43 protein-coding genes and 1 tRNA gene (1 of these 44 running past the window's edge) are annotated in these 57,671 nt (G+C 59.6%); 20 read left to right on the top strand and 24 right to left on the bottom strand.

Annotated elements, in window-relative coordinates; all coding sequences use genetic code 11:
• Window positions 1–483, top strand: the 3' end of a protein-coding gene (locus tag ACF8YQ_RS00220; RefSeq protein ID WP_396622243.1) for a Na+/H+ antiporter family protein. Its footprint begins 840 nt before the window's first position; 483 of the gene's 1,323 nt are visible here — the last part of the coding sequence; its start codon lies off the left edge, out of view; its stop codon occupies window positions 481–483.
• Between the two features lie 58 nt (window positions 484–541).
• Here the strand turns inward: ACF8YQ_RS00220 and ACF8YQ_RS00215 are convergent, their stop codons facing one another.
• Complete coding sequence (locus tag ACF8YQ_RS00215) at window positions 542–793, bottom strand: YheV family putative zinc ribbon protein (protein WP_011783635.1); 252 nt, start codon at window positions 791–793, stop codon at window positions 542–544.
• A 56-nt stretch (window positions 794–849) separates the two neighbouring features.
• Window positions 850–2,895 (bottom strand): oligopeptidase A, encoded by a 2,046-nt coding sequence (prlC, locus tag ACF8YQ_RS00210; protein WP_396622242.1) that lies wholly within the window; start codon window positions 2,893–2,895, stop codon window positions 850–852.
• Window positions 2,896–3,096: 201 nt separating this feature from the next.
• Here prlC and ACF8YQ_RS00205 point away from each other — a divergent pair, with 201 nt between their 5' ends.
• Window positions 3,097–3,636: a gamma carbonic anhydrase family protein gene (locus ACF8YQ_RS00205; protein ID WP_011783633.1), complete on the top strand. Its 540-nt coding sequence runs from the start codon at window positions 3,097–3,099 to the stop codon at window positions 3,634–3,636.
• Window positions 3,637–3,826: 190 nt separating this feature from the next.
• On the top strand, window positions 3,827–4,282 hold the full coding sequence (locus tag ACF8YQ_RS00200) for an Hsp20/alpha crystallin family protein (RefSeq protein ID WP_396622241.1): 456 nt from the start codon (window positions 3,827–3,829) through the stop codon (window positions 4,280–4,282).
• A gap of 39 nt (window positions 4,283–4,321) precedes the next feature.
• Here the strand turns inward: ACF8YQ_RS00200 and ACF8YQ_RS00195 are convergent, their stop codons facing one another.
• The 8 genes from ACF8YQ_RS00195 to ACF8YQ_RS00160 form a co-directional block, all read right to left on the bottom strand.
• Window positions 4,322–4,639 (bottom strand): PA4642 family protein, encoded by a 318-nt coding sequence (locus ACF8YQ_RS00195; RefSeq protein WP_224850701.1) that lies wholly within the window; start codon window positions 4,637–4,639, stop codon window positions 4,322–4,324.
• Between the two features lie 125 nt (window positions 4,640–4,764).
• The gene (locus ACF8YQ_RS00190; protein WP_396622240.1) at window positions 4,765–5,598 is read right to left on the bottom strand and encodes a flagellar motor protein MotB; all 834 of its coding nucleotides are present in this window, start codon (window positions 5,596–5,598) and stop codon (window positions 4,765–4,767) included.
• A gap of 3 nt (window positions 5,599–5,601) precedes the next feature.
• Window positions 5,602–6,375 carry a motility protein A gene (locus tag ACF8YQ_RS00185; protein WP_011783629.1) on the bottom strand — a complete coding sequence of 258 codons (774 nt, stop codon included), beginning with the start codon at window positions 6,373–6,375 and terminating at the stop codon, window positions 5,602–5,604.
• Between the two features lie 38 nt (window positions 6,376–6,413).
• Window positions 6,414–7,241 carry a shikimate dehydrogenase gene (gene aroE / locus ACF8YQ_RS00180; protein ID WP_396622239.1) on the bottom strand — a complete coding sequence of 276 codons (828 nt, stop codon included), beginning with the start codon at window positions 7,239–7,241 and terminating at the stop codon, window positions 6,414–6,416.
• Window positions 7,234–8,160: an oxygen-dependent coproporphyrinogen oxidase gene (hemF, locus tag ACF8YQ_RS00175; protein WP_396622238.1), complete on the bottom strand. Its 927-nt coding sequence runs from the start codon at window positions 8,158–8,160 to the stop codon at window positions 7,234–7,236. Before hemF ends, aroE begins: the two co-directional genes overlap by 8 nt.
• A gap of 8 nt (window positions 8,161–8,168) precedes the next feature.
• Window positions 8,169–8,741 carry an L-threonylcarbamoyladenylate synthase gene (locus ACF8YQ_RS00170; protein ID WP_396622237.1) on the bottom strand — a complete coding sequence of 191 codons (573 nt, stop codon included), beginning with the start codon at window positions 8,739–8,741 and terminating at the stop codon, window positions 8,169–8,171.
• 15 nt (window positions 8,742–8,756) lie between these two features.
• A complete protein-coding gene (gene dprA / locus ACF8YQ_RS00165; protein ID WP_396622236.1) occupies window positions 8,757–9,974 on the bottom strand; it encodes a DNA-processing protein DprA in 1,218 nt (405 codons plus the stop codon).
• 33 nt (window positions 9,975–10,007) lie between these two features.
• Window positions 10,008–11,024 (bottom strand): LysM peptidoglycan-binding domain-containing protein, encoded by a 1,017-nt coding sequence (locus ACF8YQ_RS00160; protein WP_396622235.1) that lies wholly within the window; start codon window positions 11,022–11,024, stop codon window positions 10,008–10,010.
• 464 nt (window positions 11,025–11,488) lie between these two features.
• Here ACF8YQ_RS00160 and def point away from each other — a divergent pair, with 464 nt between their 5' ends.
• The 6 genes from def (at window position 11,489) to glyS (ending at window position 18,956) form a co-directional block, all read left to right on the top strand.
• Window positions 11,489–11,995 carry a peptide deformylase gene (gene def / locus ACF8YQ_RS00155; protein ID WP_396623332.1) on the top strand — a complete coding sequence of 169 codons (507 nt, stop codon included), beginning with the start codon at window positions 11,489–11,491 and terminating at the stop codon, window positions 11,993–11,995.
• 80 nt (window positions 11,996–12,075) lie between these two features.
• Entirely contained in the window at window positions 12,076–13,011 is a 936-nt protein-coding gene (gene fmt / locus ACF8YQ_RS00150) for a methionyl-tRNA formyltransferase (protein ID WP_396622234.1), read from the top strand.
• A gap of 2 nt (window positions 13,012–13,013) precedes the next feature.
• Window positions 13,014–14,315: a 16S rRNA (cytosine(967)-C(5))-methyltransferase RsmB gene (gene rsmB / locus ACF8YQ_RS00145; protein WP_396622233.1), complete on the top strand. Its 1,302-nt coding sequence runs from the start codon at window positions 13,014–13,016 to the stop codon at window positions 14,313–14,315.
• Complete coding sequence (gene trkA, locus ACF8YQ_RS00140; RefSeq protein WP_014420019.1) at window positions 14,312–15,715, top strand: Trk system potassium transporter TrkA; 1,404 nt, start codon at window positions 14,312–14,314, stop codon at window positions 15,713–15,715. Before rsmB ends, trkA begins: the two co-directional genes overlap by 4 nt.
• A 134-nt stretch (window positions 15,716–15,849) precedes the next feature.
• Window positions 15,850–16,872, top strand: a complete 1,023-nt coding sequence (glyQ, locus tag ACF8YQ_RS00135) for a glycine--tRNA ligase subunit alpha (protein WP_036149746.1) — start codon at window positions 15,850–15,852, stop codon at window positions 16,870–16,872.
• Between the two features lie 2 nt (window positions 16,873–16,874).
• Window positions 16,875–18,956: a glycine--tRNA ligase subunit beta gene (gene glyS / locus ACF8YQ_RS00130; protein WP_396622232.1), complete on the top strand. Its 2,082-nt coding sequence runs from the start codon at window positions 16,875–16,877 to the stop codon at window positions 18,954–18,956.
• Between the two features lie 57 nt (window positions 18,957–19,013).
• On the opposite strand, the gene ACF8YQ_RS00125 is transcribed toward glyS, so the two are convergent.
• Window positions 19,014–20,459 (bottom strand): TrkH family potassium uptake protein, encoded by a 1,446-nt coding sequence (locus ACF8YQ_RS00125; protein WP_396622231.1) that lies wholly within the window; start codon window positions 20,457–20,459, stop codon window positions 19,014–19,016.
• A 223-nt stretch (window positions 20,460–20,682) separates the two neighbouring features.
• Between ACF8YQ_RS00125 and ACF8YQ_RS00120 the strand changes: the two genes are divergently transcribed.
• Window positions 20,683–20,759 (top strand) — tRNA-Pro (locus ACF8YQ_RS00120).
• Between the two features lie 15 nt (window positions 20,760–20,774).
• On the opposite strand, the gene ACF8YQ_RS00115 is transcribed toward ACF8YQ_RS00120, so the two are convergent.
• Window positions 20,775–21,296: a lipocalin family protein gene (locus ACF8YQ_RS00115; protein WP_396622230.1), complete on the bottom strand. Its 522-nt coding sequence runs from the start codon at window positions 21,294–21,296 to the stop codon at window positions 20,775–20,777.
• Window positions 21,297–21,425: 129 nt separating this feature from the next.
• Between ACF8YQ_RS00115 and ACF8YQ_RS00110 the strand changes: the two genes are divergently transcribed.
• Window positions 21,426–21,797: a VOC family protein gene (locus ACF8YQ_RS00110; RefSeq protein ID WP_022992639.1), complete on the top strand. Its 372-nt coding sequence runs from the start codon at window positions 21,426–21,428 to the stop codon at window positions 21,795–21,797.
• A 43-nt stretch (window positions 21,798–21,840) separates the two neighbouring features.
• Here ACF8YQ_RS00110 and ACF8YQ_RS00105 read toward each other — a convergent pair whose 3' ends face one another.
• The 6 genes from ACF8YQ_RS00105 to ACF8YQ_RS00080 form a co-directional block, all read right to left on the bottom strand.
• On the bottom strand, window positions 21,841–22,962 hold the full coding sequence (locus ACF8YQ_RS00105; RefSeq protein ID WP_121208032.1) for an ABC transporter permease: 1,122 nt from the start codon (window positions 22,960–22,962) through the stop codon (window positions 21,841–21,843).
• A 1-nt stretch (window position 22,963) separates the two neighbouring features.
• On the bottom strand, window positions 22,964–25,693 hold the full coding sequence (gene rbbA, locus ACF8YQ_RS00100; protein WP_396622229.1) for a ribosome-associated ATPase/putative transporter RbbA: 2,730 nt from the start codon (window positions 25,691–25,693) through the stop codon (window positions 22,964–22,966).
• Window positions 25,686–26,684 carry an HlyD family secretion protein gene (locus tag ACF8YQ_RS00095; protein ID WP_396622228.1) on the bottom strand — a complete coding sequence of 333 codons (999 nt, stop codon included), beginning with the start codon at window positions 26,682–26,684 and terminating at the stop codon, window positions 25,686–25,688. The genes rbbA and ACF8YQ_RS00095 overlap by 8 nt, the downstream gene beginning before the upstream one ends.
• A 121-nt stretch (window positions 26,685–26,805) precedes the next feature.
• Window positions 26,806–27,198 carry a globin domain-containing protein gene (locus ACF8YQ_RS00090; protein WP_011783597.1) on the bottom strand — a complete coding sequence of 131 codons (393 nt, stop codon included), beginning with the start codon at window positions 27,196–27,198 and terminating at the stop codon, window positions 26,806–26,808.
• A gap of 129 nt (window positions 27,199–27,327) precedes the next feature.
• Window positions 27,328–29,580: a helicase C-terminal domain-containing protein gene (locus ACF8YQ_RS00085; protein WP_396622227.1), complete on the bottom strand. Its 2,253-nt coding sequence runs from the start codon at window positions 29,578–29,580 to the stop codon at window positions 27,328–27,330.
• Entirely contained in the window at window positions 29,577–31,277 is a 1,701-nt protein-coding gene (locus tag ACF8YQ_RS00080) for a VRR-NUC domain-containing protein (protein ID WP_226596957.1), read from the bottom strand. Before ACF8YQ_RS00080 ends, ACF8YQ_RS00085 begins: the two co-directional genes overlap by 4 nt.
• Window positions 31,278–31,433: 156 nt before the next feature.
• Here ACF8YQ_RS00080 and ACF8YQ_RS00075 point away from each other — a divergent pair, with 156 nt between their 5' ends.
• The 5 genes from ACF8YQ_RS00075 to recD all read left to right on the top strand — a co-directional run bounded on the left by ACF8YQ_RS00075 (window position 31,434) and on the right by recD (window position 41,873).
• Window positions 31,434–31,901, top strand: coding sequence for a hypothetical protein (locus tag ACF8YQ_RS00075; protein ID WP_396622226.1), 468 nt, complete (start codon window positions 31,434–31,436; stop codon window positions 31,899–31,901).
• Between the two features lie 23 nt (window positions 31,902–31,924).
• Window positions 31,925–32,146 carry a hypothetical protein gene (locus tag ACF8YQ_RS00070; RefSeq protein WP_396622225.1) on the top strand — a complete coding sequence of 74 codons (222 nt, stop codon included), beginning with the start codon at window positions 31,925–31,927 and terminating at the stop codon, window positions 32,144–32,146.
• Between the two features lie 162 nt (window positions 32,147–32,308).
• Complete coding sequence (gene recC, locus ACF8YQ_RS00065) at window positions 32,309–35,902, top strand: exodeoxyribonuclease V subunit gamma (RefSeq protein WP_396622224.1); 3,594 nt, start codon at window positions 32,309–32,311, stop codon at window positions 35,900–35,902.
• The gene (recB, locus tag ACF8YQ_RS00060) at window positions 35,899–39,624 is read left to right on the top strand and encodes an exodeoxyribonuclease V subunit beta (protein WP_396622223.1); all 3,726 of its coding nucleotides are present in this window, start codon (window positions 35,899–35,901) and stop codon (window positions 39,622–39,624) included. Before recC ends, recB begins: the two co-directional genes overlap by 4 nt.
• Window positions 39,621–41,873 carry an exodeoxyribonuclease V subunit alpha gene (gene recD, locus ACF8YQ_RS00055; RefSeq protein ID WP_396622222.1) on the top strand — a complete coding sequence of 751 codons (2,253 nt, stop codon included), beginning with the start codon at window positions 39,621–39,623 and terminating at the stop codon, window positions 41,871–41,873. The genes recB and recD overlap by 4 nt, the downstream gene beginning before the upstream one ends.
• Before the next feature lie 9 nt (window positions 41,874–41,882).
• On the opposite strand, the gene ACF8YQ_RS00050 is transcribed toward recD, so the two are convergent.
• Entirely contained in the window at window positions 41,883–43,676 is a 1,794-nt protein-coding gene (locus ACF8YQ_RS00050) for an ABC transporter ATP-binding protein/permease (protein ID WP_226596963.1), read from the bottom strand.
• Window positions 43,677–43,904: 228 nt separating this feature from the next.
• Here ACF8YQ_RS00050 and ACF8YQ_RS00045 point away from each other — a divergent pair, with 228 nt between their 5' ends.
• The 4 genes from ACF8YQ_RS00045 to ACF8YQ_RS00030 all read left to right on the top strand — a co-directional run bounded on the left by ACF8YQ_RS00045 (window position 43,905) and on the right by ACF8YQ_RS00030 (window position 49,906).
• Window positions 43,905–45,677 (top strand): ABC transporter transmembrane domain-containing protein, encoded by a 1,773-nt coding sequence (locus ACF8YQ_RS00045; protein ID WP_396622221.1) that lies wholly within the window; start codon window positions 43,905–43,907, stop codon window positions 45,675–45,677.
• 88 nt (window positions 45,678–45,765) lie between these two features.
• The gene (gene gabT, locus ACF8YQ_RS00040) at window positions 45,766–47,043 is read left to right on the top strand and encodes a 4-aminobutyrate--2-oxoglutarate transaminase (protein ID WP_396622220.1); all 1,278 of its coding nucleotides are present in this window, start codon (window positions 45,766–45,768) and stop codon (window positions 47,041–47,043) included.
• 257 nt (window positions 47,044–47,300) lie between these two features.
• Window positions 47,301–49,037: a carbohydrate-binding module family 20 domain-containing protein gene (locus ACF8YQ_RS00035; RefSeq protein WP_396622219.1), complete on the top strand. Its 1,737-nt coding sequence runs from the start codon at window positions 47,301–47,303 to the stop codon at window positions 49,035–49,037.
• Between the two features lie 101 nt (window positions 49,038–49,138).
• Window positions 49,139–49,906: a VC0807 family protein gene (locus ACF8YQ_RS00030; RefSeq protein WP_222447415.1), complete on the top strand. Its 768-nt coding sequence runs from the start codon at window positions 49,139–49,141 to the stop codon at window positions 49,904–49,906.
• 100 nt (window positions 49,907–50,006) lie between these two features.
• Here the strand turns inward: ACF8YQ_RS00030 and gyrB are convergent, their stop codons facing one another.
• From gyrB to dnaA, 5 genes are all read right to left on the bottom strand, one after another.
• Window positions 50,007–52,421, bottom strand: a complete 2,415-nt coding sequence (gene gyrB, locus ACF8YQ_RS00025) for a DNA topoisomerase (ATP-hydrolyzing) subunit B (RefSeq protein ID WP_113879386.1) — start codon at window positions 52,419–52,421, stop codon at window positions 50,007–50,009.
• A gap of 71 nt (window positions 52,422–52,492) precedes the next feature.
• Complete coding sequence (gene recF / locus ACF8YQ_RS00020) at window positions 52,493–53,614, bottom strand: DNA replication/repair protein RecF (protein ID WP_396622218.1); 1,122 nt, start codon at window positions 53,612–53,614, stop codon at window positions 52,493–52,495.
• A 103-nt stretch (window positions 53,615–53,717) separates the two neighbouring features.
• Complete coding sequence (locus tag ACF8YQ_RS00015; RefSeq protein WP_396622217.1) at window positions 53,718–54,989, bottom strand: ABC1 kinase family protein; 1,272 nt, start codon at window positions 54,987–54,989, stop codon at window positions 53,718–53,720.
• 18 nt (window positions 54,990–55,007) lie between these two features.
• The gene (gene dnaN, locus ACF8YQ_RS00010; RefSeq protein ID WP_023011914.1) at window positions 55,008–56,111 is read right to left on the bottom strand and encodes a DNA polymerase III subunit beta; all 1,104 of its coding nucleotides are present in this window, start codon (window positions 56,109–56,111) and stop codon (window positions 55,008–55,010) included.
• A gap of 60 nt (window positions 56,112–56,171) precedes the next feature.
• Window positions 56,172–57,635 carry a chromosomal replication initiator protein DnaA gene (gene dnaA / locus ACF8YQ_RS00005; protein WP_011783582.1) on the bottom strand — a complete coding sequence of 488 codons (1,464 nt, stop codon included), beginning with the start codon at window positions 57,633–57,635 and terminating at the stop codon, window positions 56,172–56,174.
• Window positions 57,636–57,671: the final 36 nt, after the last annotated feature.

Raw genomic sequence — 57,671 nt, 5'->3', positions numbered from 1 at the left:
GAAGCCGACGATCTGTTTACCGAGGGCATGAAAATGCTGGCCATGATCGGTTTCATCATGATTGCCGCCAACGGCTTTGCGGAAGTGATGCGGGAAACCGGCGAAATTGCCACGCTGGTGGAAGGTTCGGTCGCCGCCATAGGCGAGAACAAGGCGCTGGCAGCATTGCTGATGCTGGTGGTGGGCCTGTTGATCACCATGGGCATCGGGTCATCATTCTCCACCATCCCCATTATCGCCGCCCTGTATGTGCCACTGGCGCTGCAACTGGGCTTCAGCCCCCTGGCCATCGTGGCCCTGGTGGGTACGGCGGGTGCTCTGGGTGATGCCGGCTCTCCGGCATCAGACTCCACCCTTGGCCCCACCGCCGGACTGAATGTGGATGGCCAGCACAACCACATCTGGGACACCGTGGTGCCCACGTTCCTGCACTACAACCTGCCACTGCTGGCCTTCGGCTGGCTGGCCGCCATGGTGCTCTGAGGCACCGGAAAAACCCTCGGTTTGCCACCGGCCGCAGACGGCCAGGCAAGCCGGGGGATCAGTCTTCTGAACCGGACTTGAAGAACACCACCTGTTTTACCGTGTGATCGTCCTTGTTGTCCCGCTTGTTCACCCGGGTCTCGATCTCCGGTGCCGCTGGCTGCTCCTGATCGGACATGGCATCGGTAAAGCCGCATGCCACGCATTCGCGCACCTGCTCACCGTGGTCATCGGTAAACATCATGATCTTGTCCATCTCCGCACAACGGGGACAGACAGCGCCGGCGATAAAGCGTTTCGGACTCGCCATAATTCAACTCCAGATAAGTCACCCGATGGCCAGTACGACCACCGGGCGTGTTTGTATCAGGCCGCTTCGTCCGTAATGCCGGTCTGCTTCAGCAAGGCATCCACCTCGGGCTCCCGGCCCCGGAACGCCTTGAACAGCTCCATGGGCTCCTGCGAGCCACCTTTCTCCAGAATGTTGTGCAGGAAGGCCTTGCCGGTTTCCGGATCAAAAATACCATTCTCCTCAAACAGCGAGAACGCATCGGCCGCCAGCACTTCCGCCCACTTGTAGCTGTAATAGCCCGCCGCGTAGCCCCCGGCGAAAATGTGGGAGAAAGCATTCGGAAAACGATTGAACTCCGGCGCCTGAACCACGGCAATCTCTTCCCGCACTGTCCGGTGCATGTCGAGCGGATTGGTCGGCGCCTGCTCGCTGAATTCCGCGTGCAACCGGAAATCGAACAGCGAGAACTCCAGCTGCCGCACCATGGCCATCCCGGACTGGAAGTTCTTGGCCGCCAACAGTTTCTGCAGCAGATCTTCCGGCAGCGGTTCTCCGGTTTCATGGTGACTGGCAATCAGCGCCAGCGACTCCGGGTTCCAGCACCAGTTCTCCAGGAACTGGCTGGGCAATTCCACCGCATCCCAGGCCACACCGTTAATGCCCGACACATCCATCACCTCGACCTGGGTCAGCATGTGATGCAGGCCATGGCCGAACTCGTGGAACAGGGTGGTGACTTCATCGTGGGTCAGCAGTGACGGCTTGCCGTCCACCGGGGGCGTGAAGTTGCAGGTCAGGAACGCCACTGGCAACTGCAACCGGCCGCGCAGATCGCGCCAGCGCACCCGGCAGTCCGCCATCCAGGCACCACCGCGCTTGCCCTGGCGGGCATAGAGATCCAGGTAGAACCAGGCAATCGGCTCGCCGTGGCGACTGATGCAGTAAGCCTGGGCATCTTTGTGCCAGGTTTCCACCTCCGGATGGGCTTCGATCTGAACATCAAACAGCTTCTCTGCCACCCGGAACAGGCCCGGTACCACCTTGTCCACCGGGAACCAGGGGCGCAGGGTTTCCGGAGAAATGTCATAACGCTTCTGGCGCAGCTTCTCGCTGTAATAGCCGACATCCCAGGCCTGAAGATCCTCGACGCCGTATTCGTCTTTCACAAACGCCTTCAGCTCGGCGAACTCCTTCTCCGCCTGGGGCTTGGATTTCGCCGCCAACTGATTCAGGAACTCCATCACCTCATCGACACTAGGGGCCATCTTGGTGGCCAGCGAACGCTCGGCGTAGTTATCGAATCCGAGCAACTGGGCGAGGGCATGGCGACGCTTGAGAATCTCAGCCATCACCGGGGTATTGTCCCACTTAGCCGCATCCGGGCCCTGATCCGATGCCCGGGTCACAAACGCCTCGTACACTTCCCGGCGCAGGCTGCGGTTGTCGCCGTAGGTCATCACCGGATAGAAACTGGGGAAATCCAGGGTAATCACATAACCGTCCAGCTCCTTCTGCCGGGCCGCCTGCCTGGCGCCTTCAATGGCCGTTTCCGGCAGACCGGACAGCTCGTCCACATCGGTGATGTGTTTGTACCAGTGCTGGGTGGCGTCCAGCACGTTATCGCTGAACTTGTTGGACAGTTCCGCCAGCTCCCGGGACAGTTCCGCGTAACGCTTTTTCTTGTCCTCGGGCAGATCCACACCACCGAGCCGGAAATCCCGCAGGATGTTCTCGATGGACTTGCGCTGGGATTCGCTCAGATTGTGGAAATCATCGCGGGCGGCCAGTTTTTTATAGGCCTCACACAAGGCACTGTTCTGGCTGACTTCCGTGCTGTATTCGGTCAGTTTTTCCAGGCAGTTCTTGTACACTTTGCGCAGATCATCGTTGTTCATCACACCGTTCAGGTGGGAGATCACCGACCAGGCGTTACTCAGCTTGTTTTCCAGCTCCTGCATGGGCTGAGCCAGGGTTTCCCAGCTGGGATCCTCCTGCTGGGCCAGCGTCTGGATCTTCATCCGGTTCTCGCTGAGAATCTGGTCTATGGCTGTTTCCATGTGCTCGGTACGGATATGGCCGAACTTCGGCAACAGATCGTCAGTCAGTAGCGGGTTATTCATAGGTCCCCTTCTCAGCCGTTCGTTAATGAGATAGCTTGCACCAACTTACGGGGTGCCGGTGGGGGATGGCTTTCAGAAACTGTGTGGAGCCAGGGATGGCGGAACTCAAGCGTCACAGGGATGTGCCGAAGGAGCGTGTTTCTGAAAGCCATCCCCCACCGGTACCTTGCACCGTACTTGGACAGCATTGAGGTATATGTAATGGCGAATGTACGAACTCACAAGGGTATCACACCACAATTTGGCGAACGCACCTGGGTAGACGACAGCGCCGTGGTCATTGGCGATGTGCAGATGGGCGAAGACTGCTCCGTCTGGCCCATGACCGTGATCCGAGGCGACATGCACAAGATCCGCATTGGCGACCGCTGCAGCATCCAGGACGGCTCGGTACTGCACATCACCCACGCCAGTGACTACAACCCCGGCGGCTGGCCGCTGATCCTGGGCGACGACGTGACCGTTGGCCACAAAGCCCTGCTGCATGGCTGCACCATTGGCAGCCGGGTCCTGGTCGGCATGGGCTGTACCGTGATGGACGGCGCCGTGGTGGAAGACGAAGTCATTATCGGCGCCGGCACCCTGGTACCGCCAGGCAAACGCCTGGAATCCGGCTACCTGTACGTGGGCTCCCCGTGCAAGCAGGCCCGGGCCCTGAGCGACAAGGAAAAAACGTTCTTCAAATACACCGCCGCCAACTACGTCAAACTGAAAGACGAATACCTGAACCCTGCCGAATAAGCCCTGACCAACCGCCCCTGATTCAGATCAAATTCTGATCAGGGGCACCTTGAAAAATACCCGCCTGCACCTACTTTCGAGAATAGCAGAAGTTCACGGAGTCCATCCGGGGGCGCCACCGGGTTGGAGCTGTTCCGCGAGCGAAGCTGATGACCATCTCAGATTCGACATCGTTATAGGAGGAGTTCCCATGAGCAACATTACACGCTGGAATCCGATCAGTGAGTTCGAAGACATGATGAACCGCTACAACCGGATGTTCGGCCTGGCCCGCACCAACGGAGAACGGGAAGGTAAGGATCTGTTCAGCCGCAGTGACTGGGCCCCGGCGGTGGATATCAAGGAGACCCCGGAGGCCTTCATGGTGGAAGCCGAGCTGCCGGGTATGAGCAAAGACGACGTGAAGGTGACCGTGCAAGACGGCGTACTTACCATTCAGGGCGAGCGCAAGAGCGAAGAGGAAACCAAGGACAAGAAGCTGCACCGCATTGAACGGTTCTACGGCAGTTTTATGCGCCGGTTCACCTTGCCGGACAACGTGGATGAGAACAGTGTGAAGGCCAACTTCAAGGACGGCCTGCTGACACTGAGCATTCAGAAGGCCGAGCCCAAAGAACCGAAGGCGATCGAAGTCGAGGTAAAGTAAGCCCTCGCCTTCGAGCCTGCAAGGCAGCCTTGCCGGGAATCAGTTCCCGGCCGCTGCCTTTTTTTGTGCGCCGGCGTTTTCCAGGACGCGGGCATAATCCGCACTGCGCCGGTGGCGAGCGACACGATCGAGGATGGTGGTACCCTGCTCATCCTCGGCATTCAGGTCTCGGCCCGCTTCGGTAAAGAAAGCGATAAAGCGCTCGAAGTCCTCAGCGCGCATGGCCTCATAGGCCCGGCTCAGCACGAAATAATCGGCATTGATGCTTCGGTCCCACGGGGTCAGATCGAGATAGCTCTTTACCCGTTCGTCACTCCATTCTTCACCAATGACTTTGGGTTTGTCCGGTCCGCTCATGCTGGCATCTCCTGCTGTCTGCAATTCAGGGCGCACAGTATAAGGCTTTGAATGGGCGAGAGTTATATGAATCCACTATGAGTATCTGCACTGCGAGCATAAGGCGCGCTGGGCATAGCGGCGGCTCAGGGCAGGATTTCCACCGGCAGGTCTGCGGTGGGCACTTCATCACTGCATTCGGGATTTCGAATAGCGATCTCCACCCGGCGGTTGATGGCTCGGTTTTCCGGGCTGGTGTTGGGGGCCAGTGGCCGGGTCTCGGCACGGCCCGCGGCAACCACACGGTCGGCGGGAATATCCCGATTAAGTACCAATTCATGCACCACCGAGACCGCCCGGGCAGCAGACAGGTCCCAGTTTGAGCGGTACTGGCTGCTGGAAATCGGCCGATCGTCGGAATGCCCGGAAACCACAACATCCCCGGTACAGGCAGACAGTACACTCACCACACGCTCGATGATCGGGATCATTTCCGGCTTGATAGTGGCGTCACCCGAGCGGAAGGTCGCTTCCTCCGAGAACCGGATAACCACCTGATCCTCATCGTAGTTCACATGCAGGGTTTCGGAAGCCACTTCCTCTTCCAGTTCCCGAACCAGACGCCCGGCCAGGTCCAGCACACCGCCGGGTATCTGCCGGGTTTCTGAGCGCTCGGTACGCTCATCAATAAACTCAGGTTGTTGTTGCAACGACTCCGACGGTTCGGGCAGCGAGACGGTATCCGATTCCACCAGGGTAATAGGGGAGCCACCCACGTCCTCCGCCACCACGTTGCTGGAACCAAAGGCCAGCGACATGGAGTTGGCCATGGCCCGGTACTTTTCCACATCCATTTCGGCGAAAGACAGCAGCAGAATAAAAAACGTCAGCAGCAGTGTAGCCAGATCGGCAAACGTCACGATCCAGTCCGGGGTGCCTTTCTTGCCCCGGTTCTTTTTCAGTGGCCGTGCCGGTTGCAAACCTCAGGCCTCCCGCTCGGGTTCGAGGTTGGTGCGGTGTTCCGGAGACACATAGGAAGACAGCAGTTCGGTCATAACCCTGGGGTTTTCACCGCGCATGATGCTCTTGATGGAGGTAATGATCAGCATCTGGTTGCGGGCATCGTCTTCCGCCTTCAGCTGCAGCTTGTCGGCCAGGGGTAACGCCATCAGTTGGGCAATGAATGCGCCGTACAGGGTGGTCAGCAGGGCAATGGCCATGGCCGGACCAATGGAGGAGGGATCATCAAGGGTATTGAGCATCTGCACCAGCCCCACCAGTGTACCCAGCATGCCGATGGCCGGTGCCGATTCGCCAATGCCGCGGAACACCCGTTCCGCCACTTCGTAGCGTTCGGCGGTCTGCTGGCTGTCCTGCAACAGGGCCTCTTCCACCAGTTCCGGCGGGTGGCCATCGACACAGAGGTTGATGGCTTTCTGCAGGAACTCGTCCTTGGTGTCATGGTTCTCCAGACCCAGAATGCCCTCCTTGCGAACCACCCGGGCCAGCACGCCCACTTCCCGAATCAGTTCCGCCGGGCGCGCCAGCTTGTCCGTAAAGGCCGCGCGGAATGCGAGCCGGAAAGCACTCAGCACGGAGGGCATCCGGAATTTGATCAGGGTTACGGCAAACGTACCCCCGAGTACGATGGCCAGGCCAGGCAGGTTCAGAAAGGTAAGTACGGTTGCATTCGCCAACATGGCGAGCAACACAATCAGGGTTCCGGCTAGCAACCCGACAAGCGTAAGAATATCCATAACTGACCCTTATCGACGGCTCGGCTGCATCGCCTGCCTCAGTCTGTTCTCAGTTCCTCGATGACGGCCGAGGTTTCCGGGCGTACGCCCCGCCACACGAAAAAAGCTTCGGCAGCCTGTTCCACCAACATGCCCAGACCATCAAACACGCGTACGGCGCCATGATCCAGGGCCCACTGGTTAAACGTGGTGGTCTGCAGAGAATACATCATGTCGTAGACCACGGTATCTGCGCCGATCACATCTGCCGTAATGGCTGGCAAATCGCCCTTCAGGCTGGCGCTGGTGCCGTTGATCACCAGATCAAACGGTTCTTCGACCTGCTCAAAACCACAGGCCGAGAGTTCAATGCCACTGTGTTCCCGGCCGAACAGCCGGGCCAGCGCTTCGGCTCTGGCGACAGTACGATTGGCCACAACCACACTGGCGGGCTGCTCGTCCAGCAGAGGCCCGAGCACACCGCGCACCGCACCACCAGCGCCCAGCACCAGCACACGCGCGCCCTTCAGAGGCACGCCATGGTTGTCCCGGAGGTCGCGAACAATACCCACACCATCTGTGTTATCGGCCACCAGCTGGTCTTCTTGATCCAGATAGAGAGTATTGGCGGCACCTGCCAGCTCGGCCCGGTGAGTCCGGTGCTCAGCCAGGGTCCAGGCCTGTTCCTTGAACGGCACCGTAATGTTCAGACCCTTGCCGCCGCGGTCGAAGAAGTGATGAACGGTGCCGGCGAAATCCTCCAGCGGCGCCTGAATCGCGGTGTATTCCACGGCCTCACCGGTCTGTTGGGCAAACAGGCTGTGGATACGGGGTGATTTACTGTGGCTGATGGGGTTGCCCACCACGGCGTACAGATCGTTAGTCATTACGTTCCTCCAACCAGTCACGGCCGGTCAGAAAATACTCGGTCAGCCGGGCCTCCTCAGTGCCTGGCTCCGGACGGCGGTCGTAATCCCAGCGCACCAACGGGGGCAGGGACATCAGGATAGACTCGGTCCGGCCGCCCGACTGCAGTCCAAACAGCGTGCCCCGGTCGTACACCAGGTTAAACTCGACATAGCGGCCCCGGCGGTAGAGCTGGAATTCCCGCTCCCGTTCCCCCCAGGGCTGATCCATACGCCGGCGCACAATCGGCTCGTAGGCCTCAATGTAACTGTCGCCCACGGCCTGCATAAAGGCAAAGTCACGGTCGAAATCGCCGGTGTTGTAGTCATCGAAAAACAGCCCGCCAACGCCCCGTGGCTCCTGCCGGTGTTTGAGGTAGAAATAGTCGTCGCACCAGCGCTTGTAGTCCGCGTAGACGGAGTCACCGAATGGCTGGCAGGCCGCCTTTGCGGTGCGGTGCCAGTGCACGCAGTCTTCCTCAAATCCGTAATAGGGCGTGAGATCATAGCCGCCACCGAACCAGTACACCGGGTCGCTACCTTCCGGCGTGGCAATGAAAAAGCGCACGTTGGCATGAGACGTGGGCACGTATGGATTGTTCGGATGAATCACCAGCGACACCCCCATGGCCTGCCAGGGTGCGCCCGCCAGGTGAGGGCGGTGAGCCGTGGCAGACGCTGGCATGGTCTCGCCCATCACGTGGGAAAAGTTAACGCCACCCTTCTCAATAACACCACCGTCGGCCAGCACTCGGCTGATACCGCCACCGCCTTCCGGCCGCTGCCAACTGTCACGGATAAACGATGCCTGGCCATCGACCGCTTCCAGCCGCTGACAAATGCGCTCCTGAAGACCGATGAGGTAGTCCTTGACGGCCTGGATATCCGGCTGCTGTGACATGAATTCTCCTAGCGAAACTGTTGACCGGTAACAATATCAATAATGCGACTGGGTTTGCGATTGCCGCCCAGCGCACCGGGGACAATACGATCTATGCGGTCGCCGAAATGGCGCCGCACCTGCCAGATCGCACGGGCTGGCTGACGCCCCGCCGGATTGCATGAGGTACTGACCAGCGGCATACCCGTCGCCTCACACAAGGCCCGCACCACCGGATGATCACTGACCCGAACGGCGATGGAACTGTGTTTGCCGCGGACCCACTCCGGCACCTGCTGGTTTACGTCCGGCAACAGACAGGTGACCGGCCCTGGCCAGTGACGCAGAGCCTCGCTCTGAACGGCGTCGGGCAACGGATCCAGCAGGAAACGCACCTGTTCAACCGAGGCTGCCACCAGTATCACGCCCTTCTCCATGGGCCGCTGCTTGAGCTCAAGGATGTATTCGACCGCCTCCCGGTTCCAGGGATCGCACCCCAGTCCCCACACCGCTTCCGTGGGATAGGCGATTACCCCGCCTGCCAGTACCGTCTGGCGGGCAAGAGCCAGTTGAAGAAAACTCGGAGAAGATGTATCCGCCATCAGATATCGGCGCCCTCATGCAGAACAATGAACAAGGTCCCGACCGGTGCGCTGATAACCACCCGGGCAGGCATGGGCGAGGCCCTCAAGCTCCAGGATCAGTAGTGACTGCAGCAACTGATCCGCGGGCAAACCCGTGGCAAGGCCCAGTGCATCGGTAGACTGCGGATCATACCCCAAAGCCTCAAGCACCGCGATTTCCCGGCTGTCCAGAAACGACAGGTCTGGCGATTTCTCCGTTGCTTCTGGTTCTGCAGGTTGCGCCTGCATGGACCACCAGGTACCCAGCTCTTCCATCACGTCGTCGGCGGTCTCCACCAGCCGCGCGCCCTGGCGAATCAGCTGATGACAACCCCGGGCCACCGGGCTGTGCACCGAACCGGGAATGGCAAACACCTCCCGCCCCTGCTCGAGGGCGGTTCGGGCGGTAATCAGTGAACCGCTCCGGAGGCTGGCCTCCACCACCAGCACGCCCCGGGCCAGACCGCTGATTATGCGGTTGCGCTGGGGGAAATAGGCGGCCCGGGCCTGGGTGCCCGGCGGATACTCAGACACAATCAAGCCGTTCCCGATAATGCGATGGGCCAGCTTACGATGTTGGGCCGGATACAGCCGGTCCAGGCCGCAACCCACCACCGCCAGTGTCGGATAGCCAGCATCCAGGGCGCCGGCGTGGGCTGCGCCATCTATCCCGAGGGCCAGGCCACTGGTGATCAGCAGCCCCCGCCGGCTGAGTTCCGCCGAAAACTGGCGGGCATGGTCCAGCCCCGCTCGGGTGGCGTTGCGACTGCCGACCACGCCCAGTTGGTCCCGTTGCAATAACTCAACGTTACCCAGGGTATAGAGCACCAGAGGGGCATTGTGGATATGGCGCAGGCATTCCGGGTAGGGCGACTGGCCCTGTCCGAGCACGCCAATACCCCTTTCCCGACATTGGCGATAGATATCCAGTGCCCGGGCAATGACGCCCTGGCTGAGATCCCCCGCCTGCCAGGCGACAATGGCCTCCACGGCATCGCCGCCAAGCCCCATGGCGCGAAGCGTGGCAGCATTCAGGTGCAGGATGTCGGTGAGCGTATCAACAGAACCCAGAATCCGCTCCCTGAGGGGGATTCCGAACCGGGGCAGCAGTGACAGCAGCAGCCACTGGCCTGCCGGTGTTTGCAGAAATTCCTGATCTGACATTTTCTCTTCCTTGAAAACAACAATGGCCGGGCATTCCGGCCCGGCCATGTCTTATTCCATCAACTCATCAAACGCGCGGCCTCAGGGATTGGTGACCTTGTCACCCACCGCCAGCGGACGCGTCGCCTGCAGTACCAGGCCATAGCTCATTTTCTCATAGGCCTGGAACACCATCAGCAGGCCAGCCCGCTCAGACGGCAATTCAATGGTTTCGCCAGTGACCGGATCACGAACCATGTTGCCCGCCTTCAGCACCGCCAGCACATTACCGGGCGCCAGGCCTTCGCGCTCGCCGCGGTTGATGGCGACCACATCGTACTGACCGATCTGGCTGACACCGCCATCGACAGAAATCATCTTGCCTTCGATCTCACTATCCGGCGAGCTGGGCACGAAGCTGGTGGTCAGCCGGCGATCTTCATTCACCAGCAACCGGTCGCCAATACGCACTTCTTCACTGGACTTGGTAATGCCTACGGTCAGCACATCACCATTTTCGGCATTAACGTTGCCGCGGGCAATGCTCCGGGCTTCCAGGCCAAGGAACTCGCCGGTGTCCGGATCCACAAATTCCTTGCTGCGACGGAAAATACCCACGCGATCGGCCGGCTTCTCGCCGCGAGCGTAAATACGGTCACCGGCACCGGTGATGATGCGGCCGTCCTCACCTTCAAGCACATAGGGCGCACCGTTAATTTCTTCGGGGCTGACAATACGGGTTTCGGTCAGGAAACTGGCGATGGCATCCAGGGGGATGGCCGGTATTGGTGTGTCGATGGCCTCGGAACGAACCTGAGGCGAGAGCTTCACCACATCGCTGGTCGCCACCTTGGTAATCCGGGGCTTGCCATCGATGTACACCAGCGCCAGACGGTCACCCGGATAGATCAGATGTGGGTTGGCAACCTGCGGGTTCACGTGCCAGATTTCCGGCCAGTACCACGGGTTGTTCAGGAATCGCGCTGAAATGTCCCAGAGGGTGTCCCCTTTGACGACAGTGTAACGCTCAGGATGATCAGACCTCAGCTCCGGCTGTGCCTGGGCCCAGGAGGTAAACAGCAGCGCAGAGGCTGCCAGAGCGTACAACAGTTTCCTCATTGTTTATGTCCTTGATCGCGTGCCTTGAATCTTTGCGTTCGGTAATGTCGCCGCAGAATCCCCGCAGCATATTACGTTGTTATTCCCGATACTATAGAAGAAGTCCCGGAATTTGTGATGTTATCTTTTGTTCTTCGAGTGATTTCTGCAGCCATCGGAGCGCATTCGTGAAAGATTTTAACTATTAACTGATCAGTTTGTACTCAATCGGCGAATTATTGGATAATAGGCACCGTCAGGCGGACGTTATTACCTTGAACCCGGGAACTCTGCCAGCATTAACGGTTCATACTGTCGGAATCTCTGGATTCATCATAGGCAGACCAAGAAAATTTGCGCAGTACGCTGTCGCATTTCGGCAATCGGTTTCACAGCGTTACAAATGGTAAAATTCTGCGCTGGGCAGCCCGTCAAACAGGCTGACATTAGAGATTGCCCGATACACACAGGCCAGAAGCAAGAGCATTATGATTCGAGAAATTCTTGAGTATCCGGACCCACGACTTCGCACCATCGCCAAGCCGGTGGAGGAAGTGACCGATGACATCCGTACGCTGATCGACGACATGTTCGAGACCATGTACGATGCCCGCGGCATTGGGCTTGCTGCGACCCAGGTGGATGTGCACAAGCAGATCATCGTAATGGATCTGTCCGAAGATAAAACCGAGCCGCGGGTGTTCATCAACCCGAAAGTGGAAGTGCTGGATGGCGAGCTCGAAGCCATGCAGGAAGGCTGCCTGTCGGTGCCGGGGTTCTATGAAGATGTGAGGCGTATTGAGCACTGCCGGATTACTGCCAAAGATCGCAACGGCGAAGAATTTGTCCTGGAGGCTGAAGGCCTCCTGGCGGTATGCATTCAGCATGAGATGGATCACCTGAATGGCAAGCTGTTTGTCGATTACCTGAGCCAGCTCAAACGTAATCGCATTCGCAAGAAGCTGGAAAAGCTGCATAAGCAGAGCGCCTGAGGCGCTGCCAGCCTAAACCGAATTCAGGACCGGGTTACGACCCGGTTTTTTCGTATCAACGACACAGAGAAGCAACCAACGTGCGCATTGTGTTTGCCGGCACGCCGGATTTCGCCGCCACCGCCCTGAAAACCCTGCTGAATGCCGGTTACGACATCGTCGGCGTTTACACCCAGCCCGATCGCCCCGCCGGCCGCGGCCGCAAACTGATGCCCAGCCCGGTCAAACAGGTGGCACTGGATACTGGTATTCCCGTGTATCAACCGGTCAGTCTGAAGCCAGAAGAGGCCCAACAGGAACTGGCGTCACTGCAACCGGATGTGATGATCGTGGCTGCCTATGGCCTGATTCTGCCCAAGGCAGTGCTGAACATACCAACCCATGGCTGCCTGAACATTCACGCCTCCCTGCTGCCGCGATGGCGTGGCGCCGCCCCTATCCAGCGGGCCATTGCCGCCGGCGACGCCGAAACCGGCATCACCATCATGCAGATGGACGAAGGCCTTGATACCGGCGATATGCTGTTGAAAACCAGCACCCCGATCCACGCCAGCGACACCGGCGGCAGCCTGCACGACCGCCTGGCAGACATAGGCGGCAAAGCTATTGTGGAAGCCCTGGTGCAACTGGCAAACGGCGAACTGACCCCTGAGCCACAGAACGACGCCGAGGCCAACTACGCCCATAAGTTGTCGAAGGAAGAGGGCCACATCGACTGGAGCCGAAGCGCGCAGGAGATAGAACGACTGATTCGCGCCTTCAACCCCTGGCCCGGTACCTTTACCGATCTTGGCGAGCAACGTATCCGTATTCATCAGGCCAGCGCCCTGAAGCAGGACAGCGATAAGGGTCCCGGCACCGTGATTGCCCGGGAGCGGGACGGTGTAGACGTTGCCTGCGGCACCGGCACCCTCAGAATCACTTCCGTGCAGTTACCAGGCAGCAAGGCCCAGAGCATCAACGACCTGATCAATGGTGGCAAGCAGGTGCTGCTGCCCGGCCAGGAGCTGAACTGACCATGGCTTACCAGCCCCTGCCATTCCGCGCCATTGCCGCCAACGTATTGCTGGCGGTGGAACAGGGCCAGTCGTTATCCCAATGCCTGCCACCCGCCCTGAACCAGTTACCCCCGGAACAGCGGCCACAACTGCAGGCCATCTGTTACGGCACCTGCCGCTGGTTTCACCGGCTTGAGAGCGAGCTGAATCAGCGCCTGAAAAAGCCCCTGCGCAAGCCGGACCGGATCATTCACCACCTGATGCTGGTGGCCCTGTTCCAGTTGCGTTACAGCGAACAGGCCACCTACGCGGTACTGAACGAAACCGTGGAGGCTTGTCGGGCACTGGACAAGCCCCACCTGACCGGTCTGGTCAACGGAGTGCTGCGGGCCGCCGAACGGGAAGGGGCGCCAGAGCCGAAAGACGATAGTGGCCGCTTCAGTCATCCGGTGTGGATGGTGGAGAAACTGCGTCATAACTGGCCGGACGATTGGCAGGCCATCCTTGAAGCGAACAACCAGCAGGCGCCCATGACCCTGCGGGTCAATGCTTTGCGCTTCAAACGCGACGAGTACCTGAAGCTGCTGTCTGAAGCCGGCATCGAAGCCCACGCCACCCGCTTTGCCCCCAACGGAATCCAGCTGGAGCGGCCAGTGCCGGTCGACCGACTGCCCTGGTTCAAGGACGGCGCGGTCAGTGTTCAGGACGAAGCCGCCCAATTGTGTACGACTTTGATGGATCTGCAGCCAGGCCAGAGGGTACTGGATGCCTGCGCCGCGCCGGGCGGCAAGACCTGCGCCATCCTTGAAGCCTGTGGCGCACTGGACGAAGTGGTGGCCATCGACGAATCCGCCGAGCGCCTGCCCCGGGTCCAGGAAAACCTGGACCGGCTCGACCTGCACGCCACCCTGACCCAGGCCGATGCCGCCGATATAGACAGCTGGTGGGACGGCACGCCCTTCGACCGCATCCTGCTGGACGTGCCCTGCAGTGCTACCGGCGTGATTCGCCGGCACCCGGACATCAAACTGCTGCGCCGGGAATCCGATATTGTGCCACTGGCCAGTATTCAGCTTGGCCTGCTGGAGGCCATGTGGTCTATCCTGAAGCCCGGTGGGCGACTGGTGTATGCCACCTGTTCGGTGTTTCCACAGGAGAACCACCGTATAATCCAGCGGTTCCTGAAGCAGCATAATCAGGCAACGCTGAAGTGTATCGAAGCAGACTGGGGCCGGGACATGAACACCGGGCGTCAGCTGTTCCCAGACCCGGACAGCCATGACGGCTTTTTCTACGCCGTGCTGGAGAAACCTGAACCATGAAAATCCTGATTCTCGGCGCCGGCCAGGTCGGCGGCACCCTGGCGGAAAACCTGGCAAACGAAGCCAATGACATCACCGTGGTGGACAACGACAGCGCCCGCCTTCGTGAACTGCAGGACCGGCTCGATATCCGCACCATGCATGGCCGCGCCTCCTATCCCACGGTATTGCGACAGGCCGGTGCCGAAGATGCCGACATGATCATCGCGGTAACAAACAGCGATGAAACCAACATGGTGGCGTGCCAGGTCTCCAAGCTGCTGTACAAGACCCCCACTACCATCTGCCGGGTGCGGGCCGGCGCCTATCTGGCCAAGCCGGAACTGTTCTACAACCGGGATACGGTCAAGGACCTGGACAGCCTGAGAGGCTTCCCCCTGGACGTTCTGATCAGTCCGGAACATCTGGTGACCCAGCACATTACCCGGCTGATTGAATACCCCGGTGCTCTGCAGGTACTGGAGTTCTCCAAGGGCCTGACCCGACTGGTCGCCATTCGCGCCACCGAGGGCGGCCCGCTGGTGGGGCACGAACTGTCCTACCTGCGCACCCACATGCCCAAGATCGATACCCGGGTGGCGGCGATTTTCCGCAAGGACCGGGCCATCATGCCCCAGGGCGATACCGTGATTGAAGACGGCGACGAAGTGTTCTTCATCGCCGCTGCCGACCATATCCGTTCGGTGATGAGTGAACTGCAACCGCTGGAGAAGCCCTATAAACGCATCTTTATCTGCGGCGGTGGCAACATCGGCTACCGGCTGGCCAACACCCTGGAAGACCGCTACCAGGTGAAACTCCTGGAACGGGACCATGAACGCTGCGTGATGCTGTCCGAGCGCCTGCGCAAGACCGTGGTACTGGAAGGTAACGCAGCCAACAAGGACATCCTGCTGGAAGAGAACATCGAAAATACCGATGTGTTCTGCGCCGTCACCAACGACGACGAAGCCAACATCATGGCCTCGTTGCTGGCCAAGCGGCTGGGCGCCCGCAAGGTCCTGACCCTGATCAACAACCCCGATTACGTGGACCTGATCCAGGGCGGCGACATCGACGTAGCCATCTCACCCCAGCAGACCACCATCGGCAGCCTGCTTACCCACGTGCGCCGGGGAGACGTGGTGAACGTGCACGCCCTGCGCCGGGGCGCGGCCGAAGCCATTGAGGCCATCGCCCACGGCGACCACCGTTCCTCCAAGGTGGTTGGCAAGCGCCTGGACGAAATCAATCTGCCATCCGGAACGACCATTGGTGCCATTGTCCGGCACAACGAAGTGCTCATCGCCCATGACCACCTGCGGGTGCAACCAGACGACCACGTGATCCTGTTCCTGGTGGACAAGTCGCGCATACGGGACGTCGAGAAACTGTTCCAGGTGGGCCTCACGTTCTTCTGATTGATCTCAGGCAAAACAACACCCTGGCTGGCACTTAGAAATGCGGCGCCGGCCAGCGTATAATGCGCGTTTTCAAATTTTCGGAGTGCCCCGGAACCGGGGCCCACACACAGACTGACCAGCAGGCAAACGTCGTGACAGACAAGGCAACCAACAACTCCGCGCCGGACATCAAGACCTTCCAGGGTCTGATCCTGGCATTGCAGAATTTCTGGGCGCAGCACGGCTGCGTGGTTCTCCAGCCCCTGGACATGGAAGTGGGCGCCGGTACCTTCCACCCGGCCACCTTCCTGCGATCCATTGGTCCGGAAACCTGGAACTCCGCCTACGTCCAGCCCAGCCGCCGCCCCACCGACGGCCGTTACGGCGAGAACCCCAACCGCCTGCAGCACTACTACCAGTTCCAGGTGGTTCTGAAGCCGTCTCCGGACAACATTCAGGAGCTGTACCTGGATTCTCTGCGCGCCCTGGGCCTGGACCCGTTGGTGCACGACATCCGCTTTGTCGAAGACAACTGGGAATCGCCGACCCTGGGCGCCTGGGGCCTGGGCTGGGAAATCTGGCTGAACGGTATGGAAGTGACCCAGTTCACTTACTTCCAGCAGGTAGGCGGCCTGGAATGCTATCCGGTCACCGGCGAGCTGACCTACGGCCTTGAGCGTATCGCCATGTACCTGCAGGGTGTGGACAGCGTGTATGACCTGGTCTGGACCAATGGCCCGGATGGCGTGGTTACCTACGGAGATGTGTTCCATCAGCAAGAGGTGGAGATGTCCACCTACAACTTCGAACATGCCGACACCGAGTTCCTGTTCCACAGCTTCGATGTCTATGAGCGGGAAAGCGCCCGCCTGATCGACGCCGGCCTGCCACTGCCGGCCTATGAGCAGGTGCTCAAGGCCTCCCACACATTCAACCTGCTGGACGCCCGTCACGCCATCTCCGTGACCGAGCGCCAGCGTTTCATCCTGCGTGTACGTACCCTGGCTCGCTCCGTGGCCCAGGCCTACTTCGAGAGCCGTCGCAAGCTGGGCTTCCCGCTGGCCCCGGAACACCTCCGCAAGGAAGTGCTGGCCGCCGCTGAAGCCGCCGACGCCAAGGCCAGTAAAAAGGGCAAGAAAGCCAACAAGGCACCGCAGGAACAGGGGAACGCATAATCATGGCAACTCAGGATTTTCTGGTCGAACTGGGCACCGAGGAGCTGCCTCCGAAAGCTCTCAAGCCACTGTCTGACGCCTTCACCCAGGGCATTGTCAAAGGCCTGGAAGAAGCCGGCGTGGCCTTTGGCGCGGTGGAAAGCTTTGCAGCACCCCGTCGTCTGGCGGTACGGATCCGGGACCTGGCCGATGCCCAGCCGGACAAATCGGTGGAAAAGCGCGGCCCGGCCGTGAAAGCAGCGTTTGATGATTCCGGTAACCCCACCCGGGCGTTGACCGGCTTCGCCACCTCCCTCGGGATTACCCCGGATCAGCTCGACACCATGGAGACCGACAAGGGTGCCTGGCTGGTGTACCGTACCGTTGAGAAGGGCAAGCCCACCGTAGAACTGATGCCGGATCTGGTCGAGAAATCCCTGGCCGCCCTGCCCATTCCCAAGCGTATGCGCTGGGGTGCCTGGAAGACGGAATTCGTGCGCCCGGTACACTGGCTCATTCTGTTGTACGGCAACAAGGTGATTGAAGCACCGGTGATGAACCTCAAGCCCGGCAACAAGACCCGTGGCCACCGGTTTCACTGCCCGAAAGAGCTGATTGTGCCCACCCCGGCCGACTACGAAGTGGTGCTCAAGCAGGAAGGCTACGTACTGGCAGACTTCGCCGAGCGTCGTGAGCAGATCCGCGCCGGCGTGGCCGCGCTGGCGGAGAAAGAAGCCGGCGGCAAGGCCGTGATCGACGAAGACCTGCTGGACGAAGTAACTGCCTTGAACGAATGGCCGGTACCCTTGATGGGGCGCTTCGAGGAGCGCTTCCTGGATGTACCCGCCGAAGCCCTGATCTCCTCCATGAAGGAACATCAGAAGTACTTCCACGTGGTGGATGCCGGCGGGAAGATGCTGCCGCTGTTCATCACCGTGGCCAACCTGGAGAGTAAAGACCCGGCTCAGGTGATTTCCGGTAACGAGAAGGTGATTCGCCCGCGCCTGTCCGACGCCGCCTTCTTCTACGACACCGACCGCAAGACCAGGCTGGAAGACCGCATCGAGGCACTCAAGCCCATCGTGTTCCAGGACAAGCTGGGCAGCATCTACGACAAATCTGTACGGGTAGCAGCCCTGGCCAAAAAGATTGCCGAAGCCATCAACAGCGACCCGGCTCTGGCCGAGCGGGCTGCCATGCTGGCCAAGACCGACCTGGTCACCGAAATGGTGCTGGAGTTCACCGACCTGCAGGGCATCATGGGCCAGTACTACGCTGCCAACGACGGCGAACATGCCGATGTCGCCAAGGCCTTGAACGAGCAGTACATGCCGCGCTTTGCTGGCGACGATCTGCCCACCACCCTGACCGGCTGCGCCGTGGCCATCGCCGACCGCATCGATTCCCTGGTCGGCCTGTTCGGCATCAACCAGCCGCCGTCCGGTACCCGGGACCCGTTCGCCCTGCGTCGTGCTTCTCTCGGTGTGCTGCGCATCATCATCGAACGTGAACTGCCGCTGGACCTGCAGACGGTGTGCGAGTGGGCGGAACAGAACTTTACCGTGCTGACCGAGAAGAACACCGCCAGCACCGTGGTGGACTACATGCTGGAGCGTTTCCGCGCCCACTATGATGAGCAGGGCATCGGCGCCGAAGTGTACCTGGCTGTGCACGCCCGCCGCCCAACCCGCCCGCTGGACTTCGATCGCCGCGTAAAAGCCGTGGAAGCCTTCCGCCAGCTGCCGGAAGCCCAGGCTCTGGCAGGCGCCAACAAGCGGGTTTCCAACATCCTCACCAAACAGGGTGGTGACAGCATCGGCGAGACCGTAGACAACACACTGTTGCAGGACGCTGCCGAGAAGACCCTGGCGGCGAAGGTGGAAGAGCAGGCACAGAAAGTACTGCCGATGTTCGAGCAGGGTGACTACGCCAGTGCGCTGACGTCGCTGGCCAGCCTGCGTGAGCCGGTCGACACCTTCTTTGATGAAGTGATGGTGATGGCCGACGACGAAGCCGTGCGCAACAATCGTCTGGCACTGCTGAACCGCCTGCGCAACCTGTTCCTGCGGGTTGCCGACATCTCCCTGCTGCCCACAGCAGGCTGAGACACACAGGCCGCTGGTTCACGATAAACCAGCGGCCTGCCTGTCCTGCTTTTCCACTCAGCTGCGCCAGAAGTCCGGCGACAACATCACAAACACACTCAACAGTTCCAACCGGCCCAGAATCATGGCGCCCATCAGGACCCATTTGGCCGCATCCGGCAACGTCTGGAAATTGCCTGCAGGGCCGATTGTATCGCCCAGTCCTGGCCCGACATTCGTCAAAGCCGTAGCCGCTCCGGAAAGGCTGGTCACCAGATCCAGTCCCAATGCACCCAGAATCGCCGTCACCAGCGCCAGCGTCGCCAGAAAGATGAAAGAGAAGGCGACACTGGAGGCCACGATATCGTCACCAATCACCCGCCCGTTGTAGTTGCGGGCAAACACCGCGTGAGGGTGCAGCAAACGACGTACCTGCTCCCTGAGCAACAGCATGGACAGCTGAAACCGGAAGATTTTCATGCCACCGGACGTGGACCCGGAACAGCCGCCGACAAAGGTGATGAACAGAAACACCACCACCGCAAACGGGCCCCACAAGGAATAGTCGGTAGAAGCATAGCCCGTGGTGGTCACCACCGACGTAACATTGAACAGCGCTGAAACAAAGGTCTCAAACGGATCTACCGGTTCCCTCAGAACCCGGTAAATGGTCAGCAACGCAGCGACAATCACCAGGAACCGGAGGAAGAAACGCACCTGCTGATCCCGAATCAGGGGCTGGCGCTGCCCGTGAATAAACCGGACAAACAGAAAGAACGGCATGGCGCCCATCGCCATGAATACCGTCGACGCCAGGAGAATGGACGGCGAATCAAACTGCCCCATGGAGCTGTCTGAAGTGGAATAGCCGCCGGTCGATACCGTGGTCAACGAGTGATTCAGTGCCTGAAAGAAACTCATCCCTAGCAGCCAGTAGGTGAGCACGCAACCGAGCGTCAAGCCCAGATAGATGAGTACCAGACTGCGGGCCAGATGGTTGGTGCGGGGCACCGCTTTCTCGTTCCATTCGGACGATTCGGTGGCAAACAGCCGCATACCGCCAATCCGGAGAAACGGCAGGATGGCAACGGCCATACCGATGATCCCGATACCGCCCATCCATTGCATGATCGAACGCCAGAGCAAAATGTCGTCCGGAAGATGATCCAGGCCGGTGAGCACGGTGGAACCGGTGGTGGTCACGCCGGAAATGCTTTCAAAGAAGGCATCGGTCATGCTCAGCTTCATGTCGCTCAGCAGCAGCGGCAAACTGGAGAACAGCGGAATCACAACCCACGCCGACACCGTCAGCATGAACATTTGTTGTTGCCTCAAGGCGTGTTTCTGCCGCCCCGCCAAAGCCAGAGCCGCGGCACCAATGCCGAAACAGACCACCGAGGATTTCACGAACGCCAGCCAATCCGGCGTATCTCCGAATACCAGCAGGTTAACCGGAAGGGTCATGAGGAAACTGAGCAGGATGAGCAGAAAACCGAGGATCTGAACAATGGGGATAATGTTCACAGGGCAGGGGGCTCCGATGTCCGGACACAGGCCAGTCACAACGCCTTACAAGGCAAGGCGACATCCACGCCGCTGTTATACGCCCATTCAACCGGGTTTACCACTGCCAGGGCGAGGCTTCTGCTAGCCACCGATCCGGACAATCCACAACAGAATTTTTGAATTCCAGCCCGGGGAAGGGGTAGCAAAACCGCCGCCAATGCGTATAATACCGGCCGTTGATCGGCGTGTGGCGCAGCTTGGTAGCGCACTTCGTTCGGGACGAAGGGGTCGCAGGTTCGAATCCTGCCACGCCGACCACTTTCCCGCATTTATCTAGTTTTCCCCGTGTTCAACAAGTATTAATTCCTCCAGCTCAAATCCCTCAGCCTCAGCCCGCTCCTTGAACGCGTCCAGCACCTCATCGCTCACCTCAGGCGTGCGCGACATCAGCCACAGGTAATCCCGGTCATACCCGGTGATATACGCGGTGGTGTATTGGTCATCCAGCTCGAACACCACGTAGGACGCATAGAAAGGTCCAAAGAACGATACTTTCAGGTGGCCGATATTACTGTCGCCCACAAATACCGCACGGCCTTCGGCTTCTTTCCATTCACCGGCTTCGGCGTTGTAGCCCCGGTTGACCACTTTGATACTGTCGTCATTGTTTAGACTGTATTCGGCGGTAACCTGGCTCAGGCCCTCTTCGAACGAGTGATCCAACCGGGCGATCTCGTACCAGGTGCCCAGGTAGCGCTGCTGGTCAAAACCGGTCACTGGTTCAATGCCCTTGGGCACACCGGTGCAGCCCGTCATCACAAACAGTAACGCGATTAAAGCCAATCCAGTCTTCATGACAAACCCCCAAAGAACCGTCGTGAACTCACCATAGCAAAGCCACAGGCAAAGATCGTCAAACAGGTGTTAAGCTCTGAAACACCCTGGCGCTCGTATACCCAGCGCTAACCAACCAAGGAGTCGAATATGATCGGATACGTCACACTCGGAGTCAGCGATATGGGCCGGGCCAAGCAGTTCTATACGGATCTGCTGGCAGACCTGGGCGCCAAGGTGCTGATGGACATGGAGCGAATTGCGTTTATTGGCAAGAGCATGGGAGCCCCCATGCTGGCCGTCTGCACCCCGTTCAACGGTGAACCCAACCATCCCGGCAACGGCAACATGGTGGCCATTCCGGCGGGCTCCAAAGAAGCCGTGGATAAGTTTTACCACAAGGCCATTGAACTGGGCGCCACCTGCGATGGCGAACCGGGGCAGCGCATTCCGGACATGTTCTACGGCGCCTATGTGCGCGACCCGGATGGTAACAAGCTGGCGTTCTTCGAATTCGGCTAAGCGTCGACCGCCACCACCCCGGTTGGGTGGTGGCCTTACTGACTTACACCGAGAGATGGCGACGGAAGAGCAACAACGCCGCCGTGAAGAACACCCCGCCAATGGCCATCAGGGCCAGCATCTGTGGCCACACCACCTCCAGCCCCGCACCCCGGTACAGAATGGCCTGGGCCATGCTGACAAAGTGGGTGGTGGGCGCCGCCAGCATCAGATCCTGCACCAGCTGGGGCATGCTTTCCCGGGGCGTGATACCGCCCGACAACAGCTGCAAGGGCAGGATGGTGAGAATCAGCAGCAGGCCAAACTGGGGCATGGTTCGGGCCACGGTGCCGATCAGAATGCCGATGGCGGTGGTGGAAAACAGGTGAATCAGGGCGCCGAGCAGAAACAGCAACACCGACCCTGCCACCGGCACCTGTAGCCAGCCCTGGATCACCAGCGTTACCGACAGCGCCGCGGCCAGTAACACCACCAGACCATTGGCCCACACCTTGGACGCCATGATTTCGAAAGGCCGCAACGGCATCACCATCAGATGCTCCACGGTGCCGTGCTCCCGCTCCCGGATCAGTGCTGCCCCGGTAAGAATGATGCTGATCAGGGTCACCTGGGTAATCAGCTCCATGACACCGCCAAACCAGGTTCCGTCCAGGTTGGGGTTGTAACTCACCCGGGTGACCAGCTCGATCGGTAGCCCGGTGCTGGCAGAGCTACCCGGTTGCAGAAACTCCGCCACTTCCGCCATCGCAAAGCGCTGAATGTAGTTGGTGCCTATAAAGGCCTGGCTCATGCGGGTGGCGTCGATGTTCAGCTGCAACGCTACCGGGTTGCCCTGCCGGACATCCCGCTCAAAGCTTTCGGGGATCACCAGGGCAAAGGTATGGCTGCCCTTGTCCAGCAAGTCGTCAATGTCACCGTAGGCCACCAGATCCGGCGTCAGGAACCATGGCTGCTGGAGCGAATTGATGATGCGACCAGACAACACCGTCTGATCTTCGTCCACCACGGCGATCGGTGCGTTGTGAAGCTCCATGGAGCCGGCGGAACCTGCGGTGTAGATCATCACCGTAAACGCCACCAGCACAAACACCATCAATGCCTTGTCCTGCCACAGACTGCGCAGTTCCTTGATGCCGAGGTGCCAGATGTTGCGTAAGGAATTCATGTCAGCGCCCCTGTTTTCTGAGCAACGCCACCGCCATTACGGTCAGTACCGGAACGAACGCCGCCAGGGCCAGGAACGCGCCCTGCATATCCGCCAGCGACAGGCCTTTGGTAAACACGCCACGGCTGATCTGCAGGAACCAGGTCGCCGGCCAGACCGGACCGATCAACGCGCCGGCGCCGCTCAGGGACGACACCGGTTCGGTCAGGCCGGAAAACTGTACAGTCGGCAGTATGGTGAGAATCGCAGTGGCCGCCAGGGCGGCAATCTGGGTCGAGGCAAAGGTCGACATCACCTGACCCAAGGCCGTGGTGGCGGTCACAAAGAGCAGGGCGCCGAAGGTGAGCGTCAGCAGGCTGCCTTTGATCTCGACATCAAACACGTACACCGCCAGCAAGACCAGGCTCACGTAGCTGATCATGCTGAACGCGATGTAGGGCAGCTGTTTGCCCAGCAAGAACTCCACCCGGGTGACCGGAGTGACGTACAGATTGGTGATGGAGCCCAATTCCTTTTCCCGAACGATGCCCAGGGCCATCAGAATGGCGGGGATGAAGATCAGCAGAATGGGGATAACCGCTGGCACCATCGCATCCAGGCTCCGGAAGTCCTGGTTGTAGCGATACCGGTCCTCCAGCGTGACCAGTGTCAGCGTGGGTACCACGCCCAGAGTGCGCTGGGCCAGCTCCGTCAGGTAACTGATGTGCATGCCTTCAACGTAACCCAGGATGGTCTCGCCCCGGAAAGGCATGGCACCATCCACCCAAACCGCCATTTCGGTCGGTCGCCCCCGTTTCAGGTCTTTGCCGAAGCCCGGCGGAATCTCAATCGCCAGACTCAGCTCGCCGGAGCGCATGCGTTGCTCCAGCTCCTGGATATTCTGCAATTCCGGTTGTTGCAGGAAATACCGGGAGCCGGACACCGCCGCAATGTAATCCCGGCTCTGGGGTGTCTGGTCCCGATCCAGCACGGCGAACGACAGGTCTTCGACATCCAGGGTAATGCCGTAACCCAGGATCAGCATCAACAACGCAGAACCGATAAAGGCGAAGGCCATTCGAATGGGGTCCCGCAACAGTTCCCTCGCTTCCCGGGTGGCGTAAGCGAGCAAGCGCCGGGGACTGAACACGGTCGGCCGGTCACCATGACTGGCGGGCTCCAGAGCCAGTTGGTCGGCGCCGGCCTCCGGCTCTTTATCCACCGCTTCCAGGGTTTTCATGAACGCGCCTTCCAGGCTGTCGGTGCCGGAGGCTTCAACCAGTCGATCGGGCGTATCGCAAGCCAATACTTCGCCCGCGTGCATGAGCGAAATCCGGTCGCAGCGCTCACCCTCGTTCATGAAATGGGTGGAGATAAAAATGGTCACGCCATCTTCCCGGGACAGGCGCATCAACAATTGCCAGAACCGGTTGCGGGCCCCCGGGTCGACGCCTGAGGTAGGTTCATCCAGGATCAGCAATTCGGGCTCGTGCACCACGGCCACGGCCAGGGACAGCCGCTGGCGAACCCCAAGTGGCAGGGCGCCTGCTCGCTGGTCCAGTACATCTTCAAGACCGAACTCCCGAACCAGAACCGAAATACGCTCCGGGATTCTGGTGTCCGGCAGGTGAAACAGCCGGGCATGCAGATCCAGATTCTGACGCACGGTGAGTTCGCCATAGAGCGAGAAGGCCTGGGACATGTAGCCAACCTTCTGCCGGGTGGCCAGGTCTTTGGCATCCAGTGGTTCACCGAACAGCCGGACTTCGCCTTCTGTTGGGGTCAGCAATCCGGTGAGCATTTTCATGGTGGTGGTCTTGCCACAACCGTTGGATCCCAGAAAACCGAAGATCTCGCCTTTCGGGATGGAAAAGCTGACGTTACGAACCGCCGTAAAGCTGCCAAACCGCAGGGTCAGATGCTCAGCCTCAATGGCCGGCGTCTGGTTTTCGCCGGTTGGCTCTCGCTGCGCAGCAATAGCCGTATCGCCGCTTTCCTGCACCTGCCGGTTTTCGGGTAACAGCGCGATGAAGGCATCGTCCAGCGTCTCGGTATTGGTCTGCTCACGGAGTTCTGCCGGTGAGCCTGTGGCCAGTACCTTGCCCTCGTCCATGGCCACCAGCCAGTCGTAACGTTCGGCTTCTTCCATGTAGGCCGTGGCCACCAACACGCTCATACCGCTGCGTTGCCGGCGAATGGTATCGATCAGATCCCAGAAACGCTTGCGGGAGAGCGGGTCCACGCCGGTGGTGGGTTCATCCAGAATCAGCAGATCGGGGCTGTGGATAAGGGCACAGCACAGCCCCAGCTTCTGTTTCATACCGCCGGACAGCTTGCCGGCGGGACGGTCCCGGAAGGACAACAACCCAGTAGCTTCCAGCAACCGGTCAATCTGATCCTTCCTTGAAGGGCCTCGCAAACCAAACAGATCGGCGAAGAAGGCGATGTTCTCGTCCACCGTCAGCGTATGGTAGAGATTACCGCCCAGTCCCTGGGGCATATAGGCAATACGGGGGGCGACCCGGTTACGAAACCGCTGGCTGCGCATATCGCCGCCAAGCACCTGCAACTCGCCGGTCTGCAACTCACGGGCACCGGCAAGCAGGCCCAACAGTGTGGATTTGCCCACCCCGTCCGGGCCGATCAGCCCAACCATGCAGCCAGACGGAAACGTCAGGGAAATATCAGACAGCGCATCGGTTTCCCCGTAGCGATGGCTGACTCCTTCCAGCCGGGCCACGGTCTCAGTCATTGGGCAAAGCCACTTTCAGGCTCTCGGGCCAGGGCTGGCCCTCATCCAGTCTTACGTAGGCTTCGCCGGGTACGCCGGTTTTCACCCGGTCCCGATAGGCTTTGAGCAACTCCGGATCAATCCGGATACGAACCCGGAACATCAGCTTCTCCCGCTCGCTGCGGGTTTCCACTGACTTCGGCGTGAACTGGGCTTCGGCGGCGACGAAGCTGACTTCCGCTGGCACCACATAGTCCGGCAGGGCATCAAGAACGATCCGGGCTTCAGAGCCAACCCGGACTTTGCCCGCCTGGGCTGTGGGCAGGAAGATGGTCATGTACACATCGGTGACATCCAGTACCGTGGCTACTTTGCCACCGGCGGCCAGCACCTCGCCCGGCTCCGCCAGCCGATACAGAACCCGGCCACCCACCGGCGTGGTCAACTGGCTGTCATCAATATTGGTCTGGATACGGCGGGCACTGGCTTTGGCAGCTTCGATACTGGCATCGGCAGACGCCACTTGTACTCTGGCAGCCTGCAATGCCGCCTCGGCGGTTTCCGCCGCGGTACGGGCGCGGTCCAACTGCTCCTGAGAGGCATGGCCCCGATCGGCCAGCGATTCAATACGGGCCAGTTCGGCTTGGGCATACCGACGCTCGCTTTCCCGTTGGGCCACCACGGCCTCGGCCAGTCGCCGGCTCTGCTCGGCCTGGTGCAAACTGGCTTGCGCCGCTGCCAGGCTGGCCTCAAGTTCGTCGGTATCCATCACAGCCAGCAACATGCCGGCTTCAACCATGTCGCCCTCGCGGACTTCGAAGGATTCCAGGCGCCCGGGTATTCGGGTGGCAATGTCGACTTCGGTGGCTTCAATACGGCCGTTACCGGAGCCAATATGCTCTGGCAGCTCATCGCCCTTCGGCATCAGATACCAGGCGGCAACGGCAATCAATGCCACAATCAGCACAACAAGAAGAAGTTTGGATGCGGTTTTGGCGCTGCTATCGGCCATGTGTCGTCCTTGAGGGGAAGAAGATGTATGACAGGAGAAGTATAGAGCAGAAGTGTGACGTTCAGGCTGACGGGGATCAAGATAGCTTCCAATCTATCCCGCCCGTCAGTTTGACATGAACTCAGTAGGCGCCGCGGATCAGATCGATACCGGGCTTGAGCACGCTACGCCACGCCTCTCGGAGTTCGGGCGTGTATTCCGGATCGTGAGCGCGGACCGTTTTCAGCAATGCCTCCTGCCAGAGGTCGTACCACTCAGGCTGAATATTGTAATTGTGGCGATTATGGCTTTCTCCCAGATCCCGCAATTTGCGGTCGGACATACCCCGGGCAACCAGAATGATCTGCATCACACCGTTACGCAGCAGATGGCGCTGAGCAGACATATCCGTGTTCAGAAACCGGTTGCGGATGGCATCGGAGCTGGACATAAAGAAGTCGTAGAAATCCACAAAGAATTCATCCTTGCGGCAGCAGCGACCATAGCTCTGGAAAACAAGATCGGTCGGGTTCATTTGCAATCAGTGTCCTTGATCATCGTGGGGATTGTCATTAAGGGCCACGGATTCTAAGCAAGCGAACAGGTTTTTCCATAGTGACATGTAACAACTGACGTCAATCGCGACAATTTGACGCTCTCTGAATCAGGTGTTGGTGAACCACCAGGTCGGCAACAGGCCACGCACCGGTCGTTTCAGAAAGCGGTCATCAATCAGCCAGATTACCCCCCTGTCTTCCGGAGTGCGGATCACCCGGCCGGCGGCCTGGGCCACTTTCTGCAGGCCGGGGATCAGGTAGGTGTAGTTATAGCCTTCGCCAAATCGTTGTTGCAGGCGCTCTTTGAGGATTTCATGCCAGGCATCAAACGGCGGCATCCCGAGGGTGGCCACGAAGGCGCCGATCAGCTGGTCGCCGGGCAGGTCGATACCCTCACTGAACACGCCGCCGAGTACTGCGAAGGCAACTGAGCCTTCCGGTTTCTGGAATTCTGCCAGGAACTGCCGGCGTTGGTCCGGGCTCATACCCGGCTTTTGGGAGCGTTGGGGGATGTCCGGTGCCTGTTCTGCCAGCGTATCGCTCACTTCTTTGGCGTATTTGAAGCTGCTGAAGAACGCCAGGTAGTGGCCCGGCCGTGTCCGGTACTGTTTGGCGATCAGTTCGGCGACGGGCTGCAGGCTGGCTTCACGATGCACCTGCCGGGTGCTGATGCCGGGTGTGAACTCAACCTTCAGTTGTCCGGCGCTGAAAGGGCTGGGCAGGGACGTAAAGCGGGCGTCTTCCGGCAAACCAAGCAAATCCCGGTAATACACGCCGGGGCTGAGGGTTGCGGAGAACAGCAGCACCGAGTGAGCGGCTTTGAAGCGCTCAATGAGGAAATCCGCCGGAATCAGATTCTGGATGGTCAGGCTGGCCCGGCCGCGGCCGCTGCGCTGGAATTCGCACAGGGAATGATCACCAAAGCTGTCTGCCAGTTTCATGAAGGCCACACTTTCGAACATCACTTCCTGCAGGGCCAGGTCCGGCGGGTTGTCGGCCAGGTAGTCGGTGATCACCGAGACCATGGCCTGCAGGGCACCCAGCAATTGCGACGGCAGAATCGGCAGGAACACCGGCTGGGCCTGTTCGCCGTGATCCCGGATCAGCGCCTGCCAGGCCCGAGCGGTGCGGTCCAGGGCGGCTTTCACCGGTTTCGGGGCGGTTTTTTTTAGCTTCAACAAGCGCTGCTGTTCCAGCTGCACCGAGTACATGCCCCGGGCCCGGTCTACCAGGTTGTGGGCTTCGTCCACCAGCACGCTGGCCTGCCAGTGGTTCTGGCGGATCAGGCCGTGCAGCAGGGCAGACTGATCGAACAGCCGGTTCACATCGCCAATCACCAGGTCACTCCAGCGGGCCATTTCCTGGGCCAGGAAGTAGGGGCAAATATCGTGACCGGCGGCGATGTTCGCCAATGTCTCCTGGCTTAACGGCTCCTTGCTCTGTACCGCTTCGGCCCGGGCGTCGTGCAGGCGGTCAAAAAAGCCCTTGGCCAGCGGGCAGGAATCGCCGTGGCAGGCTTTGTCCGGGTGTTCACAGGCGTCGTCCTTCGATACCAGTTCCAGAACTCGCAAAGGCCAGGGCTGCAATTCATCCCGGGCATGTTGCAACCTGCCCACTGCTTCCAGCGCCAGCTGACGGGCGGTGTTGCGGCAGGTGAGGTAGAACAGCCGGTCCTGCCTGGCGGCAGGCATTGCCATCAGGGCCGGGAACAGGGTACCCAGGGTCTTGCCCAGGCCGGTAGGCGCTTCCAGCAGCAGGGTGCCGGCTCTGACCGAATTCTTGTACACGGTTTCCGCCAGCTGCCGTTGCCGGGGACGAAAATCCGGGAAGGGGAAGCGCAGGTTGGCCAGCAGGGCGTCCCGTTGTTCCCGATGGTGTTCTTCCTGCTCGGCCCAGGCTTTGTACAGACCACACAGGGTTTCCAGTTCCTGCCAGAGCTCGTCGGCTTTGGCGGTTTCGGTGAGCACCGTTTCCTTGTCCCGGCCTATGTCGTAGTACACCAGCGCCAGTTCCACGCTCTTGCGGTTTTCCTGCCGGCACAGCAAAGCGCCATAGGCCCGTAACTGGGCCCGGTGCAAAGCCTGCTGGTGAGGGCGGATGCGGGACACATCGCCCCGGTGAGTCTTGATTTCTTCCAGCCGGTTCTTGTGCGGATGGTAACCATCAGCCCTGCCGGACAGCTCCATTCCGAGAACGAGACCGGTCACTGAAAACTCGCTTTTGTAGCCGTAGCCACGCTTTGACTGGATGGCCTGATGGCCGGCTATGCCCTCCTCTGCGGTGGGTGCCGGGGTGTAGCGGAAATCCAGGTCGCCGTGGCGGGCGGCAAATTCACACAGGGTCCGGACAGCAACTTTCACACAATGGCCTCATCATCCTGCCAGCGCACATAGCACACGCTGGCCGGGATGCCTTGCCGGGCGAAGAACTGCAACCAGCGCACCTGATGGTCCTGCAGGCGGTCGCCAGGGCCTTTCACCTCAATCATTTCATATCGTTGTTCCGGGTGGTCTGCTTCTGGCACCAGACGGATCAGGTCCGGGAAGCCACTGCGGTGTTCCTTGATGTTGTTGAGCAGGCGTCGGAACAGGGCCTCCAGGTGGCCAGAGGGAATGCAGTGCAGGGCCAGCTCCAAAAGAGCTTTATCCAAAACCGGCCAGAACACGAAAGGATTGGCGATGCCCTGCTTGTTCTTGAAGGTGTCGAGCATTTCCCGGCGATAGGCGCCGGTGCCCAGCAAACGGAACCTTCGCTCGAACGCCTGCTGGCGACGGGCAACGAAGTCTTCCCGGGTCAGGTCTGCCGGACCAATATGGAACGGATGGAAGAAGGCGCCGGGCAGGGGCTGGAAGATCACCGGCCAGCACAGCAGACCGAACAGGGCGTTGATCAGGGTGTTTTCCACATAGAACACCGGGGCGTCATCCGTGGCCAGATGCTGCAGCGCTGCCAGCTCCACCGTACCCGTGTCCGGCTTCGGCAATGTGAGGGTGAATTCCTGCAGTGGGGGGTTATCCACAGGCTCGGGCTGGTCGGCCCCTACCTTCGGCGCCAGCCGCTTCAGCAACCGGGCGAGGCCCTGGGCTTCGGCGTCGCTCAGTGCACTGGTTCGCCACTGACAGGCTATGGCCCAGGCTTCCTCAAAACGCTTCATCCGTTCCAGTAAGCGAAGCTGTTTCAGCCGCGCTTCCCGGTGACCGCTGTTTTCCAGGACCTCAAGTGCCAGTTCCCGTTCGCCCTGGCGCTCCGCCTGCCGGCCCAGTTCCAGCAATAAACGGTCCCGTCGGCTGGCAAGCCAGGGATTATCCACAGGGCCCGGGACATCGGGCCAGACGTCCACCGCCGGTTCGCCATTGTCGAGCCGTTCCCGGCATTGGTGCATCTGCAGGTAGCAATCCACCTCGGCCCGCTGCTGGAAGGCCCGGGATGCCGGGGTAAATGGCACAGACTCGAACTGCTGAACGCCCAGTTCCACCAGCACAAAGTCGGTCCAGCTCTGGCGCAGATTGCCGAAGAACATCAGGCGGATGCGATCGAACAAGGCCATGTCCTGCAACCGGACCACAGTCGAAGCCTCACCGCCACCAGGCAGCCAAGCCCCCAGGGCTCTTGGTGCATTGAACGGTTCCGCCAGCAGCTCCCGCATCCGGGCCTTACCCAGCGTTTTCGGGTGACCCTGCTGTTGCAACCAATCGGCGAACTCCGGCCGTAATTCAGCCAGGGTAAACAGCCGGAACAGGTCGTCCACGCTTAGCTCCGGCGCGGGATCCAGCCAGCCCGCCTGCACCAGTGTCCTGAGTGCTTCCGATTCCGGCACCGGCAGTTCGGGATAACGCAGCTTGTGGGCCCGGAACAGCTCTCCGGTACGCATTACCATGCGGGTCAGCAGCGCCCGGGGCCCGGTGGCCAGGCCGCTGAAGGCCGCCAGCCGGTTTCGCTCCTGTTCCGTTAACAGGTCCGCGTGGTGGTTCGCTACCCAGGCCACCAGAATATCCATGTTCTCCAGATAATAGAGCGGATCATCCAGGCTGGCGGGAACCGGTCGGTGCTTGATCATAGGAATGCAGACGTTGGATTGGCAGAGAGGCACAAACTTTACGCCGGAAGGCGGGCAGGCTCAAACCTGTTCCATGCACAAAAATTAATCATCACGAGCCTTGCCAATTTATTTAATGATAACTATTATCATTTGCATCAAGACAAGGAGGACGCCATGAAATTTCTCTGCCCACGCCACCGCCGGATGTTTGCCAGTCTTTCCCTGAACGAGAAGAACGATCTATGGATGCTCTGGATGGAATATGCCTTTACCTTCAGCGAAAACCGGGATTCCGACAAACTGGTGGCCGCCACCGGCAGTGCTTTCGATCTGGCTTGCCTGGCCCGCAAACACCACCCGGACTGCATGCAGGTAGAGCTGACCCTGGCGGCGATACTGGTGTGCCGGGCGCTGCGCGACCGTGGCGACATCGGCGCTGCCGAACATGTGCTTTTCCAGGCTCTGGACAGCCTGCAATCCAGCGAGCCCTGCCCGGGTATAACCGGTCGGTGCAGCACCGATGAGTGTCTTGAGGTATTGCTGGATCATCGTCGCCATTCGGAATTCTTTGCCGAGTATCTGAACTGGCCCTCGTTCCCGTTCACAACGCCGGCAACACGTCCGGCAATGGCCATGCACTGACAGGTTCCGGAGGAGCTATGGGTATGCCCTTCACACGCCCGAACCCGGTTCAGGCGCACAGAATTACAGATCTGGACTGGCACAAAAACCGACATCATGACCGGGTCTGCATCAGTATCGATGCCGGGAGCCTGGCCAGGCTGATGCAAAACCGGCAGTTGCACGCCGAGGATTTCTCTTGTCTGGATGCGTCCTCCCAGAGCCTGGTTCGCAATCTGCTTCTGGCTTGTCTGCGGCATTCCTGACCCGGCCGCCCTCCGGATTCGCAACGTCTGTCTTTTGAACAATCACGACTGCCCCTGTCGCTCCGTCAAGTTACGATGGAGTGCGCCTGACGGTCCGTATTCTCGGCCAACTGCGGTAAGCTGTGGCCCGAGGATTGAATTGTTCATCAGACAAGGAAAACCATGGCCGACTCCACCGCCATTGAACCCGGCTTTCACGCTATCCACGCCAACCACCTGGAAGACCTGCGCCGCGCCGTGGTCTATATCTGCCGGCAGAACCCCATGCCGCCGCTGCAGAGTGAGACCTTCCTGGTGCAGAGTAACGGTATCGCCCATTGGCTGAAGCTGGCACTGGCGGAAAAGCGCACCGAGGATGGGGTGGAAGGCGGCCTGGGCATTGCCGCCGGTATGGATTTCCTGTTTCCCGCACGGTTTATCTGGCAGGCCTACCGGGCGGTGTTGCCCGATGGCGAAGTGCCGGAGCAGTCCCCTTTCGACAAGCGCCGCCTGGTATGGCGGCTTTACCGTTTGCTGCCGGAGCTAGTGGGGCAGGATGAGGCCTTCACGCCCCTGGCGCGGTTTCTGGACGGTCGCGATACCGATCTGCGCAATTTCCAGCTGGCCGAAAAAGTGGCCGACCTGTTCGACCAGTACCAGGTGTTCCGGGCCGACTGGCTCGCGGCCTGGGAGCAGGGCAAGGACGTGGTGATCACGGCCCGGGGCGAGGAGAAAGCTCTGGATACGGAAGCCTGCTGGCAGCCTCTGCTCTGGCGCAAGCTGGTCGAGGACACGGGCAGCGAGGCCCACACCAGCCGCTCGCAGATCCACACCCGTTTCATGGAACAGGGCCAGCGCATCAGCGAACCGGCCAATCCGGGGCGCCTGCCCAAACGCATTGTGGTGTTCGGGGTGTCGTCATTGCCCCGGCAGGCACTGGAAGCTTTGTACGTATTGAGCCGCTTTAGCCAGGTGGTGTTGTGCGTGCACAACCCCTGCCAGTTCTACTGGGCCGACATCATCAGCGACCGGGAGCTGCTGAAAGCCGAACGCAAGCGGGGCGCCGCACACCCGGTGCTGTCACAGATTGACGATCCGGACCAGCTTCACCAGCATGCCAACCCTCTGTTAGCGGCCTGGGGCAAGCAGGGCCGGGACTACATCCGCCTGCTGGATGAGTTCGACAATCCGGACGACTACCGCGCCAGCTTCCAGACCCCCGGCCAGAAGATCGATATCTTTACCGACCATGGCGATGTGGATAACCCCTGCCTGCTGCACCAGCTACAGAACGATATCCACAACCTGACCCCATTGCAGGAAATCCGCCAGCAGCACCGCACGGTGGATCTGGCCCGGGACCATTCCGTGGTGTTCCACGACGCCCATGGCCCCCAGCGGGAGGTGGAAATCCTGCACGACCAGCTGCTGGCTGCGTTCAATGCCGACAAATCGCTCAGACCCCGGGATGTGATCGTGATGGTGCCCGATATCAACGTGTACGCGCCCCATATCCAGGCGGTGTTTGGCCGCTATCAACCGGGCCGCAAGCGCCACATTCCGTTCACCATTTCCGACCAGGGCCAGCGCCACCACGAGCCGGTACTGATTGCCCTGGAAACCCTGATGTCGCTGCCCCGCAGCCGCTTTGGCGTGAGTGAGATCATCAGCCTGCTGGAAGTGCCCGGCATTCGCGACCGCTTTGGCATCAGTGAAGACGAGATTCCCCTGGCCCGGCGCTGGGTGGAAGGCGCCAACATTCGCTGGGGCCTGCACGGCCAGCACCGGGAAAGCCTGGATTTGCCGGCACAACTGGAGCGCAACACCTGGCAGGCGGGCCTGCGGTCGATGCTGCTGGGCTATGGTATGGGCGAAGACGAGCCCTGGGGCGGAGTCGAGCCCTATGGCGAGATCGGCGGCCTGCAGGCCAGCCTGGCCGGGCGTCTGGGCGAATTCGTGCACCAGCTGGAAACCCTGTGGCAGGCCCTGCAGGCCACCCGCACGCCCGGGGAATGGGAAGCCCTGTTCTCCGCCATGCTGGCGCAGTTTTTCCACAAGGTAGAGGGCCAGGATTTGCTGTTGCTGAACCGCTTCCGCCGTCAGTTGGACCAGTGGCTGGACGATGCCCTGGCCGCCGGACTGGAACAGCAACCGCTGCCCCTGAATATCGTCAAAGATGTGCTGCTGCAGGGCCTGGACGAAGGCGGCCTGAACCAGCGGTTCCTGGCCGGCAAGGTGAACTTCGCCACGCTGATGCCGATGCGCGCCATTCCGTTCCGCAAGGTGTGCCTGCTGGGTATGAATGACGGCGACTACCCCCGTTCCCGGCCGCCGGTGGATTTCGACCTGATGGCCCAGGACTATCGCCCCGGGGACCGTTCCCGCCGGGAAGACGACCGCTATTTGTTCCTGGAAGCCCTGCTGTCGGCCCGGGAACAGCTGTACATCAGCTGGGTGGGCCGCAGCATCAAAGACGACTCCGAGCGACCACCCTCGGTGCTCATCGGCCAGCTGCAGGACCACCTGGACAGTCTGTGGACCGTGGCCGGGCAACCGGAACTGGCGGTTACCCGGGCCCTGACCACCCGGCACCCGCTGCAACCGTTCAGCCGGGATTACTTCCCGAAAACCAACGGCGTGGGCGCAGGCGAAGAGGCCCAACCCAAACCCCTGGCCGAGGTGCTGCAGGCCCGGGGCCTGTTTACCTATGAACGGGAATGGCGCAGCGCCCATGCTGTGGATAACCCGGAGCGGAGCCGGGAAGCGCTGCCGTACCAGGCCCCGGAAGAGCCGATCAGCCTGGGTGAGCTGGCGAACTTCCTGAAAAAGCCCATCGATACCTTTTACCAGCGCCGGCTGCAGGTGCGCTTTGAGGACGTGGAAGATGACGACACCGACAACGAAAACTTCGACCTGAACGGCCTGGACCGCTGGCGCCTGGATAACGAGCTGATTCAGGAAGGCGTGGTCAAAGCCGCTACCGAGGAAGAATTGCACGAACGCCTGGAAACCACCCTGGACCGCATGGCCCGGCGCGGCGACCTGGGCATGGGGGTGACCGAACACCGCCTGCGCACAGAACTGGCCGGCCGGTTGCCAGACCTGTTCGAGCGCTATCGCGGCGCCCTGGCCGAGTGGCCGGAAGCGGTGGCCGAACCCTTGCCGTTCGAGTTTCGCTATTCCGATAGCACCGGCGCGATGGAGGTGGCCGATTTAATCGACAACCTGCGCTGCAACCCCGCAGGGCAGCTGTGCCGGCTGGTGATCGCCAGCTCCGGCCTGCTCACCGGCTCCGGCTACTCGAAAAAAGTCCGCTACGCCAACCTGCTGCGGGACTGGCTGATTCACCTGGCCGGGCAGCTCAGCGGCCAGCCGTTTGAAACCCTGATTCTAGGCAAAGAAGAAGGCCGCAAGTTCCACTTCCCGGTGATGGCTCCGGAGCAGGCACAACCGCATTTTGCAGCCATTCTGAGCCGCTGGATGGAAGCCACCACCCGGACCCTGCCCATTCACTGCGAAGCCGGCTTTGCCTGGATCACCAGTTTCTATGGCGGCAAGAAATTTATCGGCGACCACGAACGGGCCATCAGTGAAGCAGAACAGGCCTATTCCACCGCCCTGGACCGGGACACCGGCTACCTGCTGGGTGCCTTCGAAAGTCCCGAGGCACTGATGGCGAGCGGCGAGTTTGAAGCCCTGCTGCATCAGCTTTATGTGCCTCTGTGGGAAGCCGAACAGGGCAAGTCGGCGGCGGAGCAAATCGGGAGCATGGAATGACGGAACAGAGAACCAACCGAAACCCGAATCTGGACCCACTGGCCCTGCCCCTGAACGGCAGCGCGCTGATCGAGGCCAGCGCAGGCACCGGCAAAACCTTCACCATCGCCATCCTGTATGTGCGCCTGGTGCTGGGCCATGGCCAGGCAGAAGACAGCCCACTGCAGAACCTGTTGCCGCCTAACCTGCTGGTGGTCACCTTTACCGACGCCGCCACCAAGGAGCTGCGGGACCGCATCCGCACCCGGCTGACCCAGGCCGCCGAGGTGTTTTCCGACGCCGCTGACCACCTCGAACCCACCCCGGAAACCGCACTTATCCACAAGCTGCGGGATGACAGTTACCCGGACCCGGCCAGGTGGCCTGACTGCCGCAAGAAACTGCTGCTGGCCGCCGAATGGATGGACGAAGCGGCGGTATCCACCATTCACGGTTTCTGCAACCGCATGCTCAGCGAACACGCCTTCGACAGCGGCAGCCTGTTCAAGCTCACCCTGGAAACGGACCAGAGCGAACTGCTGGACGAGGTGGCAAGGGATTACTGGCGCACCTTCGTTTACCCCTTACCACCGGCCCTTATGGACGAAGCCCTGAGCCACTGGAAAACCCCCACCGACCTGCGCAAGGCAGTGCGCAACCTGATTGACGACCCGGCCGCCCTGGGCACACCGCCAGAGAGTGTCCACCAGGCCATCAACCAGGTGGTCAGCGAGCGGCTGGCCCGGGCCAGTGAACTGAAAGCCCACCCCTGGGCCCAGTGGCAGCAGGAAGTCACCGACCTGCTGAACGGCCTGAACAAAGCCAAGCGTCTGAACGGCAACAGCAAAAACGCCATGCTCAAGGTCTGGGACAGCCTGCTGGCCTGGGCTGAATCCAACGAACTGCTGCCAGAGAAGCTGGACAGTGCCGCCGGTTACAAGAACCAGACCCCCGAAGGCCTGGATAACATCCTGAAAGGGGACGAACCGGCACCCCGGCACCCGGCCTTTGACGCCATCGACGCCTTGCTGGCATTCGGCCAGAACCTGCCCAGCGCCAAGTCCGACATCCTGCGCCACGCCAGCCACTGGGTTGCCGCGCGGCTGGATGCGGAGAAGCAGCAACGTTCGGAAATGGGCTTTGATGACCTGCTCACCCGCCTGGACGACGCCCTGCATGGCCCCCGGGGCGATCAACTGGCCGCCACCATCCGCCGCCAGTTTCCGGTAGCGCTGATTGACGAATTCCAGGACACCGACCCGGTGCAGTACCGCATTTTCAACCGGATCTACAACGTAGAAGCCAACCAACCGGACACCTGCCTGTTGATGATCGGTGACCCGAAACAGGCCATCTACGGTTTCCGGGGCGCCGATATCCACACCTACCTGCAGGCCCGGCTGGGCGTACAGGCCCGCACCTACACCCTGGGCACCAACTACCGCTCTGCCGACACCATGGTCAGCGGGGTGAACCGGGTGTTCGAATACAGCGACCAGCACAGCCCGAAAGGCGCCTTCCTGTTCGGCAAAGGGGACAGCACGCCACTGCCGTTCCAGAGCGTGGCGGCCAACGGTACCAAACGGCTCTGGGCGGTAAACGGAGAGATTCAGCCCAGCCTGGTGTTCTGGACCCACGAATCCGGAGAAGAGGACAAGGAAGGCAACCCAAAAGGCCTCGCCAAAGGCACCGCCACCGCCGATGTAGCCGAAACCTGCGCCAGCGAGATTGCCCGCTTGCTAACCCTGGGCCAGGCCGGGCAGGCAGGCTTTGTCCTGCCAGATAACCCGGCCGACCTGGAGCCCGTCGAACCCAAAGACATCGCCGTGCTGGTGAACAACCGCAACGAAGCCGCTGCGGTGCGCGATGCCCTTGGCCGCCGGCGCATCAAGAGCGTGTACCTGTCGGACCGGGATTCGGTGCTGACTTCCCGGGAAGCCAAGGAAGTGTTGTGCTGGCTGCGTGCCTTCGCCGAGCCCCGGCAACTGGCCTTCATCCGCGCCGCGCTGGCGACGCCGACCCTGGGCCAGAGCTGGCAAGCGCTCGACCTGCTGCTGACCGACGAGCTGATACTGGAACGGGAAATCGAGCGCTTCCAGCGCTACCAGCAACAGTGGCAGAGCCAGGGCGTACTGCCCATGCTGCGTAGTTTTCTGATGGACTTCGAGGTTCCCGGCCGCCTGCTGCAAAGCCCTGACGGTGAGCGAAGACTGACTGACATCCTGCACATCGCCGAACTGCTGCAGCAGGACAGCCTGCAACTGGACGGCGAACATGCCCTGGTGCACCACTTCACCCAGATCCTGCGGGCGGCAGACGAAGAAGACGAACACCGCACCCTGCGCCTGGAAAGCGACGCCGGTCTGGTAAAAGTGATCACCGTGCACAAATCCAAGGGCCTGGAATACCCGCTGGTGTTCCTGCCCTTCGGCACCGCCTTCCGGGCCGAGAACCCGAAGCAGGCGTATGTTCGCTACCACGACGACAGCGGCAAGCTGGTGACCGTGTTCGATCCGACTCCGGAAGACATTGAAAGGGCCGACCAGGAACGCCTGGGCGAGGACATCCGTAAACTCTATGTGGCCCTGACGCGGGCCCGGTTTGCCACCTGGGTGGGCGCGGCGGCTGTGGATAACTGGTATCAGAGCGGCCTGGGCTATGCGATTGCCGGAACACCGGAGCAGTCCATCAGCCAGGCTCTGGCCTCACTGGCCCAGGGCCGCCCGGAAATCCGGATTTCCCCGCTGCCGGAAGCCGGAAACACAATATTCACCGAAATGGCCCCGGACGCCCTGGGCCCGGCGCTGATCTCCACGCGGGAAGCGAAGGAAGACTGGTGGATCGCCAGCTACTCCACCATCGAATACACCGGCATGGCCGGCACCGGTATTACCTTCACCGGCGAAGTGGAAGACGCCCAGACCCAGAACCTGCTGGAAGAAAGCGCCCAGAATGACACCGGGGAGGCCCCCGCCGTACCCGCCGTACGCAACCACCATCATTTCCCCAAAGGCGCGGGACCCGGCACCTTCCTGCACGAATTGCTGGAATGGTGCACCGCCCAGGGCTTCCAACGGGTTGTGGATAACCCGGAGCTGTTGCACGAGCAGCTGGCCCGCCGCTGCTCCACCCGGGGCTGGGGCGACTGGATCGAGCCCCTGCAACAGTGGCTGTTGGGGCTGATCCGCAAACCGCTGCGGCTGGATCGCGACGGCCGGGAAACCGCCAGCCTGGCACAGTTGGGCAGTCTGCGCCCGGAGCTGGAGTTCTGGTTTGAAAGCCGTAACGTCAGCATCCATACACTGGACAAACTGGTCACCCGTTACACCCTGAACGGCGCGGACCGGCCCCGGGCCGAGGCCAACCGCTTCAATGGCATGCTCAAGGGCTTTATCGACCTGGTGTTTGAACACAAGGGGCAGTATTACGTGCTGGACTACAAATCCAATGCTCTGGGCGAGGACGACGACGCCTACACCGACCAGGCCATGGGCCAGGCGATTCTGGACAAACGCTACGACCTGCAATACATCCTCTACCTGCTGGCCCTGCACCGGCTGCTGAAGGCCCGTTTACCGGGATACGACTACGACCAGCACATTGGCGGCGCGGTGTACCTGTTCCTGCGAGGGGTGAACTCCGCCAGCGGCTGCGCCTTTACCGACAAGCCCCCCAGGGTGCTGATCGAACAACTGGACGCCCTGTTCGATGGCGAGCCGGTGTCCGGGGAGGTGGCTGCATGAGCCGTACCCGCCATACCGAAAACCAGTTTGCCCTGGACCTGGGTGACGACACGCCAGTGAACCGGGCGGCCACAGAATCACCGGAGACTGTGGATAACTCCCAGCTGCTGGCCCATCCTGACGACACCGAGGCGCTGTTAGGGCAATGGCAACAGGCCGGCTGGATTCGCCCGCTGGATACCGGCTTTGCCCGGCTGATCAGGGAACTCAGCGAAGAGCAGGGCGAAGGCCCGCAACCACTGGTGCTGCTGTTGGCGGCACTGACCTCGCACCAGGTGGGCCGGGGGCATGTGTGCATTGACCTGGCCACGCTACTCGACGATGCCGGCCAGACCCTGGCGCTGCCGCCGGAAGAACCGGCCAATACCGGCCTGTCTGAGAGCGAGGTGGCCAACCTGCAAGGGCGCTATCCACAGGAACTGCTGTCACGGGTACAGCTAACCGATTGCCTCGCAGCCCTGCAGGGTTCTCTGGCCGTGAGCGATGGCTCCGTGCCGGCACCGCTGGTACTGAACGGCACCCGACTGTACCTGCGCCGGTTCTGGCGTTACGAACAACGCATTGCTGAGGGCATACAGCAACGACTGGCCTTGCCATCGTCGCTGGCCGATCCGCAATCGGCGGCCTCGCAAACCTTATCCACAGCCCTGGGCACGCTGTTCCGTTCCAGCGAACCGGTGGATTACCAGAAACTGGCCTGCGCCTTGGCAGCCCGCAACCGCTTTGCCGTGATCACCGGCGGCCCGGGTACCGGCAAAACCACCACTGTAGTGAACCTGCTGGCGGCGTTGCAGGCAGTGGCTGGGGAAAGCCCGGAACGGGCAGGGCGCAAATACCGCATTAGACTGGCCGCACCCACCGGCAAGGCCGCCGCCCGCCTGAACGAATCCATTGGCGGCGCGGTCAGCAAGCTGCCTCTGGCAGACCTGCCCGGCTCCGTGCAACTGGAGGACATTCCCACCAAGGTCACCACCCTGCACCGGCTACTCGGTAGCCGGCCAGACACCCGCCAGTTCCGACATCACCGAGACAATCCGTTGCTGGTGGATATCCTGGTCATCGATGAGGCCTCCATGGTGGATGTCGACCTGATGGCCTCGGTATTCGATGCCCTGCCCGCCAGCGCTCAGCTGATCCTGCTGGGCGACAAGGACCAGCTGGCCTCAGTGGACGCCGGTGCGGTGCTGGGGGAACTTTGCCAACGGGCCCTGGACGCCCACTACACGCCGGATACTGCCCGTTGGCTAGCCGCCATCACCGGCGCGCAGGTACCGGATAGCCTTGTGGATAACTCCGGCCAGCCACTCGACCAGGCGGTGGCGATGTTGCGCAAGAGCTACCGCTTCGGACAGGACAGTGGTATCCGTCAACTGGCAGAAGCCGTAAACACCAGCGAGCTCACCAGCCAGGTACTGGGGCAGATCCGGGACGCCGGGTTTGACGATGTGATCTGGCTGAACGGCCAAACACCAAAACCCGATCCGGATCAGACACTTGAGCTGATCTGCCACCACGCCATCTCCGGCTCACCGGAGGCTTTCCGCAACGCCGGCCAGGGCCGGGTGGTGAATGGCCAGGCGCTGCCAACACCGGTGGGCTATCGCCATTATCTGGAAGTTATCCACAGCTGTGATTTGACCGCCGACAGTCCCCGGGAAGCCTGGGATGCCCACGCCGCTGAGGTGCTGGAAGCCTTCAACGATTTCCAGGTGCTGTGTGCGTTACGCAAAGGCCCCTGGGGCGTGGAGGGCTTGAACCAGCGTATCGCCCAGAAGCTGCTGGCTGAAAAACTGATCGACAAAACCGACGGCTGGTACGCCGGCCGGCCGGTGCTGGTCACCGGCAACGACTACAACCTCGGCCTGATGAACGGGGATATCGGCCTCACCTTCAGTGTACCCTGGGATAAGACCGAAACCGGCGAGCCAAAAGCGACCCTTCGGGTAGCCTTCCCGAGTGGTGACAGCACCAGCGGCATTCGCTGGATTTCCCCCAGCCGTTTGCAACAGCTGGAAACGGTATACGCCATGACGGTGCATAAGTCCCAGGGCTCGGAGTTCAACCACACCTGCCTGGTGCTACCCGATAGACTCAGCCCGGTACTCACCAAGGAACTGGTCTATACCGGCATCACCCGGGCCAAGAACTGGTTCAGCCTGATTACCGGCGATGCGCAGGTGTTCAAAGACAGCGTAAGCCAACAGGTGGTGCGAGCTTCAGGACTGGCACTTCGGCTCGGGGAGCAATAGCCCCGGGCATCAGTTATCCTCACTCCGATGTTGCTGTTCCCAAAGACGGGCGTAATGACCATCGCGGGCCAGCAACTCGTGATGGCTGCCACTTTCGACAATCCGGCCCCCGTCCATCACCAGAATGCTATTGGCATCGCGAACTGTGGATAACCTGTGGGCAATCACCAGGGTAGTACGCTGGTGGCTGACCTCTTTCAGGGCACCGAGGATGGCCTGTTCGGACAAGGAGTCCAGGGAAGAGGTTGCCTCGTCCAGAATCAGTATTGGCGGGTTCTTCAGGATAACCCGGGCAATGGCCACCCGCTGTTTTTCGCCGCCAGACAACTTGAGGCCGCGCTCGCCAACTTTCGTTTCGTAGCCTTCTGGAAGGCTGTGGATAAAATCTTCCAGGTGGGCCATGCGCGCAGCCCGGTAGACTTCTTCCTCGGTCGCTTCGGGGCGGCCATACGCCAGGTTACGGTAAAGGGTATCGTTGAACAGTACGGTGTCCTGCGGTACCACCCCGATGGCAGAACGCAGACTGTCTTGGGTGACCGATCGAATATCCTGGCCATCAATCCGGATAGCGCCGTTATCGACCTCGTAGAAGCGGAACAGCAGCCGGGCGAGGGTAGATTTGCCCGCGCCGCTGGCGCCCACCACCGCCACGGTGTGGCCGGCGGGAATGGTAAAGTTCACATCCTGCAGAATGGGACGGTCGGGCCGGTAGGCGAAGTGGATGTGTTCAAAGCGCACTTCACCGTTATCCACAGCCAACGGCCTGGCATCCGGCGCATCCTGAATCTCCGGTTCATCACCCAACAGCTTGAACAGCCGCTCCACATTCACCAGCGCCTGGCGGATTTCCCGGTAGACAAAGCCCAGAGCATTCAGGGGAATGAACAGCTGGATCAGGTAGGCGTTGATCATGGTGAAATCACCCAGGGTGATTTCACCGCTGGCCACTTCGCCCACCGCCATGGCCATAATGACGATCAGCGCCACGCCGATGATCAATGCCTGGCCAGCGTTCAGGGTGGCCAGCGACAGGCGGTTCTTCAACCGAGCCTTTTCCCACTCATCCAGGTCCTGATCGTAAAGCTCGGCTTCATAACGTTCGTTGTTGAAGTATTTGACGGTTTCGTAGTTGAGCAGGCTGTCGATGGCCCGCGAGTTGGACTGGTTGTCCCGGGCATTGGCTTCCCGCACGAACCTGGTTCGCCACTCGGTGATCCTGATAGAGAACACCACATACACAACCACCGCCACCAGAATGGCGACGACATACCCGACGTTGAACACCACCAGCAGGATGCCCGCCACCAGCAGGATTTCCAGGATGGTAGGCACAATGTTGAACAGGGTGAAGCGCAGCAGAAAGCTGATGCCGTTGGTGCCGCGTTCAATATCCCGGGCCAGGCCACCGGTTTTACGGTCCAGATGAAATCCCAGTTCCCTCTGGTGCAGGTGTTCAAACACCCGCAGAGAGACCCGCCGCATAGCCCGCTCCGCGACCCGCGCAAACACGGCATCCCGCAATTCGCTGAACAGGGTGGCACCAAAACGCAGGCTACCGTAGGCCACCACCAGCACAACCGGGATCCACAGCAGCATGTCGGCACCGCGGTTCTGGTCCAGGTAGTCGACAATGTATTTCAGTGCCACCGGGGTGGCGACGGTGGCCAGCTTTGCCAAGACCAGCATCGCCATAGCCAACACGACCCGCCCCCTGAATTCCAGAAGATACGGCCACAGCCCGGAAATAATCGACCAGTCGGGCTTATGATCGGCGGGGTAGTCGTTGTCGGCATAAGCTCTCAAAAAGCTATCTCCATGGTTAGGGAGCGCCCGGGTCCGGTAGGGCTTTCCGGGACCGTCAAAAGCCAGGGATGGCTTTTGTCGAGCGTACAGGGACGTATTTACAGCGTGTCCCGGAAAGCCCTACCGGACCCAGGTGCTCAGACTCCAAAGTTAAAGGCTATGATACGTCTTCAATGGAGGACAAATCGTAAAACAAACGGCTTAATTAAACTTTGATCGATCAGGAGAGTGACCATCAGCCCCAATCATCGTAAAGCTCTAAGACTTGTCATCGAGTTTATCAGTCCCTATCGACGCGCGGTTGTAGGGGCACTGGTGGCACTGGTTATTACCGCCGGCATCACCCTTGGTCTGGGCCAGGGCCTGCGCATTCTGGTCGATCAGGGCCTGGCCACTCAGTCTCCGGAAAACCTCGCCAAAGCTATCGGCCTGTTTTTCGTGCTGGTCCTCGGCCTGGCCTTTGGTTCGTTTGCCCGATTCTACCTGGTGTCCTGGATTGGCGAACGGGTGGTGGCAGATATTCGAAAACGGGTATTCAATCACTTGATCGATCTCACGCCCAGCTTCTTTGAACAGAACCGGGCCCTGGAGATTCAGTCCCGGTTTACGGCTGACACCACCGTACTGCAATCGGTGATTGGCTCCACCGTCTCCATCGCCCTGCGCAACACGCTGATGCTTATCGGCGGGCTGATTCTTCTGTTTGTCACCAACGCCAAGCTGGCCAGCATCATCCTGCTGGGATTTCCGCTGGTGATTGCGCCGATCCTGTTTTACGGCCGCCGGGTGCGGGCGCTGTCCCGACTGAGTCAGGACCGGGTGGCGGATGTTGGCAGTTATGTCGGGGAGAATCTCAGCCAGATCAAAACCGTACAGGCCTTCAATCATCAGCCTCACGACCGCCGCTATTTCGCCGAGGTTTCTGAAAAAGCCTTCGATATTGCCCGGCAACGGATTCGGCAGCGCGCCTGGCTGACCACACTGGCCATTTCCCTGGTGATGGGCGCCGTCGGTATTGTCATCTGGATTGGCGGGCTGGACGTGATTCATGGCCGAATCTCACCGGGGGAGCTGGCAGCCTTTGTGTTCTATAGCCTTCTGGTTGGTGTGGCGGCTGGAGCCATCAGTGAGGTGATTGGCGAATTGCAGCGCGCCGCCGGTTCCGCAGCTCGCCTGTTTGAGCTGCTGCAAACCGAGCCGGAGCGGCATCCCGAGACAGGAACGGACCGGCTTCCGGGCACAGTGACCGGTGCAATTACTCTGGATAACCTGAGCTTCAGCTACAGCGGGCGCACGGAACGGCCAGCGCTTGCCAGGGTCTCTCTGGAAATCCAGCCGGGTGAAACCCTTGCCCTGGTCGGACCGTCCGGTGCCGGTAAATCCACGTTGTTTGATCTGCTACTGGGTTTCTATCCGCTACAGGACGGTTCTATCCGGTTGGAGGGCATAGACACCGCCAAGGTTCCACTGGCTGACCTGCGACGGTGTTTCGCCCTGGTGCCGCAGAATCCGGCCCTGTTTCATGGCACTGTCGCCGATAATCTGCGCTACGCCCGGCCCGAGGCCAATCAGGCTGAGATCGAGCAGGCCGCCCGTATTGCCCACGCCCACGAATTCATCCAGGCCCTGCCACAGGGTTACGACACGCCCCTGGGCGATGCCGGCCAGGGCCTTTCCGGTGGCCAGAAACAACGGCTGGCGATTGCCCGTGCGCTGTTGGCCGACGCTCCGATCCTGCTGCTTGATGAAGCCACCAGCGCCCTGGATGCGGAAAGCGAGCATCTGATTCAGCAGGCCATGCCGGCGCTCACGGAGGGCCGGACTACCCTGGTGATTGCTCACCGGCTGGCAACGGTGCGGGATGCCGACAGGATCGCGGTATTTGACGAGGGCCGACTGCTGGCAGTGGGCAGTCACGACCAGTTGATCCGCGATAACGCGCTGTACCGGCGCCTGGCCAGCCTGCAATTCCGGGACACCGGGAGCCAGACAGAACACTGAGTGCCCCGTTGGTCGGTTTGTGTGTTGGGTGCGTACTCCCTACACTGGTACTAGAAATTCCTAATCCTGACACAGGGAGACACGCAAAGTGAGCAACAAAGAATTGCAGGCACTCAAAGAGCGATACGTCGCCGCGGGCGCAGCAAGCCCCAATGATCAATTTGCAGATCACGCCCTGAACGCAGAGGTCTGGGACGCAGATGGCAAACGCATGATCGATTTCGCCGGCGGTATCGGCGTATTGAACATCGGCCATCGACATCCCAGGGTGGTTGAGGCCGTCAAGGCGCAGCTCGACAAACTGATGCACACCTGCCAGACGGTGATGCCCTACGAGGGCTACGTGAAGCTGGCCCAGAAGCTGAGCGAAGTGGTGCCGGTAAAAGGACACGGCAAGGTCATGCTGGCCAACTCCGGCGCCGAGGCGCTGGAAAACGCCGTCAAGATTGCCCGCGCAGCCACAGGCAAAAATAACGTTATCTGTTTTGACGGCGGCTACCACGGCCGCACCTTCTTCACCATGGCCATGAACGGCAAGGCCGCCCCTTACCAGACCTCCTTCGGTCCCATGCCCGGTCTGGTGTACCGCGCGCCTTACCCGGTGCCTTACCATGGCATTTCCGAAGAAGAGGCTCTGCGGGGCTTGGCGATGACCATGAAAGCCGACTCCCCGGCCCACGAAACCGCTGCCATCGTACTGGAGCCGGTTCTGGGTGAGGGTGGTTTCTACCCGGCACCGCCAAGTTTCCTGAAAGCCATCCGCAAGATCTGCGATGACAACGACATCATGATGATCGTGGACGAAGTGCAAAGTGGCTTTGGCCGCACCGGCAAGCTGTTCGCCATTGAACACAGTGGTGTTGAGCCGGACATTATGACCATGGCCAAATCCATGGCCGATGGCATGCCCATCTCGGCCATCGTCGGCACCGACAAGGTGATGGACTCCTCCGGCCCGAACTCCCTGGGCGGTACCTACACCGGCAGCCCCACCGCGTGCGCCGCCGCCCTGGCGGTGTTCGATGTCATCAAGGAAGAAGATATCCTTGGCAGGAGCCAGCGCCTGGGCGAGAAACTCAGAGCCCGGTTCGACCAGTGGCAGGAGCAGTTCACCCATGTGGACAACGCTCGCAATCTAGGCCCCATGGCGGCCTTTGAACTGGTGGAAAGCAAGGATACTCACAAGCCCATGCCGGAACTGGCCGGTGCCATCACCAAGAAGGCAAAGGAGAAAGGGCTGATCCTGCTGAGTTGCGGTATGCACGGCAACACACTGCGGTTCCTGATGCCGGTGACCATCGAGGACGAGGTGCTGGAAGAGGGGCTGAATATTGTTGAGGAATGCCTGAAGGAGGTGGGTGCCTGATCAGGGCGCTTTCTTTCAGTTCCAGAGAGCCGGGCTTTTGCCCGGCTTTTTTTTGGTCTTCATGATTTGGAGTAGGAGCGTTCAATGTGACCAAAAAATATACCCTCCCCGGTTCTACGCCCCTTTTATCTGCTCCAAGGATGTGTTGGCTAATCATTGATCATTGCATGTTGTGAACGTCAGCCCGTTTGAACAAAAAACCGACAACCGAGGCTGATCCCAAATACACCACAACAATGACAACACAGGAGCATGCAATGATCTCACTCTCCCGATTGGCAACCGGTGCCGCGCTCGGACTGGCACTGACATTGCCAACCCAACAAGCCCAGGCCGGTGCCTTTGTGCATCTATTTGAATGGACATGGAGCGACGTCGCCCAGGAATGCGAAAACTTCCTGGGCCCCAAGGGGTTCAGTGCGGTTCAGGTATCGCCGCCCCAGGAGCATATCCAGGGCAGTGCCTGGTGGACCCGGTATCAGCCGGTCAGTTACCAGCTGAACAGTCGCAGTGGCGACGCCAGCGCATTTGCCGACATGGTCCAGCGTTGTAACGCCGCCGGCGTGGATGTGTACGCCGATGCCGTGATCAACCATATGGCCAATGGCAGTGGTACCGGCACTGCGGGTTCAGCGTACAGCTCAACCTCCCTCAGTTATCCTATCTACAGTAGCAATGATTTTCATACACCCTGCGGTATCAATCCGGAAGATTACGGCACCGATGCCTGGCGGGTTCGGAACTGTCAGTTGGTGGGGCTGCCCGATCTCAATACCTCAGACAATTACGTTCAGAACACCATTGCCGGTTATCTGAACCAGCTGACAGCGCTTGGTGTAAAAGGTATTCGAATTGACGCCGCCAAGCATATGTCGCCCTCAGATATCAGTGGCATCCTGAACCGGGTAGACAATCCACTGTATGTATTCCAGGAAGTGATAGACCTGGGCGGGGAGGCGGTGAGTGCCGGAGAGTACACCGGGCTTTCCGATGTTACCGAGTTCCGCTACAGCGCGGCTATTGGCGACGTGTTCAAGAATCAGCGCCTGGCCAATCTCAACGGGTTTGGTGAAAGCTGGGGTTTCCTGGCCGGTGGTGATGCGGTGGTGTTTACCGACAACCACGACAACCAGCGGGGCCATGGCGCCGGTGGCAGCAATATCGTTACCTACAAGGATGGCAGCCTGTATAACCTCGCCAATGTGTTCATGCTCGCCTGGCCCTATGGGTACCCGAAGGTGATGTCGAGTTACAGCTTCTCGGACGGCGACCAGGGACCACCCGCCCAGGCGGTTTACCAGAATGGTAGCGCCCAATGTGGCAGCGCCTGGATTTGTGAGCACCGTTGGGACTCGATTGCCAACATGGTGGCTTTCCGCAATGTGACGGATGGTTCCGGCGTCAGCCATTGGTGGGACAACGGTAATAACCAGATCGCCTTCAGCCGCGGCAACAAGGGCTTTGTGGTCATCAACCGGGAAGGAGGTACCCTGGCTCGAACCTTCAGTACCGGCCTGCCCGATGGCAACTATCGTAACGTAGCTGGTGACGGTAGCTGCGTCACCGTGCAGGGTGGGCAGGTGAGCCTGTCAGTGGCGCCCATGGAAGCCGCAGCGCTGCATGTTGGCGCCGCCTGTGATGGCAATGACGGCTCCGATGAAGGAAACAACGACAACGGTTCAGACGCGGAACAGGCCAGCGTCGCCTTCCAGTGCAGCAACGGCACAACGGTCTGGGGACAAAGTGTCTACGTTACCGGCAATCATGCCAGCCTGGGTAACTGGTCACCTGCGAATGCACTGAAACTGGATCCAGGTAATTATCCAACCTGGTCCGGGAGCTTCGACATGCCTGCGAACACGCAGGTAGAGTGGAAGTGCATCAAACGCAGCGAGTCAGACCCGGATGCCCAACTGGTGTGGCAAAGCGGTGCCAATAACCAGGTGCAAACCGGCGCGGCGGGCTCATCCATCAGCTCGTCCGGTAGCTTCTGAGTCCGGTTACGTTCGGCCTTCAATTCGTCGTATACTGCCGGAAGCTCTTTCCGGCAGTGCCTTCCGGGTTCTGCCGTTGATTCAACGATCAGGCGGTAACCATGAAGTCCCAGAGTAATTCCACCACTCCCGACCACCAACCCAGACCCTGGATCGATCTGCTGGTCAGTATCATCATTCCCTCGGTGATTCTGATGAAGTTCAGTGGTGACGAACACCTGGGCAGCGTCAATGCACTGATCATCGGCCTGGCGTTTCCCCTCGGCTGGGGGCTGTTCGAGCTGGTGCGCTACCACAAGAAAAACTTTATCGCCTTGCTGGGTCTGATCAGTGTCGGCCTCACCGGCGGTATTGGCTTGCTGGAGCTGGATGCCGGCTGGCTCGCCATCAAGGAAGCGGCCGTGCCGGCGGTCATTGGCTTGGCCGTACTGGTGTCGACGCGCACCAGGTACCCGTTGGTTAGGACTCTGCTGTACAACCCGAATGTGCTGGATGTGGACAAGATTCATGCCTCACTGGAAGAAAAGGACTGTGTGGCGGAGTTTGAAGGCCGGTTGCTGAAGGCCAGCTATTTCTTTGCCGGCACCTTCCTGTTCTCGTCCATCATGAACTATGTGCTGGCAAAATGGATTGTGGTCAGCCCCTCAGGTACTCAGGCCTTCAATGAGGAACTCGGGCGGATGACCCTGGTGAGCTATCCGATGATTGCCATTCCCTCCATGGTGATGATGCTGCTGATCTTTTACTATCTCTGGCGCACCATCCGGCGCCTGACCGGATACACTCTGGAAGAGGTGATGGCACCACATCTGGTTGAAAAGGAAAAAGAAAAGGAACGGAAGAGGGCAGAGTCCGGCTCCTCGAAATAGGTTATTACAACACCGGTTTCCGGGTTCCCCGGACACCCATAAAAAAACGGTGGCATCCGCAAGGAGCCACCGTTTTTTTGTTGCCAGCAGGTTTGTCCGATCAGATGTCCAGGTTGGTCACTTCCAGCGCGTTGCTCTGGATGAAGTCCCGACGCGGCTCCACATCATCCCCCATCAGTGTGGTGAAGATCTGGTCGGCGGCAATCGCATCCTCGATGGTGACCTTCATCATCCGGCGGGTTTCCGGATCCATGGTGGTTTCCCACAGCTGGTCCGGGTTCATTTCACCCAAACCCTTGTATCGCTGGATGTTCAGGCCACGCTGGGCTTCCTTCATCAGCCACTCCAGGGCGCCCTCGAAGGACAGCACAGACTGCTTGCGCTCGCCACGCTGGATGTAGGCGCCATCCTCAATCAGCCCCTCCAGGGTCTCGCCCAGACGGGCAATGGCCCCGTAGGACGAAGACTCGAAGAAGTCATGACTGAACACATGCTCATGGGGAATGCCATGCACAAAGATGGTGACTTTGGGCAGGTACAGGCCCCGTTCCTCATCGCGGGTAACGGAGAAGGTGTACTTGGTGCCCGTGCGGGTATCCAGATCCAGGCCTTCACCCAGGCGCGCCACCCAACGGGCCACTTCAGCCTCTTCCTTCAGGTGTTCCGGCTTGAGCGTACTGTTGTAGACCATCTGTTGCAGTACCTTGGCCGGATAGGCCCGGGACAGGCGATCGATCATCGCCATCACTGCCTGATAGTCCTTCACCATGGTTTCCAGGGCGGAATCCTTGATCGCCGGTGCTTCCGGGTTCACATACAGCTGGGCGCCTTCCAGGGCCGTCTGGGTCAGATAGGCTTCCTTCGCCTTCTCGTCCTTCAGGTATTGCTCCTGTTTGCCGCGTTTGACCTTGTACAGCGGCGGCATGGCAATGAACACGTGGCCACGCTCGATGATTTCCCGCATTTGGCGGAACAGGAAGGTCAGCAGCAGGGTACGGATGTGTGAACCGTCCACATCGGCATCGGTCATGATGATGATGGAGTGATAACGGAGTTTGTCCGGGTTGAACTCTTCGCGGCCGATGCCACAACCCAGCGCCGTGATCAGGGTGCCAACCTCGGCGGAAGACAGCATCTTGTCAAAACGGGCTTTCTCGACGTTCAGGATCTTACCTTTCAGGGGCAGGATGGCCTGGGTCTTACGATCACGGCCCTGCTTGGCACTACCACCCGCAGAATCACCCTCCACAATGAACAGTTCAGAGAGGGCAGGGTCTTTTTCCTGGCAGTCCGCCAGCTTGCCGGGCAGGCCGGCAATGTCCAGGGCGCCCTTACGGCGGGTCATATCCCGTGCCTTACGGGCTGCTTCCCGGGCACGGGCCGCTTCGATCATCTTGTTAACGATCTGCTTGGCTTCGTTGGGTTGCTCCTGCAGGTACTCCGCAAAGCTCTGATACAGTTCCTGCTCCACCGCCGTCTTCACTTCCGAGGACACCAGCTTGTCCTTGGTCTGGGAGGAGAACTTGGGATCGGGCACTTTCACACTGATGATAGCGGTCAGGCCTTCCCGGGCATCATCACCGGAGGTCGCTACCTTGGCTTTCTTGCCCAGGCCTTCATGATCAATGTAGTTGTTCAGAGAGCGGGTCAGTGCTGCCCGGAAACCGGCCAGGTGAGTACCACCATCCCGCTGGGGAATATTGTTGGTGAAGCAGTAGATGTTTTCCTGGAAGGCATCGTTCCACTGCATGGCCACTTCTACCGCAATGCCATCTTCCCGCTCACGGTTGAAATGGAAGACACGGTTGATGGCCGTCTTGTTGGTATTCAGGTGCTCAACAAAGGCCCGCAGACCACCTTCATATTCAAAAATCTCCTCCTTGCCTGAACGCTCATCCGTCAGGCGGATACGCACACCACTGTTCAGGAAAGCGAGTTCCCGCAGGCGCTTGGCCAGGATGTCGTAATGGAACTGGATATGAGTGAAGGTTTCCGGAGAGGGAATAAAGTGAACCTTGGTACCGGAGGCATCGGTTTCACCGACTTCGCCCAGGGGCGCATTAGGTACACCGTGGGTGTAGCTCTGCTCATAGACCTTGCCATCCCGGCGGATGGTGAGGGTCAGCGAGGAAGACAGGGCGTTGACCACAGACACACCCACACCGTGCAGACCGCCGGAGACCTTGTAGGAGTTGTCGTCGAACTTACCGCCGGCGTGCAACACAGTCATGATGACTTCGGCGGCCGAAACACCTTCCTCTTCATGCAGATCGACCGGGATACCGCGACCATTGTCTTTTACGGTAATGGATTCGTCCGGGTGGATGATGATGCCGATTTCAGAACAGTAACCAGCCAGAGCCTCATCGATGGAGTTATCCACCAACTCAAAGACCATGTGATGCAGGCCGGTGCCATCGTCGGTATCACCGATGTACATACCGGGCCGTTTACGCACCGCGTCGAGTCCTTTGAGGACTTTGATACTGGAGGAATTGTAGTTCGATTCACTCATTAAAAGAGACTCCTGGAGGTGAGCTCAGCCCTGGCGACAGACACGATCATTCGCGAACCCGCCCGGCTCAGCTATTCTTCCGTCAATTGTCCATGTTCCACGTGGAACATTCTGTATTCAGGTGTATCCCCATCGTGCCACAACGTGTCCGGTTCCGGATGCTCAATGGAGGTGATAAACACCTGACAACGCAGTTCCTGTAAGTTGCGAGCCAGCATAACGCGATGACGAACATCCAACTCGGCGTTGATATCGTCCAACAGAAACGTCACCTGTTTGCCAAGCTCACTCAACACCCTGCCCTGAGCAATCTTCATCAGGATCACCAGTGTCTTTTGCTGCCCCCGCGAGAACGTTTCCGCCACCGGACGACCACCAAACTTCAGACGGATATCCGCACGGTTCGGACCGTACAAGGTGTGGCCCATCCGACGTTCCTGTTCGCGATGGTTGACCAATACTTCGGTCAATGCTGTGCTTCGATCCCAGCCCGGATAAAAGTCCATCTTCAGACCTTCCACCCAGGGCGCATCCAGCTCCGCCAACACCGATTCAAAAGCGATCTTGAAGCGTTGGAAGACGGTTTCCCGGATATCACTCAACGACTCCGCCAAGGCACCGTACTGGGAATCCCAGACCCGCATCAACGATTCGTCCAGTCTACCATTTCTCAGCATTTGATTCCGCTGTGAGGTGACTCTCTGAACCTGTTGCCACAGGGAAGAAAAGGAAGGTTCCACGTGGAACACTAACCAATCCAGAAACTGCCGACGCTTACCCGGGCCACCAGCGACAATGTCGAATACCCCGGGATCAATGACCGAGACCGGCAGATGCATCGCCAGAAACGAAAGACTGCGAACCGCCTCACCATCTACCCGCAACTGGGTTTCCTTGAGGCTGACATCCCGGGAAATACCAATCCTGTGCTCAACCTTTTCTGAAGACTCTTGCGCCAACAGACCTGAATCCAATGCGCCGAAGACAGTCAATTTCGACTGCCCATGGGCCACTACTGCCTGATGCCGGCTTACCCGAAACGACCGACCAAGACCAAGATAGCCAATCGCTTCCAGAACACTGGTTTTACCGCTGCCATTGGCGCCATAAAGAAGATTGAAGGACGGTGAAAATTCCACAGGCGCAGATACCAGGTTTCGGAAATGCTGTGTCTGGAGTTTGACTAGCGCCATGGGTAACGGAGTGCTCAGGCTGAGAATTCGAACGACCAAAAACGAGAAAGGGCGATACCGTTTCCGATATCGCCCTAGTGTACTAGAAACCCTGGTAGACCGGTTAATGAAGCATGGTTAGCCGTTCGTCCATGAACACATCCATCTCTGGCGCCAGGATGTGAACATAGCGGTCGAAATACAAGAACTGCTTGAGCAGCAAGGCGAATTCACGGGGGAAATGCAAACCATGACTTTCGCCAACCTTTACCATGTCCATCAGGATATTATTCACGTCGTCCTCGGCCTGTTCCGCTTCATAGGGCACGTCATCCGGCACCATACGATCCATCTGACGATACAGACGCTGAAGATCCGCAGACAGATCGTCCACCCGCACGGTGTGCCGGGTGACGCCAATCCGAATCATGGCGTCGGCCATACCGTCAAAATTGCCCACCATAATCGCGGAAATGAAATCACTCACGGCCTGCCAGGTATCCGGTCTGATACACCCGACAATGCCGAAATCGATAAAACCAACCCGGCCATCCTCAAGCACCATCAGGTTACCGGCATGAACGTCTGCGTGAAAAAACTCGCATTGGGTCAGGCTGGCAAACCAGGTGTTCATGGCGGTTATCAATGTCCGCTCCGGATCACGGGAAAAGCCTCGAATACTCTCAAGATCCGTTAATGGGACCCCGCGGAAACGTTCCATGGTCAGAATCCGGCGAGTACTGCAATGCTCGTACACCCGCGGCACGGTCGCATCTTCATTGTGAGTATTCTGCAAAAACTCCCGGAAGACTTTCAGGTTGTTGGCCTCTTTGATGAAATCGCATTCTTCCATCATGGTTTTCTGGATTTCATCAACAATGCCAGACATGGAGGTCCAGGACAGTTTCGGGGCCAGGGTCTCGAGTATTCGGGCAGACAGGTAGAGAAAGTTGAGGTCCGTCAGCAGAATGTTTTCCACACCCGGCTTCTGCACCTTGATCACCACTTCCTCACCGGTTACCAGGCGAGCAGCATGAACCTGGGCAATGGATGCCGAGGCCAGGGCGACCGGATCAATTTCTGAATACACCTGATCAATGGGGCGACCAAGCTCGTCCCGGATGATCTTCTTGATTACGCTGAAAGGAAGGCTCGGGGTCTTGTCGAGGCAGAACTGGAACTCCTCCACATATTCCTTGGGGAAAAAGGTCGGCGAGCTGGCAATAAACTGTCCCAGCTTGATGTAGGTTGCGCCCAGACTTTCGAAGGTCTGCCTTAACAGTTTTGGGGCAGGGGGCCGATCGCCCCGAACCCAGTTTACCCCGGTGCGACCAAGCACAGACAGGGTCTGACCGATCCTGAACGCGCCTTTGATTCCATTCGTTACAGCACCCATAGAGCCCTCCAAACCTGATTACAGTCGCATCGGCATGACAACATACAGGCAACGGTTGTCGTTCTGAGCCTCAATCAGCGCACTGCTGTTGGGATTCGACAACGTAATCTTCACCTGGTCATCATCCAGTGCATTCATGACATCTACCAGATAGCCTACATTAAACCCGATCTGCAGTGATTCGCCCTGGTACTCCACCGGCAACGCATCTTCGGCCTGTTCTTGGTCAGGGTTATTGGCGAACACCTGCAACTGGTTGGGAGAAAGGTTCAGGCGCACACCACGGATGTTCTCGTGCGACAGAATGCCCGCCCGCTGCAGGGTACTTTTCAGCGTTGAACGATCCGCCAGTACGGTTTTGTCACCGCCTCGCGGGATCACCCGGTTGTAATCCGGGAACTTGCCTTCAATCAACTTGGAGGTAAAGGTATAGCTGCCCACCGTCGCCCGCAGATGATTGTCACCGATGACCAGCGTAACTGGCGATTCTTCATCATCCAGAAGCCGGGCCAGTTCCAGTACACCTTTACGAGGCACAATAACCTGCCGCAACTCCGGACACCCGGTATCCAGATCGAACTGGGCCATGGCCAGACGATGACCATCGGTAGCCACAACCCGGGCATGATTAACATCCACTTCCAGCAACAAACCGTTCAGGTAATAACGCACATCCTGCTGGGCCATAGCAAACGCAGTGGCATCCAGCATGCGACCGAGCTCTTTCTGGGGCAATGCCAGGCGGAAGCTTTCCGGCTCATCTTCAACATTGGGAAAGTGCTCCGCCGGCAGCGTCGACAGGGTGAAGTGGGAATTGCCAGAACGCAGATGCAGGCGATCGCCTTCCAGTGCCAGATCGATAGGCGCCTCATCCCCCAGGGCCCGGCAGATATCCGCCAACTTCCGCGCCGGAACCGTGATACGACCAGGCTGATCCACATGGACTGGTGCTACCCGAGCCACCAGCTCCACTTCCATATTGGTACCGGTCAGTGTCAGCGTATTGTCTTCCGCTTCCAGCAGGACGTTGGACAACACCGGCATGGTCTGTTTCTTTTCCACAACGCCCGCGATGCTTTGCAGCGGGGTGATCAGTGATTCACGGCTGATGGTCAGTTTCATGGCACTCGGCTTCAGTTATCGGAAGTGAATGTATGTGTTGTTCGTACAGGCCACCTTCAATCAGGTGGTCAGCAATCTCATAAAATTCTGATAATCCTCACGGATACCGGGATCGGTTTCCTGCAATTCAACAATCTTTTTACAGGCATGCAGAACGGTGGTGTGGTCACGCCCACCGAACGCGTCGCCAATCTCCGGCAGGCTATGGTTGGTCAGTTCCTTGGCCAGGGACATAGCCACCTGGCGCGGCCGGGTGACTGTGCGAGTGCGGCGTTTGGACAGCAGATCCGCCACCTTGATCTTGTAGTACTCAGCCACCGTTCGCTGGATATTATCGATGCTCACCTGCTTTTCATGCAGGGCCAGGAGATCCTTGAGGCTCTCACGGATAAACGGCGGGGTAATCTCCGAGCCAGTGAAGTGAGCATTCGCTATCACCAGACGCAGCGCCCCTTCAAGCTCACGAACGTTTGATCGGATTTTCTGTGCAATAAAGAACGCGGCCTCGCTGCTGAGTTTCACATTGGCCTGTTCCGCCTTCTTCATCAGGATCGCCACCCGTGTTTCCAGTTCCGGAGGCTCGACCATCACCGTCAGGCCCCAGCCAAAGCGGGATTTCAGCCGCTCCTCCATATCAGAGATTTCTTTCGGGAAACGGTCACAGGTCACGATCACCTGCTGGCCACCTTCAAGCAGCGCATTAAAGGTGTGGAAAAACTCCTCCTGAGAGCGTTCCTTGCGGGCAAAAAACTGGATATCGTCAATCAGCAGCGCATCCACCGACCGGTAATAGCGTTTGAACTCATTGATGGCATTCAGCTGCAGTGCCTTGACCATGTCGGCCACAAACCGTTCCGAACGCAGATAGGCTACCTTCGCGCGCGGGTTGCGACGCACAATCTCATTGCCAATGGCATGCATCAGGTGAGTTTTACCCAGGCCCACGCCGCCATAAAGAAACAGCGGGTTGTAGGCACCACCGGGGTTTTCCGCCACCTGCATGGAGGCAGCCCGGGCCAGCTGGTTCGATTTACCCTCGACAAAGGTATCGAAGGTAAAGGTTTCGTTAAGAAAACTCTGGTGTTTGATATCACCTTCTACCTGCACCGGACGGCGCTCGGCCTGGGCCTTGGGTGCCGGCGCAGACATCGCTCTTGGTGCTGAATCCGCAACAGTAGCCGCAACACTTCTTTCTTCTTCCGTAACGGTCTGCTCGGTTTCTTCCGAGACCCGGACCGGCGGCGCCACTTCGGAGCGAACCACCGGATCTGTGGGCTTGGGCGCAGAGCCCACTTTCATCATGACTCGTGGCGCCTGACCACCATTCAGATCCTTTAATACTTCTTCTATACGGCGGAGGTATTTTTCATTGACCCAGTCCATCACAAACCGGTTCGGGGCAAACAGCATGAGCTGCCCCTCCCGGTGATCAGACTGAAGGGGTCTCAACCAGGTATTGAACTGCTGTGCGGGAAACTCATCCCGGAGTACTTCAAGACATTGATGCCACATACTGTTCGGCACGACCGCCTGCTCCCGAAAACCTGACTGATAAGGCAC

Origin of the sequence: Marinobacter sp. W-8, from assembly GCF_044342215.1 — a bacterium.
Lineage (GTDB): Bacteria > Pseudomonadota > Gammaproteobacteria > Pseudomonadales > Oleiphilaceae > Marinobacter > Marinobacter nauticus.
Note: the sequence above shows the minus strand (reverse complement) of the source record. Positions and strands in the feature narration are given on the sequence as shown.

Coding starts and splice junctions, on each gene's coding strand:
- ACF8YQ_RS00110 (WP_022992639.1), top strand. CDS start 21,426: ATGATCGGATACGTCACACTCGGAGTCAGCGATATGGGCCGGGCCAAG.
- ACF8YQ_RS00080 (WP_226596957.1), bottom strand. CDS start 31,277: ATGATCAAGCACCGACCGGTTCCCGCCAGCCTGGATGATCCGCTCTAT.
- recF (WP_396622218.1), bottom strand. CDS start 53,614: ATGGCGCTAGTCAAACTCCAGACACAGCATTTCCGAAACCTGGTATCT.
- ACF8YQ_RS00160 (WP_396622235.1), bottom strand. CDS start 11,024: ATGAGGAAACTGTTGTACGCTCTGGCAGCCTCTGCGCTGCTGTTTACC.
- ACF8YQ_RS00070 (WP_396622225.1), top strand. CDS start 31,925: ATGCCCTTCACACGCCCGAACCCGGTTCAGGCGCACAGAATTACAGAT.
- glyS (WP_396622232.1), top strand. CDS start 16,875: ATGGCAACTCAGGATTTTCTGGTCGAACTGGGCACCGAGGAGCTGCCT.
- ACF8YQ_RS00015 (WP_396622217.1), bottom strand. CDS start 54,989: ATGGGTGCTGTAACGAATGGAATCAAAGGCGCGTTCAGGATCGGTCAG.
- ACF8YQ_RS00035 (WP_396622219.1), top strand. CDS start 47,301: ATGATCTCACTCTCCCGATTGGCAACCGGTGCCGCGCTCGGACTGGCA.
- ACF8YQ_RS00030 (WP_222447415.1), top strand. CDS start 49,139: ATGAAGTCCCAGAGTAATTCCACCACTCCCGACCACCAACCCAGACCC.
- gyrB (WP_113879386.1), bottom strand. CDS start 52,421: ATGAGTGAATCGAACTACAATTCCTCCAGTATCAAAGTCCTCAAAGGA.
- recD (WP_396622222.1), top strand. CDS start 39,621: ATGAGCCGTACCCGCCATACCGAAAACCAGTTTGCCCTGGACCTGGGT.
- ACF8YQ_RS00205 (WP_011783633.1), top strand. CDS start 3,097: ATGGCGAATGTACGAACTCACAAGGGTATCACACCACAATTTGGCGAA.
- ACF8YQ_RS00195 (WP_224850701.1), bottom strand. CDS start 4,639: ATGAGCGGACCGGACAAACCCAAAGTCATTGGTGAAGAATGGAGTGAC.
- recB (WP_396622223.1), top strand. CDS start 35,899: ATGACGGAACAGAGAACCAACCGAAACCCGAATCTGGACCCACTGGCC.
- ACF8YQ_RS00200 (WP_396622241.1), top strand. CDS start 3,827: ATGAGCAACATTACACGCTGGAATCCGATCAGTGAGTTCGAAGACATG.
- ACF8YQ_RS00105 (WP_121208032.1), bottom strand. CDS start 22,962: ATGAATTCCTTACGCAACATCTGGCACCTCGGCATCAAGGAACTGCGC.
- ACF8YQ_RS00095 (WP_396622228.1), bottom strand. CDS start 26,684: ATGGCCGATAGCAGCGCCAAAACCGCATCCAAACTTCTTCTTGTTGTG.
- prlC (WP_396622242.1), bottom strand. CDS start 2,895: ATGAATAACCCGCTACTGACTGACGATCTGTTGCCGAAGTTCGGCCAT.
- ACF8YQ_RS00185 (WP_011783629.1), bottom strand. CDS start 6,375: ATGGATATTCTTACGCTTGTCGGGTTGCTAGCCGGAACCCTGATTGTG.
- dnaN (WP_023011914.1), bottom strand. CDS start 56,111: ATGAAACTGACCATCAGCCGTGAATCACTGATCACCCCGCTGCAAAGC.
- ACF8YQ_RS00075 (WP_396622226.1), top strand. CDS start 31,434: ATGAAATTTCTCTGCCCACGCCACCGCCGGATGTTTGCCAGTCTTTCC.
- ACF8YQ_RS00170 (WP_396622237.1), bottom strand. CDS start 8,741: ATGGCGGATACATCTTCTCCGAGTTTTCTTCAACTGGCTCTTGCCCGC.
- dprA (WP_396622236.1), bottom strand. CDS start 9,974: ATGGCCGGGCCGGAATGCCCGGCCATTGTTGTTTTCAAGGAAGAGAAA.
- recC (WP_396622224.1), top strand. CDS start 32,309: ATGGCCGACTCCACCGCCATTGAACCCGGCTTTCACGCTATCCACGCC.
- rbbA (WP_396622229.1), bottom strand. CDS start 25,693: ATGACTGAGACCGTGGCCCGGCTGGAAGGAGTCAGCCATCGCTACGGG.
- aroE (WP_396622239.1), bottom strand. CDS start 7,241: ATGACTAACGATCTGTACGCCGTGGTGGGCAACCCCATCAGCCACAGT.
- ACF8YQ_RS00215 (WP_011783635.1), bottom strand. CDS start 793: ATGGCGAGTCCGAAACGCTTTATCGCCGGCGCTGTCTGTCCCCGTTGT.
- ACF8YQ_RS00115 (WP_396622230.1), bottom strand. CDS start 21,296: ATGAAGACTGGATTGGCTTTAATCGCGTTACTGTTTGTGATGACGGGC.
- ACF8YQ_RS00090 (WP_011783597.1), bottom strand. CDS start 27,198: ATGAACCCGACCGATCTTGTTTTCCAGAGCTATGGTCGCTGCTGCCGC.
- hemF (WP_396622238.1), bottom strand. CDS start 8,160: ATGTCACAGCAGCCGGATATCCAGGCCGTCAAGGACTACCTCATCGGT.
- rsmB (WP_396622233.1), top strand. CDS start 13,014: ATGGCTTACCAGCCCCTGCCATTCCGCGCCATTGCCGCCAACGTATTG.
- trkA (WP_014420019.1), top strand. CDS start 14,312: ATGAAAATCCTGATTCTCGGCGCCGGCCAGGTCGGCGGCACCCTGGCG.